General features: G+C 61.3%; 47 protein-coding genes, 1 tRNA gene and 1 pseudogene (1 of these 49 running past the window's edge). 26 read left to right on the forward strand and 23 right to left on the reverse strand.

Going from position 1 to position 57,671, the window contains the following annotated elements; all coding sequences use genetic code 11:
- Both Q1V57_RS10595 and Q1V57_RS10600 read left to right on the forward strand, forming a co-directional pair.
- Positions 1 to 279: pseudogene (locus Q1V57_RS10595) on the forward strand (F0F1 ATP synthase subunit beta); the annotation flags it as partial.
- Positions 280 to 310: 31 nt separating this feature from the next.
- Entirely contained in the window at positions 311 to 712 is a 402-nt protein-coding gene (locus Q1V57_RS10600) for a F0F1 ATP synthase subunit epsilon (protein ID WP_300530374.1), read from the forward strand.
- Between the two features lie 55 nt (positions 713 to 767).
- Here the strand turns inward: Q1V57_RS10600 and Q1V57_RS10605 are convergent, their stop codons facing one another.
- The 13 genes from Q1V57_RS10605 to obgE form a co-directional block, all read right to left on the reverse strand.
- Positions 768 to 1,640, reverse strand: coding sequence for an alpha/beta hydrolase (locus Q1V57_RS10605; protein WP_300530377.1), 873 nt, complete (start codon positions 1,638 to 1,640; stop codon positions 768 to 770).
- A gap of 51 nt (positions 1,641 to 1,691) precedes the next feature.
- On the reverse strand, positions 1,692 to 3,239 hold the full coding sequence (locus Q1V57_RS10610; RefSeq protein WP_300530380.1) for a serine hydrolase domain-containing protein: 1,548 nt from the start codon (positions 3,237 to 3,239) through the stop codon (positions 1,692 to 1,694).
- Positions 3,240 to 3,331: 92 nt separating this feature from the next.
- Entirely contained in the window at positions 3,332 to 3,835 is a 504-nt protein-coding gene (locus tag Q1V57_RS10615; RefSeq protein WP_300530383.1) for an RNA pyrophosphohydrolase, read from the reverse strand.
- 2 nt (positions 3,836 to 3,837) lie between these two features.
- Complete coding sequence (locus Q1V57_RS10620; RefSeq protein WP_300530386.1) at positions 3,838 to 5,133, reverse strand: divergent polysaccharide deacetylase family protein; 1,296 nt, start codon at positions 5,131 to 5,133, stop codon at positions 3,838 to 3,840.
- A 109-nt stretch (positions 5,134 to 5,242) separates the two neighbouring features.
- Complete coding sequence (locus Q1V57_RS10625) at positions 5,243 to 6,556, reverse strand: S41 family peptidase (RefSeq protein WP_300530389.1); 1,314 nt, start codon at positions 6,554 to 6,556, stop codon at positions 5,243 to 5,245.
- A 117-nt stretch (positions 6,557 to 6,673) separates the two neighbouring features.
- Entirely contained in the window at positions 6,674 to 7,894 is a 1,221-nt protein-coding gene (locus Q1V57_RS10630; RefSeq protein WP_300530392.1) for a peptidoglycan DD-metalloendopeptidase family protein, read from the reverse strand.
- Positions 7,895 to 7,925: 31 nt separating this feature from the next.
- Entirely contained in the window at positions 7,926 to 8,396 is a 471-nt protein-coding gene (rlmH, locus tag Q1V57_RS10635; protein ID WP_300530395.1) for a 23S rRNA (pseudouridine(1915)-N(3))-methyltransferase RlmH, read from the reverse strand.
- Positions 8,397 to 8,801, reverse strand: a complete 405-nt coding sequence (gene rsfS / locus Q1V57_RS10640) for a ribosome silencing factor (protein WP_300530397.1) — start codon at positions 8,799 to 8,801, stop codon at positions 8,397 to 8,399.
- A gap of 50 nt (positions 8,802 to 8,851) precedes the next feature.
- A complete protein-coding gene (egtD, locus tag Q1V57_RS10645; protein ID WP_300530400.1) occupies positions 8,852 to 9,856 on the reverse strand; it encodes an L-histidine N(alpha)-methyltransferase in 1,005 nt (334 codons plus the stop codon).
- A 44-nt stretch (positions 9,857 to 9,900) separates the two neighbouring features.
- Entirely contained in the window at positions 9,901 to 10,509 is a 609-nt protein-coding gene (locus Q1V57_RS10650) for a nicotinate-nucleotide adenylyltransferase (protein ID WP_300530402.1), read from the reverse strand.
- Positions 10,502 to 11,767, reverse strand: a complete 1,266-nt coding sequence (locus Q1V57_RS10655) for a glutamate-5-semialdehyde dehydrogenase (protein ID WP_300530405.1) — start codon at positions 11,765 to 11,767, stop codon at positions 10,502 to 10,504. Before Q1V57_RS10655 ends, Q1V57_RS10650 begins: the two co-directional genes overlap by 8 nt.
- Positions 11,764 to 12,897 (reverse strand): glutamate 5-kinase, encoded by a 1,134-nt coding sequence (gene proB / locus Q1V57_RS10660; protein ID WP_300530408.1) that lies wholly within the window; start codon positions 12,895 to 12,897, stop codon positions 11,764 to 11,766. The genes Q1V57_RS10655 and proB overlap by 4 nt, the downstream gene beginning before the upstream one ends.
- The gene (obgE, locus tag Q1V57_RS10665; RefSeq protein WP_300530411.1) at positions 12,894 to 13,940 is read right to left on the reverse strand and encodes a GTPase ObgE; all 1,047 of its coding nucleotides are present in this window, start codon (positions 13,938 to 13,940) and stop codon (positions 12,894 to 12,896) included. The genes proB and obgE overlap by 4 nt, the downstream gene beginning before the upstream one ends.
- Positions 13,941 to 14,184: 244 nt before the next feature.
- Between obgE and Q1V57_RS10670 the strand changes: the two genes are divergently transcribed.
- Complete coding sequence (locus tag Q1V57_RS10670) at positions 14,185 to 15,132, forward strand: hypothetical protein (RefSeq protein ID WP_300530413.1); 948 nt, start codon at positions 14,185 to 14,187, stop codon at positions 15,130 to 15,132.
- An 18-nt stretch (positions 15,133 to 15,150) separates the two neighbouring features.
- Here Q1V57_RS10670 and Q1V57_RS10675 read toward each other — a convergent pair whose 3' ends face one another.
- The 4 genes from Q1V57_RS10675 to Q1V57_RS10690 form a co-directional block, all read right to left on the reverse strand.
- The gene (locus tag Q1V57_RS10675) at positions 15,151 to 15,681 is read right to left on the reverse strand and encodes a GNAT family N-acetyltransferase (protein WP_300530415.1); all 531 of its coding nucleotides are present in this window, start codon (positions 15,679 to 15,681) and stop codon (positions 15,151 to 15,153) included.
- A gap of 130 nt (positions 15,682 to 15,811) precedes the next feature.
- Complete coding sequence (gene rpmA, locus Q1V57_RS10680; protein WP_300530418.1) at positions 15,812 to 16,081, reverse strand: 50S ribosomal protein L27; 270 nt, start codon at positions 16,079 to 16,081, stop codon at positions 15,812 to 15,814.
- Positions 16,082 to 16,094: 13 nt separating this feature from the next.
- Positions 16,095 to 16,778: a 50S ribosomal protein L21 gene (locus tag Q1V57_RS10685; RefSeq protein ID WP_300530421.1), complete on the reverse strand. Its 684-nt coding sequence runs from the start codon at positions 16,776 to 16,778 to the stop codon at positions 16,095 to 16,097.
- Between the two features lie 200 nt (positions 16,779 to 16,978).
- The gene (locus tag Q1V57_RS10690; RefSeq protein WP_300530424.1) at positions 16,979 to 17,137 is read right to left on the reverse strand and encodes a hypothetical protein; all 159 of its coding nucleotides are present in this window, start codon (positions 17,135 to 17,137) and stop codon (positions 16,979 to 16,981) included.
- A 310-nt stretch (positions 17,138 to 17,447) separates the two neighbouring features.
- Between Q1V57_RS10690 and Q1V57_RS10695 the strand changes: the two genes are divergently transcribed.
- The 3 genes from Q1V57_RS10695 to Q1V57_RS10705 all read left to right on the forward strand — a co-directional run bounded on the left by Q1V57_RS10695 (position 17,448) and on the right by Q1V57_RS10705 (position 22,982).
- Positions 17,448 to 17,537, forward strand: a tRNA-Ser gene (locus Q1V57_RS10695).
- A gap of 447 nt (positions 17,538 to 17,984) precedes the next feature.
- Positions 17,985 to 21,230, forward strand: coding sequence for a YadA-like family protein (locus tag Q1V57_RS10700; RefSeq protein ID WP_300530427.1), 3,246 nt, complete (start codon positions 17,985 to 17,987; stop codon positions 21,228 to 21,230).
- A gap of 168 nt (positions 21,231 to 21,398) precedes the next feature.
- Complete coding sequence (locus Q1V57_RS10705) at positions 21,399 to 22,982, forward strand: hypothetical protein (RefSeq protein WP_300530430.1); 1,584 nt, start codon at positions 21,399 to 21,401, stop codon at positions 22,980 to 22,982.
- A 125-nt stretch (positions 22,983 to 23,107) separates the two neighbouring features.
- Here Q1V57_RS10705 and Q1V57_RS10710 read toward each other — a convergent pair whose 3' ends face one another.
- Entirely contained in the window at positions 23,108 to 24,499 is a 1,392-nt protein-coding gene (locus Q1V57_RS10710) for a M24 family metallopeptidase (protein WP_300530432.1), read from the reverse strand.
- Positions 24,500 to 24,759: 260 nt separating this feature from the next.
- On the opposite strand from Q1V57_RS10710, the gene Q1V57_RS10715 reads away from it, so the two are divergent.
- The 11 genes from Q1V57_RS10715 (at position 24,760) to Q1V57_RS10765 (ending at position 44,716) form a co-directional block, all read left to right on the forward strand.
- Positions 24,760 to 27,144: a hypothetical protein gene (locus Q1V57_RS10715; protein ID WP_300530435.1), complete on the forward strand. Its 2,385-nt coding sequence runs from the start codon at positions 24,760 to 24,762 to the stop codon at positions 27,142 to 27,144.
- A 173-nt stretch (positions 27,145 to 27,317) separates the two neighbouring features.
- Positions 27,318 to 28,502, forward strand: a complete 1,185-nt coding sequence (locus Q1V57_RS10720) for a hypothetical protein (RefSeq protein ID WP_300530438.1) — start codon at positions 27,318 to 27,320, stop codon at positions 28,500 to 28,502.
- A complete protein-coding gene (locus Q1V57_RS10725; RefSeq protein ID WP_300530439.1) occupies positions 28,499 to 29,593 on the forward strand; it encodes a hypothetical protein in 1,095 nt (364 codons plus the stop codon). The genes Q1V57_RS10720 and Q1V57_RS10725 overlap by 4 nt, the downstream gene beginning before the upstream one ends.
- Complete coding sequence (locus Q1V57_RS10730) at positions 29,586 to 30,473, forward strand: hypothetical protein (protein WP_300530442.1); 888 nt, start codon at positions 29,586 to 29,588, stop codon at positions 30,471 to 30,473. Before Q1V57_RS10725 ends, Q1V57_RS10730 begins: the two co-directional genes overlap by 8 nt.
- A complete protein-coding gene (locus Q1V57_RS10735; protein ID WP_300530444.1) occupies positions 30,470 to 31,093 on the forward strand; it encodes a hypothetical protein in 624 nt (207 codons plus the stop codon). Before Q1V57_RS10730 ends, Q1V57_RS10735 begins: the two co-directional genes overlap by 4 nt.
- 30 nt (positions 31,094 to 31,123) lie before the next feature.
- Complete coding sequence (locus Q1V57_RS10740) at positions 31,124 to 32,044, forward strand: hypothetical protein (RefSeq protein ID WP_300530447.1); 921 nt, start codon at positions 31,124 to 31,126, stop codon at positions 32,042 to 32,044.
- A gap of 11 nt (positions 32,045 to 32,055) precedes the next feature.
- Complete coding sequence (locus Q1V57_RS10745; protein WP_300530450.1) at positions 32,056 to 36,567, forward strand: hypothetical protein; 4,512 nt, start codon at positions 32,056 to 32,058, stop codon at positions 36,565 to 36,567.
- Between the two features lie 349 nt (positions 36,568 to 36,916).
- Entirely contained in the window at positions 36,917 to 39,907 is a 2,991-nt protein-coding gene (locus tag Q1V57_RS10750; protein WP_300530453.1) for a S8 family peptidase, read from the forward strand.
- Positions 39,908 to 40,093: 186 nt separating this feature from the next.
- Entirely contained in the window at positions 40,094 to 42,721 is a 2,628-nt protein-coding gene (locus Q1V57_RS10755) for an EAL domain-containing protein (protein WP_300530456.1), read from the forward strand.
- A gap of 156 nt (positions 42,722 to 42,877) precedes the next feature.
- On the forward strand, positions 42,878 to 43,765 hold the full coding sequence (locus Q1V57_RS10760; protein ID WP_300530459.1) for a glycosyl hydrolase family 17 protein: 888 nt from the start codon (positions 42,878 to 42,880) through the stop codon (positions 43,763 to 43,765).
- Between the two features lie 33 nt (positions 43,766 to 43,798).
- Positions 43,799 to 44,716 carry a glycosyl hydrolase family 17 protein gene (locus tag Q1V57_RS10765; protein WP_300530462.1) on the forward strand — a complete coding sequence of 306 codons (918 nt, stop codon included), beginning with the start codon at positions 43,799 to 43,801 and terminating at the stop codon, positions 44,714 to 44,716.
- On the opposite strand, the gene Q1V57_RS10770 is transcribed toward Q1V57_RS10765, so the two are convergent.
- Positions 44,713 to 45,639: an AraC family transcriptional regulator gene (locus Q1V57_RS10770; RefSeq protein ID WP_300530465.1), complete on the reverse strand. Its 927-nt coding sequence runs from the start codon at positions 45,637 to 45,639 to the stop codon at positions 44,713 to 44,715. The two genes, Q1V57_RS10765 and Q1V57_RS10770, sit on opposite strands and share 4 nt — an antisense overlap.
- Before the next feature lie 368 nt (positions 45,640 to 46,007).
- Between Q1V57_RS10770 and Q1V57_RS10775 the strand changes: the two genes are divergently transcribed.
- The 7 genes from Q1V57_RS10775 (at position 46,008) to katG (ending at position 53,406) form a co-directional block, all read left to right on the forward strand.
- Positions 46,008 to 46,649: a hydrolase gene (locus tag Q1V57_RS10775; protein WP_300530468.1), complete on the forward strand. Its 642-nt coding sequence runs from the start codon at positions 46,008 to 46,010 to the stop codon at positions 46,647 to 46,649.
- 78 nt (positions 46,650 to 46,727) lie between these two features.
- A complete protein-coding gene (locus Q1V57_RS10780) occupies positions 46,728 to 48,593 on the forward strand; it encodes an amidohydrolase (RefSeq protein ID WP_300530471.1) in 1,866 nt (621 codons plus the stop codon).
- A gap of 12 nt (positions 48,594 to 48,605) precedes the next feature.
- Positions 48,606 to 49,016 carry a hypothetical protein gene (locus Q1V57_RS10785; RefSeq protein ID WP_300530474.1) on the forward strand — a complete coding sequence of 137 codons (411 nt, stop codon included), beginning with the start codon at positions 48,606 to 48,608 and terminating at the stop codon, positions 49,014 to 49,016.
- Positions 49,013 to 50,641: an MFS transporter gene (locus tag Q1V57_RS10790; protein ID WP_300530475.1), complete on the forward strand. Its 1,629-nt coding sequence runs from the start codon at positions 49,013 to 49,015 to the stop codon at positions 50,639 to 50,641. Before Q1V57_RS10785 ends, Q1V57_RS10790 begins: the two co-directional genes overlap by 4 nt.
- Positions 50,642 to 50,663: 22 nt before the next feature.
- On the forward strand, positions 50,664 to 50,849 hold the full coding sequence (locus Q1V57_RS10795; RefSeq protein WP_300530478.1) for a DUF1427 family protein: 186 nt from the start codon (positions 50,664 to 50,666) through the stop codon (positions 50,847 to 50,849).
- The gene (locus tag Q1V57_RS10800) at positions 50,846 to 51,010 is read left to right on the forward strand and encodes a DUF1427 family protein (protein ID WP_300530480.1); all 165 of its coding nucleotides are present in this window, start codon (positions 50,846 to 50,848) and stop codon (positions 51,008 to 51,010) included. Before Q1V57_RS10795 ends, Q1V57_RS10800 begins: the two co-directional genes overlap by 4 nt.
- 224 nt (positions 51,011 to 51,234) lie before the next feature.
- Positions 51,235 to 53,406: a catalase/peroxidase HPI gene (katG, locus tag Q1V57_RS10805; RefSeq protein ID WP_300530483.1), complete on the forward strand. Its 2,172-nt coding sequence runs from the start codon at positions 51,235 to 51,237 to the stop codon at positions 53,404 to 53,406.
- Between the two features lie 77 nt (positions 53,407 to 53,483).
- Here the strand turns inward: katG and Q1V57_RS10810 are convergent, their stop codons facing one another.
- The 4 genes from Q1V57_RS10810 to Q1V57_RS10825 are packed head-to-tail and all read right to left on the reverse strand — an operon-like array spanning position 53,484 to position 56,629.
- A complete protein-coding gene (locus Q1V57_RS10810) occupies positions 53,484 to 54,035 on the reverse strand; it encodes a DUF3299 domain-containing protein (RefSeq protein WP_300530486.1) in 552 nt (183 codons plus the stop codon).
- Between the two features lie 10 nt (positions 54,036 to 54,045).
- Positions 54,046 to 55,299: an ABC transporter permease gene (locus Q1V57_RS10815; RefSeq protein WP_300530488.1), complete on the reverse strand. Its 1,254-nt coding sequence runs from the start codon at positions 55,297 to 55,299 to the stop codon at positions 54,046 to 54,048.
- The gene (locus Q1V57_RS10820; protein WP_300530489.1) at positions 55,296 to 55,997 is read right to left on the reverse strand and encodes an ABC transporter ATP-binding protein; all 702 of its coding nucleotides are present in this window, start codon (positions 55,995 to 55,997) and stop codon (positions 55,296 to 55,298) included. Before Q1V57_RS10820 ends, Q1V57_RS10815 begins: the two co-directional genes overlap by 4 nt.
- Positions 55,994 to 56,629: a DUF2796 domain-containing protein gene (locus Q1V57_RS10825; RefSeq protein WP_300530491.1), complete on the reverse strand. Its 636-nt coding sequence runs from the start codon at positions 56,627 to 56,629 to the stop codon at positions 55,994 to 55,996. Before Q1V57_RS10825 ends, Q1V57_RS10820 begins: the two co-directional genes overlap by 4 nt.
- Positions 56,630 to 56,746: 117 nt before the next feature.
- Here Q1V57_RS10825 and Q1V57_RS10830 point away from each other — a divergent pair, with 117 nt between their 5' ends.
- Positions 56,747 to 57,115 carry a MerC domain-containing protein gene (locus tag Q1V57_RS10830; RefSeq protein ID WP_300530492.1) on the forward strand — a complete coding sequence of 123 codons (369 nt, stop codon included), beginning with the start codon at positions 56,747 to 56,749 and terminating at the stop codon, positions 57,113 to 57,115.
- A 102-nt stretch (positions 57,116 to 57,217) separates the two neighbouring features.
- On the forward strand, positions 57,218 to 57,671 hold part of the coding region annotated (locus tag Q1V57_RS10835; RefSeq protein ID WP_300530493.1) for an AbgT family transporter (this coding region is incomplete at its 3' end). 503 nt of the annotated region lie beyond the right edge of the window; 454 of 957 annotated nt are visible.

A 57,671-nucleotide genomic window follows, 5' to 3' on the forward strand; every position in this document is an offset into this window, starting at 1 on the left:
ATCATCGCCATCCTCGGCATGGACGAGCTGTCGGAAGAAGACAAGCTGACCGTGGCGCGCGCCCGTAAGGTTGAGCGCTTCCTGTCGCAGCCGTTCGACGTCGCCGAGATCTTCACCGGCTTCCCGGGCATCCAGGTGCCGGTTGCTGATACCGTGAAGGGCTTCAAGGCGATCTGCGAAGGTGAATACGACCACCTGCCGGAAGCGGCATTCTACATGGTCGGCACCATCGAAGATGCTGTGAAGAAGGCCGAGAAACTGGCTGCGGAAGCCGCGTAAGCGGTTGGATTTCTAATCGGAGGTGAGCCTGATGGCTGACAAACTCCATTTCGACCTCGTCTCTCCGGAGCGTCGCCTGTTCGCCGGCAAGGTGGACCAGGTTGTCGTACCGGGCGAGGAAGGCGATTTCGGCGTCCTGCCGGAGCACGCGCCTTTCATGTCTGTGATCCGCCCCGGCGCGATCACCGTCCTCGATGACGGCAAGGCCGAGAAGACCTTCATACACGGCGGTTTCGCTGAGGTCACCCCGGCGGGTCTGACCATTCTGGCCGAGGAAGCCATTCCGATGGCCGAACTCGACCCGGCCAAGCTGGCCCAGGACCTGACCGATGCACGCGAAGACGTGACCATCGCCAAGTCCGAGGAAGCCAAGGCAGAAGCCGAGGCCCAGGTGGCCAAGCTGGAAGCCATGCAGGCTGCCCTCGACGCGTAAGCGATCGCGGAATCTGAACATGTTCAAAGGCCGCCCCTTAAGGGGCGGCCTTTTGCTATTTGAGGAAAGCCAGCACGGCACTGGCCACGGCTTCGGGATCTTCCCATTGCGGGTAGTGCCCGACATGGTCGAGCCGGATGACCTGTGCGGCGGGCAATTGCGCTTCATAATAATCGGCCAGATGGCCGCCGGAGACCGGGTCGAGTGTGCCGTTGATGAGGATCTGGCGGGCGCCGTTCTCACTGAGTGCGCCCACCCACCGGCTCTTATGGCGCTTGCGGTCCTCGATATAGCGGATCAGCTTGTGACCGATGCGGTGGCCGCCCTTGTGCTCCAGCAAAGACCAGAAATCGTCCAGCTCTTGCGCATCGGGCCGGCTATTGGGACCGAAAACGCTGGCAAATGAAGAGCCGAAGCGATCCCGGCTCAACAGGCCGGAAATGACGCTGCCGAGCGGGCTGTTGAGGACTCTCTGGATCAGCCTGGCGCGGTGCTGTTCGGGAAACAGTCCGCCATTGAGAAACACAATCGAGCCGATCCTGAATGGCAGACGGCCACGCTTTTGCCGCGCCAGTAATTCCTGGGCGACCGAAACCCCATAGTCATGCGCGATGATATCGCAGGCCTCGATGTCCAGCTCGCCAAGCAATTGCACCTGTAGGTCCGCTTGCTGCATCAAATCATAGCGGTGATAGGCGGGTTTGTCCGACAGCCCGAAGCCGAGCATGTCCAGCGCAATTGGGTTGAAACCGGCCTGGCACAGGTCCGGCCAGATCCTGAACCAGTCAAAGCTGCAGGTGGGGAAGCCATGGATGAGCAGGAGCGGGCGGCCGCTCCCGCGCATCCACCAGGCGATGTCGCCATGCGGCCCGGTCATCTTCCGGGCGCTGTTCCGATAAGCGTCGAGTGACGCGATGCGCGAGGTCATCCGGCATCCTGATCCAGTTATGCCGGAGCCTCTTCTGTTTTGCGGTCTACATCAAGGCATATCGATGTTGTTGGTATAGGCGGTGCGGATCACATCGCGCAGGCTTTGACAGGTCGCGCCAATGGGAGAGTTGACGAAGACCACCACTTCCATGTCCTCGGGCAGGAAGAAGAGGATGGACTGGACCTGGCGGCGGATATTGCAGCCACCGCCCGTCCGCCAGCTGCCATTCTTGTGATAGATGCGGCCCACCGGAGTGTTCCATGAGCCGTCTACCCCATAGCCTTCCTGCAGCGCCTCGCTGGCCCGGGCCCGTGAAATCGGCGCTCCGGAGCGGCGGAACCAGCTGGCGATATCGAGCACATCGTCGGCGGTCATATGCCAGGCGGCCCCACCCGCCCAGTCGGCGAGATTGCCCCAGTCCTGGCCATTCAGCCCGGTGCGGGTATAGCCATGTGCCGTCGCATTATTACTGCCCAGCGATGCCCCGCTTACTCCGGCCGGCCCGAAGACCCGCTCCTCAAGATAGTCCACATAGGCCATCTTGGTCACCAGATCCCACATGATGTTATTGAAAAGAGGACCGAAATTGGCGTCTTCATCGATATATCCGCCGATCGTGGCGATGAGGATGCGCATCAGCCCGAAATTCATGTTCTCATAGTCGTAATCGCCCGACTGGCTGGCCGGGAAACCCTGCGCAACCTGCTGACGCATAAAGGAGAAGCTGGACTCTGAGCCACCGGTGGAAAAGCCGGAGGTATGGTTCATCAACTCCTGGAAGGTGATGTCGTCCACATTGGGACCGAGGCTCCAGTAATCGGGCAGGTATTGGGCGATCTCGGTATCGAAATCGATATTGCGCCGGTCGAGGAGGTCGAGCAGCGCCACGGCGGTGACGAATTTCGAGATGGAGGCGATGTGCATCGAGCGGCCGGGCGTCCAGCCGCGCTGCCCGTCTCCAGGGTTCTGCGCCCAATTCCATTGCAGGGTATAGATGGTCTGGCCGCCCCGGCGCATGCGCATGGTGTAGCCATTGGTGGAATTGCGCAGGGCCGCATGGACCGCTTCGCCAAAGCCGTTGACGTTCAGTGTCGGCACGGGCGGCGCGTTGAGATCAAGGCCCGGATTGGCGGGGCGGGTTGCCGTCGTTGCCCGGCGGATCGCGCCCGAGGTAGCCACACGCTGATTATTCCCGGAGGTCGCCGCAATGGCGGCCCGGACAGGCTGCGGTGCCAGGTTTTCAGGAGCCGCTTGGATACGGCGACTCCGGTCCGGCGCTGCAAGTGCATTCATCTGGCGGGTATTGAGCTGTCTTGAAGGGGCGGCGATGTCCGCTTCGACATCGGCGATATCGAGATTGCGTTGCGGCGGTGAATAGCGCGTCGCGGCTTGTTGCAGCTGGCGGGTATCGATACCGCGAACCTGGTCGCGCAATGTGGTTTGAACCTGGTTGTCAGCAAGCGCTGCGCGGATTTCGGTCTGCGCAACGGCACGCTGAGCCAGAGCCCGGGCCGGCTGCCGGTCTTGAGCCGCGGCGGCGGTTGCACACAGCAGGCTGGAACTGGCCAACAGGCCGGCAAGAATGAGTGGTTTCATCGTAAACCCTCCCCGATCTAACGATCCCTCACGGGGGAGAGTATAGCATTCAGTTCGCTTAAAAGACGAATCCAATCGGCCCGAAGTGGGCCTCAGCCGGTTTTGACTGGGACCGCAAGCGGTGCGAAACGGGCGATCACGGTCTCGTATACGGGACGTTTCCAGGGAATGATGCCGGCGGCCGTGTCCTCTAGCTTGACCCAGCGAAAGGCGTCGAACTCGACCTCCCCATGCGCTTCCAGGTCGAAATCACTGTCCTGACCGAGGAATCGATAAGCGAACCAGCGCTGCTTCTGGCCGAGATGCCGCTTGCGGGCAAAGCGCGGATCGTCCCGCACCTCCGGCGGATAGTCATAGGCAAGCCAGTCCTCGATCCGGCCGATCTCCGACACCTGGTCTGCTGTGATACCGGTTTCCTCGTAAAGCTCGCGCAGGGCGGCCGCTTCAGGTGTTTCGCCCTTATCAATACCGCCTTGTGGGAATTGCCAGCGCCACGGCTCTTCGGCTCCGTTGCGGCGCCCGACCCAGACCAGCCCTTCAGCATTGAACAGGACCAGTCCGACATTGGGTCGATGGTCCGGATAGGCGTCAGACATTGCTAGTGGCCGTAATCATCACCGCCGCCATACTCGTCGCCAGCCTCTTCACCGGCATTATCGGCCCAACGGTGATTGGTATTGTCTGCGGCATGGTCGTCCCCTGCCGCTTCCGCTGCCAGGCGTGCTTCCAGGCGGCGGCGGGCCATTACGGCGGATGGCGGTGCGAGTTGATAGCCGCGCAGCTCGATACCTTCAGCCCAGGCTTCGATCTGCTCGACCGTGGCGGGATAGGCAAAACCGGTCCCCATGGCCGCGCCATTCTGGATCGCGAGGGCTTCCAGGGCCAACAAGCGGTCATCGATCGAGGAGGGGCTGGGGTCTTCGTCGACAATACGGTCGGCGATGGCATAGAGCGCGCCGGTCGAGCGCCCGACGCTGTCGATCAGGCTGCGGCGGCCATTGCCGTCATGCAGGAAGGCGACGCCGCGACGCTCCAATGACTCGAGCACCTGGGTCAGGGCCGGAGCAGAGGTCGAGAACCGCGCGCCGAGATAATTGGTGACCCCGAAATATCCGGTGGTCCGGCTCAAAATCCAGGCCAGGCGGCGTTCATTCTCGGGCGCCGGTCCGTCGGCCAAAAGGGTATGCGGACCCGGGTCGTCATTGGGATAATCAAAGGGCTCCATCGGCGCTTCGATCAGCACTTCATGTCCGGCGGCGCGCGCCCGGTCGATCCAGCTTTGCAGATCAGACGCATAGGGCGCGAAACTCAGAGCGACTTCCGGTGGCAGGTTGTCGATTGCGGCTTCGGTGACGCGGGCATTCAGCCCCATGCCGCCGACCACGATGGCAATCATCGGCGTGTTGGGGTCGCCATGGAAGGGGCGGGCATAGGCGCGTGAAACGCGCTCACCATTGGGTCCGATCACCGGCAGGAGGCCGCCCGGCCCGCGTTCGCTGAGGCCGGCCATCGGCGCGCGCGGAAGCGCTTCGGGATTGGCCGGGGCTGCCGTGTTGGCGCGGGTGGGGGCAGACGCCGGCACGTCTTCAGCGGCGGGTTCGTTATAAGTCTCAAAGCCTTCGGGGACGCCATCAAGGCTCGCCTCGGCGCCATCACCCGGTTCGACGAAGGAAATTGCGTCGCCATATTCCGCTTCCGGCTCGACAGAAGTGAGGACCGAGGCGGGCAGAGGCTCAACATCGCCGCGCGCGGCCGGCGTGTCGATCTCGCCATTGCCGAAGACAGCGATGGTCAGGATCAGGATCGCAAACAGACCCGCCGCGCCCAGCCCGGCAAAAAGCGGGGCACGCAGGGTCATCAATGGAGCGGCATGGCGCAGTACGGCGGCAGACATTGATCTTCTCTGACAGGGTGCGTGCGCCCGGGCGCACGCTCTCGCTCACAGAGTGATCCGCTGCGGAAAAGAAACGGTTAACGCTGACCGGCCAGATGGCCTGCCTGGCCTATTGCAGGGCGGCCTGCTGGCTCTCCATGCTGGTGCGCAGGATCTCTTTGGCGCGGGCGAGCTGATAATCCTCGTCCTCGGCCCAGTCGGCCGGCGGCTGCTCGACGTCAGCCGTGGCGGTTTCCTCACGCTCGGTACCGTTCTCGTTTTCCAGAGCACCCGGGAGATCGGCTTCCGACGGGATCACGCCCGGCACGGTCTCTTCATCCGCTTCGATCACATAGCTGGCGATCTGGGTATCAGGAATAATACCCGTCGCCTGGATCGAACGGCCGGCCGGCGTGTAATAACGGCCGGTGGTCAGGCGAAGGGCGCCATCGCGGCCGCCGCGCAGCGGGATAATGGTCTGGACCGAGCCTTTGCCGAAACTGGTCATGCCGACCAGTTCTGCGCGCTCGCGGTCCTGAAGGGCACCGGCAACGATCTCTGCCGCACTGGCCGAACCTTCATTCTGCAACACCACGATGGGTGCGCCATTCAAGCGGTCGCCCGGGCGGGCATTATAGCGCTGGGTCTCGCGCGGATCGCGGGTGCGGGTGGAGACCACCTCGCCGCCATCCAGGAAGATATCGGTGACACCGATCGCCTGGTCGAGCAGTCCGCCGGGATTGAAACGGACGTCCAGGATCAGGCCTGGCAGTGGTGCGCCATACTCGTCTTCGAGCTCGTTAATGCCTTCCAGCACCATTTCCGTCGTGCGCTCGTTGAAGCCGGCAATGCGCATATAGGGAATGCCATCGTCTTCAATGCGCCAGGCCACCGTGCGCAGCGGAATCGTGTCGCGCACCAGGGTGACGTCGAACGGGTCAACGGTTTCGCGGGCGATGGTGATGGTCACCGGCTCGCCGACGGCACCGCGCATCATTTCCACGGCATCATCGACGGTGATGCCGATAATGCTCTCGCCATCAACGGCGATGATGCGGTCATTGGTGCGCAGGCCGGCGCGTTCAGCCGGGGTGTCGGAAATCGGCGAGACGATGGTGATGAACTCATCGCGGCGGGTCACTTCCATGCCCAGGCCGCCATATTCGCCGCGCGTCGAGACGCGCAAATCTTCGTAACTGTCGGGATTGTGATAGGCGGAGTGCGGGTCGAGCGAGGTCAGCATGCCCTCGATGGCCGCTTCAATCAGCGCCGCTTTCTCGGTTTCGGTGACATAGTCCGCCTCGATCCGGCTGAGAACGTCGCCGAAGAGCTCAAGCTGACGGAAGGTTTCGGTGCGGTCCTCCTGACTGCCTTCGGCGGAGACAGCGAGCGCAAAGGCGCCCAGGGCGAAAGCCGTGATCGAAGCCAGGATATTGATCCGCATTACACCGCGCGTCCTTCATCGCGTTCGCGTACATCATACGCGTGAACCGGGTTAAGGAAGTCCATCCTCTTCGCTTACCCGCCTATTTGCCAGCCCGCTGACTGCTTTCGCAGCCTGCTAGCCTGACTGTGCATCGCGCCGGAGCCAGGGCCCCGGATCGACAGCGTTACCACCCCGTCTCAGCTCCAGATACAATTCTGGTGCCGTTTCGCCAGTATCCGGCATGGCCCCGACCGGTTCACCGGCCAGAACATTCTGACCTGCGCTTGCGTAGGTCACGGCCATGCCTGCCAGCACGATATAGTAGCCATCCCCGACATTCAGTATCAAGAGACCGCCATATGTATTGAACGGTCCGGCGAACTCGACCTGGCCGTCGAAAAGCGAGACTACCTGCGCGCGGGATCGAGTTCGAATGAAAATTCCTTCAGAAGGTGTCCCATCTTCGTCCACCTGCCCGTAGCGCCGGGTCAAAGTGCCGATCGCCGGTGGCCGCAGACGGCCGCGGGCATCGGCAAAACGCAGGCGCTCAAGCGGCGCTTCCGGTGCGGCAGCGGCGACCAGCGTGCCGGCCGGGCGCATGCGCGGGGTCGGGATTTCGCCCTCCGGCGGCGCACGCTGTGGGCTCAGCCGCGGCACGACTTCAGCCATCGCTGCAAGCTCACCGAGAAGATTGCGGATCGAGCGGGCCTCGTTTCCGGCCGTGGTCGCGGCCGTGAGCAGGTCTTCCGCTTCATTGCGGCGGCGGGCCTCCAGGGCGCGGCGTTCGGCGATCAGAACTTCCAGTTCGATACGCTGTTCCGACAGCGTCACTTCGGTCAGGGCGAGGGTGTCGCGCTCGGTTTCGATCCGGGCGCGGACATCGCGCAGGCTGTCCAGTTCGAGCGCCAGCGCCTCGGCGCGTTCGCGCAGGCCGGGGGTGACATCGGCCATCAGAGCCGCCGCGCGCGCCGCATTGGCGGCGTTCTCCGGCGAAGCCAGGACGGCCGGCGGCGTTTGCGATTCCACCCGCTGGATCGCCGCCAGTATGTCGATCAGCGTGTCCCTGTTTTTTTCGAGCCGGTTGAGGATCTCCGCTTCCTGCTCCGCCAGGCGCTGCAACTCGGTCTCCGAGACCAGAGCGGCCGTCTCGCTGGCATCGACCCTGCTACCCAGATCGACCAGCTGGCGCTGCAGGAGCGCGATTTCCTGCGCCACGGCATCCGCCTGTGTGGCGGCTTCGCGGGCTTGTTCGGCGGCGCGTTCTTGCTGCTGTTCCAGACGCTCCGCCTCGGCCGCATCGGGAATATCCGGCGGCTGGGTAAAGGCAAAAAGGGCGACAAGCAGAAGCGGGTGCATGGCCTCAGGCTAATAGCGGTACGGTCGGGGCTCAATCACGATGATAAGGTGTACCGGCCAGAATGGCGCTGGCCCGGTAGAGCTGTTCCGCCAGCATGACCCGGATCAGCTTGTGTGGCCAGACCGCCGGGCCGAAGGCCAGAACCAGATCAGGTTGCGGCAGGGCCGAGCGATCATGACCATCGGCGCCGCCGATACAGAACACTGCTTCGCGGCGGCCATCATCGCGCCAGCGCCCGACCTGTTCGGCCAGGGCGCGCGAGCTCAACGCCTTGCCGCGCTCATCGAGCAATACCAGGACAGAGCCGGACGGCAGGGCTTGCGCCAGTGCCCGACTTTCATCGGTCTTGGTCTTCAAGGCTCGATTGTCGATCTCAAGCTCGGTCGCGGGGCCCAGGCCGATACTGCGGCCGGTCGCCGTGGCGCGTGCGAGATAATCATCCACCAGTTCGCGCTCGGGGCCGGACCGGATCCGGCCGTGCGCCGCCAGGGTGAGTTTCAACTAGCTGGCCGCCGTTTCCGAATCCACCGACCACATCTTCTCCAGATTGTAGAAGCTGCGGACTTCCGGGCGGAAGAGGTGCACGACGATATCGCCGGTGTCGATCAGCACCCAGTCGCAGGCCTGCAGGCCTTCGACGCGCGCCGATCCGGCACCGTTTTCCTTCAATTCGCGCAACAGGTGGTCCGCCAGCGCATTGACATGCCTGGCCGACCGCCCGGAGGCGATCACCATGAAATCGGTAACAGATGATTTTCCACGAAGATCGATGGCGACGATGTCTTCAGCCTTATCGTCGTCCAGCGTGTCGAGGATGATGGTTTCCAAGGCCTCGACGGGGGCTTCATCACCGGTAACGCGAACGGCAGCCGCCGTTTCACCCTCAACGCGGTGCGAGTTTTCCATAGACAGGGCGGATGTCCTTTCTGACAACCCAAACAACAAAGGGTACTATATCACGCATCCCAGCGCGGTTCGAGCCAGTAAAGCGTGAAGAATTCACCCGCGTCCGACCAGCTGCGCGTAATCTCGAAGCCGGCTGATTCTGCCAGCTTTCCGAAGGCTTGCGGGGTGAACTTGTGCGAGTTCTCGGTATGCAGGCGTTCCCCCTTCTCCATTTCGAAATGCTCGCCCCGGATCGAGAAGCTCAGCTTGCGGCTGGCTTCAAGGTGCATCTCGATTCGACTCTTCTCGGCATTCCAGAGGGAGAGATGGCCAAAGGCTTCGACCGGTATGGTGCCGTCGAGCTCACGATTGATGCGGGTCAGGAGGTTGAGATTGAACTGTGCCGTGATGCCAGCCGCATCATCATAGGCGGCGACCAGCACATCCGCATCCTTGACCCGGTCTGCGCCGATTAGCACAGCATCACCGCGGCGCATGCCCGAGCGGAAACCGCTGAGAACCCCGCGTGCCGCTTCGGGCTCGAAATTGCCGATCGTCGAGCCCGGGAAAAACACCACACGGCGGCCTTCCGGAAGCGGCAGATGGTCAAGGTCGAGACCGCCGGTGAAGTCGGCACATACCGCGCCCACGCTCAAATCGGGATAATCCAGCTTCAGTTCTGTACAGGCGTCGAGCAGGTGATCGCGGGAAATATCCAGGCCGACATAGCCGGCCGGATCCCCCAGGGCATCAAGCAGTTTGCGGATTTTCACGCTCGATCCGGATCCCGGCTCGACCACCACGGCGCCATGTCCGGCGCGTTCCGCGAGCTCCGGAGCGATGGCGTCCAGCAGCGCCAGCTCGGTCCGGGTGACGTAGTATTCCGGCGCTTGAGTGATCTGATCGAATAGGGCCGAACCCTTGCGGTCATAGAAATAGACCGGCGGGATGGATTTCGGCGCCCGGCGCATTCCGGCCAGAACATCGCGCAGGAAATCCCCGGCCGGCGGGTGCTGGTCGTCGAAGAAGTCCAGATTGGCGTGCATCGTCGGGCGGCCGAGCGCGGCGTCGGTCATAAGGTGTCCTATCGGCTGAATGATCTGGAAATTGAGCTATGCAATTAGCGTGCGCGAAGCGCGGTGGATGAGACAGATTGTAACGGCTCTGTCAGATAGGTCCATGCCGGTAGTTTTGTTAGGGGTAATTTTTTCGCCTCGCCTTCACGTCTGCGCGAGCGGGCATAGCACCGGGCCATGATAGAGAGCTGGGCCTTGATCGGGTCTTGCGGTCGCGACACCACTGCGACCGGGAGGGCCGCCAGGATATCCTGCCAGCGATGCCAGCGGTGGAAGTGGCGAAGATTGTCGCCGCCCATGACCCAGACAAAATGCGTTCGCGGAAAGCGCTGGCGCAGCCGGTCGACAAGGTCAGCGGTATAGCGGGTTCCCAGCCGCGCCTCGATATCGCTGACAACCATGCCTTTCCCGCCGGCCCGCTGCTTTACGGTTCGCAGCCGGTCGGCGAAGTCTCCGGCCCGTCGCGCTTTCAGCGGGTTCTGCGGCGAGACCAGCCACCAGACCTGATCCAGACCGAGGCGCCGCCGGGCGGTTTCCGCGACATGGAGATGGCCTTTGTGGACGGGGTCGAAACTGCCGCCGAAGAGGCCGATTTTCATGCCCGGGGCGATGCCCTCGCCCTTCAACGCATCGGAGATACGCCGTCTAGCCACGGATCTGACCTGTGCCACTGACGAGGTATTTGAAGGTGGTGAGCTGCCGGGCGCCGACCGGGCCGCGGGCATGGAGCCGCGAGGTCGCGATACCGATCTCCCCGCCAAATCCGAATTCAGCCCCGTCGGAAAATCCGGTTGAGGCGTTGGCGAGCACAACGGCACTATCGACACGGCCCTGGAAGGAGCGGATCGCCGCTTCATCGCTGGCGATGATAAGATCGGTATGGCCGGACCCGTATCGATTGATGTGATCCAGTGCGCTATCGAGACCGTCCACGGTCCTGACCGCCAATATGGCGTCGAGATATTCACGGCCCCAATCGTCATTGCTCGCCGCATGCGCTTGCGGCCAGGCCTCGCGGGCGGCTTCATCGGCGCGCAGCTCACATCCATCGGCGCTGAGGTCGCGAGCGATCTGCGGCCAGACCGTGTCGAGACAGTCCCGGTCGACAAGCAGGCACTCCAGCGCATTGCATACGCCGGTCCGGCGCATCTTGCTGTTGCGGATGATGGTTCTGGCCATTTCGGCATCCGCGCTGGCATGGACATAGCCATGACAGACACCATCAAGATGGCCCAGCACGGCCACGCGGGCCTCGGCCTGGACGCGTGCAACCAGGTCCCGCCCGCCGCGCGGAACGACCAGATCGATACGGTCATTCAGTCCGCTTAACAGGGCGCCTACAACATCGCGATCGGTTGTCTCGGGGTGTTGGACAAGATCGACCGGCATGTCGGCTGCTGCCAGCCCATCGCGGATGGCGCTCACAATGGCCAGGCTGGAGGCTTGGGAGTCCGAGCCGCCCCGCAGGATAACCGCATTGCCCGAGCGAATTGCGAGCGCGGCGGCATCGGCGGCGACATTGGGCCGGCTTTCAAAAATCACCGCCAGCACACCGATCGGAATGCGGGTCTGGCGGATATCCACCCCGCTGGGGGCAGACCATTGCTCGATCGCCTCACCCAAGGGGTCCGGCTGCAACGCGATCGCCCTTATGCCTGCGATGACGCCATCGAGGCGCGCCTGGTTCAGTTCTAGGCGATCGATGAAAGCGGCGGGCCGGCCACGTTCGCGGGCGCGCGCCAAATCCTCGGCATTGGCGGCGAGAATAGTACCGCTCTGATCATGCATCGCCTCGGCAGCGGTCTCGATCGCGCGCGTCCGGTCCTCGGCGGGCCGGATCTCGGCGGCGCGCCGGGCCTCGCACGCCCGGTCTGCCATGGTTTGCATGACCTTATGGATTTCGGGCTTCACGTCGAACTCGCTTTGGCAAATTGCTGTTCCAGGACCAGGTCGTCAGCATGGACCAGGGCGGCGGTGCGGCGATAGCCCAGTATGGCCTCAATCTCCTCGGTTCGCCGGCCGGCGATGCGGGTGGCATCTGCTGCATCATAGGCACTGACTCCGCGGGCAAGGGTATGGCCGTCGGCATCGGTAATCCGCACCGTGTCTCCGCGCATGAACTGGCCCTTGATCGCGACGACCCCGACGGCCAGAAGCGATTTGCCCGCGCGCAGGGCTTGCAGAGCGCCGGCATCGATCATGATCTCGCCATGGGGGCTTGCGGCCCCGGAAATCCAGCGCTCCCGCGCCGAGGCCGCCGAGACCGCCGGGCTGAACAGGCTACCGCATTCGGAGCCGGCGAGCCGGGCCACCGGGCTGGTCTTGCGGCCATCGCCAATAATCACGCTGCAGCCCGAGGCCGTGGCGATCTCGGCCGCCATGATCTTGCTGCGCATCCCGCCGGTGCCTGCGCCTGCGGCCGTGTTGGCGCCGCCGGCCATGGCCCGCACCGTATCGTCGATGCGGGTGATCTCGGCGATCCGTTCAGCGTCCGGATGAGTGCGCGGGTCCGCATTGTAGAGGCCGTCGATATCCGACAGCAGAACCAGGCATTCGGCCCCGATGAGCTGGGCGACACGGGCGGCAAGCCGGTCATTATCGCCATAGCGGATTTCGTCCGTCGCCACGGTGTCGTTTTCATTGACGATGGGGATGGCACCCAGCTCGAGGAGCGTGTCCAGCGTCGCCCGGGCATTGAGCCAGCGGCGGCGATTGTCGGTCACATCGAGAGTCAAAAGCGCCTGCGCGGTCGAGCGGCCATGCGCGGCAAAGGCCTGTTCCCAGGTGTTCACCAGAACCGGTTGTCCGGCCGCAGCGGCCGCCTGCTTCTGTTCCAGGCTGAGCGTCTGGCTGGCAAGGCCCAGACGGGGGCGTCCGAGCGCGACCGCACCCGATGAGACGATCACGCATTGAGAGCCTGTCTCGCACAGGGTGGCGACATCGCGCGCAATGGCATTGATAATAGGCGCGCCGGCCTGCAACAGGGTCGAGCCAATCTTGACGACGATCCGTCCGGCCGTCTGCAGGTCAGGCCGGCTCACTCCGGGGCCCACCCCGAGTCTTCACCTGCGGCTTCGGCCTTCTCGTCGGCACGTTGCGCCTGAACCATGCTCCAGGCTTCCGAACACAAGGGTTTGACCCCCGCGCCGGAGACCCCGGACATCAGGCGAACTTCGCGGTCGAGCGCCTGGCTGAGATCATCGGCCTGCGCCTGCGCCAGTTCATCACCGAGCGCGTCGGTCTTGTTGAGGACGATGATCTCACGCTTGTTCATCAGCCCGCCGCCATAGGCTTCGAGCTCTTTACGCACGACATGATAGGCTGCGACCGGGTCGTCCTGGGTGCCGTCAATGAGGTGGATCAGCGAGGCGCAGCGCTCGATATGACCGAGGAAACGGTCGCCGATGCCGGCGCCTTCATGCGCGCCCTCGATGAGACCGGGAATGTCCGCCACGATAAAGCGCGAGCCCGGGCCCAGATCGACCACACCCAAATTCGGATAAAGGGTGGTGAAGGGGTAGGCGGCAATCTTCGGATTGGCGCGGCTGACCGCGGATAGGAAGGTCGACTTGCCGGCATTGGGCAGGCCGACCAGGCCGACATCGGCGATCAGTTTCAGGCGCAGCCAGAGCCAGCGTTCCTCGCCGGGAAAGCCGGGCGTCGACTTGCGCGGGGCCTGGTTGGTGGACGATTTGAAACGGGCATTGCCCTTGCCGCCATCGCCGCCCTTGGCCAGCATGACGCGTTGGCCCACCGCAGTCAGGTCGGCCAGAACTTCATCGCGATCCTCGTCGAGGATCTGGGTACCGATCGGGACTTCCAGCACGACATCATCGCCCCCGGCCCCGGTGCGGTCGCGGCCCATGCCGTGGACACCGGTCTGGGCCTTGAAGTGCTGCTGGTAGCGATAGTCGATCAGGGTATTGAGGCCGTCCACGGCCTCGGCCCAGACATCGCCGCCCTTACCGCCATCGCCGCCATCAGGCCCGCCATATTCGACATAGGCCTCCCGCCGGAAGGAGACACACCCGCCTCCTCCGTTGCCGGATTTCACAAAGACTTTGGCCTGGTCGAGGAATTTCATTGTTGGTGTTCTTATCTTCGCGTCTGCACAATCTGCCGTCTATATAGTGTCTGTGGCGAAAATTCAGTCTCTTTGTGCAAACAGGAGGTCCGAACTGCTGAAAAACGGCGTGTATGGACACGGATTTTCTTGACGCTGCCGGGCTTGGACTGCCGTGTTTCCCGGTCCGGACGGGAAACCTTCCGGGTATGAACACGAAACTTCTGGTTCCGGCGGGCAAGGCCGGAAAAGCATTGGCCCCGTGATGTCGAACGCAGATCGCAAGAAACAACGCCCGTCCAAGAAGACCGAGATGCTGGAGGTCCGGGTCGCCCCGGAGGAGAAGGCGGCTTTCCTGGAGGCGTGCCGCAAGGTCGGGCGGTCTGCGAGCGAGGTCATTCGTGATGCCATGCGGGCCTATTCGGATTTTGGTCCGATGAACCGCCTACCCAGGAGTGGACTCTTGCTTGTTTCAGCTTTTCTCGGCGCCAGTGCCGGGGCCTATGCGCTGGTCGCCTTTCTCGACGCCGATCATGCCGAAGATGCCAATTCGGCGATCGCCTATCGCCAATTCCGCGAAATCGATACCGATCTTAGCGATACGGTCACCCGCGCCGAATACCGGCGAATGACCGGAAGTCTTGCCGCTATCATCGCCGGATCCAGCCCGGCCGAGCCGGCACACTCGATCCGGCGGGCGTCTGCCATTGGGCAAGTCTTTGTCGGGTATGACATCAACTACCGGGAAATACTGCGCGACCCGAGCCAGCTCGGCGAGGCTTGCGTGGCGGCAGCTTCGGTCTCTTTCGATGTCCATCATTCCGGCGTCTTCGAGCGCATCGATCGTGACGGCAGCGGTGAGATCAGTGCCGAGGAATTCATTGTCGATCGCTATGACCGGGTCATGGAGACGTTCGAATACGCGGATATGGATGGCGACGGATATCTGACCCCGGCCGATGCCCGGCTCAGGGCTGAGGCGCAACCCGCTCCGGCCGCACCCGGCGTGGCGCGCAGCTTCCGTCAGCCCGAACCGGCCCATATCGCCGTTTGCCGTGCAGATGTTGGCGGGTTCGATCCGCAGGGTGTCAGCAGCTCAGCGCGCGGCGAGCTGTCTGCTGCCGATCATTGGCGCACCCATAGCCGCTTTGACACAAACGGGGATGGGCGCGTGGATTTCAGCGAATATGCCACCCGGATTGCCGGTATCTGACGGTGCGGCGCGAGGCGGTCAGGCCGCCTCGCACTCCAGCGTCATATTCTTGCATACCGCGCGTCCGAGGCGTGCCATGGAGAACAGGGCCGGCTCTTCACCTGTGTATTTGAAACCCAGTTTCTGCAGGATTTTCCCGGAGGCCGGGTTGTCGGCATAGTGGCCGGCCACAATGCGCTCTGCGCCCATCTGGCGGCGGCTGAAGTCGATCAGGGCCTGGCCCAGCTCAGTGCCCAGACCCTGGCCCCACCAGGGCCGGCCAATCCAGTAGCCGATTTCCCAATCGCTGGACGGTGTGCGCCGGAACACGCCACCACCGCCTGCCGCCTCGCCATCAATCTCCACGGTCAGCGATTGATTGCCAGCCGGACGCCAGGCCGCGCGGGTCTGCAGTATCCACATCTCGACCGCCAGCACCGGATAGGGGTGCGGGATGCGGCTGGTCATCTTGGCCACATCGAGCTCGCCGCAATAGCGTGAGATATTGGCCGCATCGCCCAGTTCGGGCAGACGCAGGGTCAGGCGTTCTGTTTCTATCCTCGGGCCCATGGTCCGGCTCCGTCATGTCCTGCCGGGGAGCAAATGAAAAGGGGAGGCGGTGGCCCGTCTCCCCTTTACGCGTTCGCGTCGTTCGGACCCCGCTGTTACAAGCGAACGGTCCGATATGTCATGAACCGTTCTATTCGGCTGCGTCAGCAAGCGGCTCTACGGATACGTAGGACTTGCCACCGGCTTTCTTGGCGAATTTTACTCGGCCTTCGGTGAGGGCGAACAGGGTGTGATCCTTGCCCATACCGACATTGGCGCCCGGATTCACCTTGGTGCCGCGCTGACGGATAATAATATTGCCCGGGATCACGTGCTGACCGCCGGATTTCTTGACGCCTAAGCGCCGGCCTTCACTATCGCGACCGTTACGGGACGAACCGCCTGCCTTTTTGTGAGCCATAAGTCAGTCCTCCTTACTTGCCAGCCAGATCTTTGGCGGCTGCAATCCAGTCGCCTTTTTCGGCTTTAGCCTTGAGACCGGAAATCGTTTCGGTGAGCGTGTCGAGGTCGGCTTCGGTCCAGGCCGCGACTTGCGCGTAGGACGTGATGCCGGCTTCGTTGAGTTTCTTGGCGAGGGCCGGACCGACACCCGTCAGGGCGGTCAGGTCGTCATTGCCTGCAGCAGCTTCCGCTTTCGGAGCCGCTTTGGCTTTCGGCGCTTCGGTTTTGGCTTCCGCCTTGGGAGCAGCCGCTTTCTTCGGCGCCGCCTTGGCTTTCGGAGCCGCCTTCGGTGCGTCCTCGACCGGAGCGGTCGTGGTCTTCAGCGCGGTCTTGGCCTTCTGGCCCGGTGCGACGATCTCGGCGATGCGCACAACGGAACCCCACTGGCGGTGGCCCTTGGTGCGACGATAGTTCTGACGGCGGCGCTTCTTGAAGACGATGATCTTCTTGGCGCGATTGGTGTCGAGCAGTTCGCCGATCACCTGAGCGCCTTCGACCACCGGTGCGCCAACGGTCACGCCGTCTTCGCCCGAGAGCATGAGGACGTCACCGAGCGACAGGGTGTCGCCGGGCTGGCCTTCGAGTTTTTCGATCCGGATCTCGTCTCCGGTGGCGACACGGTATTGTTTGCCGCCCGTCTTGATCACTGCGTGCATGATCATGGGTCCTTTTATTCGATCCCGTCGGTCCGCTGCCGACCACCTTGGTCATCCAGCTCCGCAGGTCCTTTTTCTTCGCTCCGTTTTCACATGAGCGTTGTACCAACAAAAACCGGCTCGCACGGACGGACCGTGCGAGCAGGAGCGGGCGTTATACGCAGGTCTGCTGCAGAGTCAATTGCCGCAGCACGTATTGGCTAGCGGCTACGGCACAGGCGGCTACCCGTGCAATCGCGTGTGGCGCGTTCGGCGGGCGCCTGACGCTGTTGTTCGACACGATCGCCATCGGCCGTGTCTGTGGTTGCGCAGCCCGCCAGGGCAACGGTTACGATCATCAAACTCAACAAGGTACGCACTGACCCCTCCCAAAAAACAAGGGAGCTAGCCATAGCGCCGGCAGTTTCAAGGACAACTTACGATGATTTAACAGTCTTCTTACCCGTACAAAAGTGCCGGGTCATACGCTATGATTAACGGGCATAAACTATGCGCAGCCGGCGCCGTTAATTCACCCATTCGGGAAATGTTCAAACGGCTCAGCCCTGGCGCTGGGGAGGCGGTTCTCAAGCCGGTACTGGAGCACGCAGCGTTCGGCTCTTGATTTTATCGCCTCTCTCGGTCATTACCCCTGCTCCCGAGCGCCCCGGAGGCGCGAGACCTGCGTGCGGAGAGGTGCCGGAGTGGTCGAACGGGGCGGTCTCGAAAACCGTTGAGCGCGCAAGCGTTCCGAGGGTTCGAATCCCTCTCTCTCCGCCATTTTTCACCAGATCGCCCCTCGGCCTGCTGGCGCTCATTTTAGCCGGTGCGCTTGCAAATCTGAATTGGCTCAGCCCTGGCCTAATGTGCTGAAAGTGTTGTGCTGACATTTGCTGACATCTTCAGCTTGTTGGTTGCAGCCAGGTCTGTCTGAGCTCTCTCTCGCCGGAGGGGTTCCGTAAAGCAACGTAAAAACAGGCGGTTCCGAGCGGATAGGGAGCTGACCTGCCGCAGGTATTAGGATATTATTAACCCCTGTGGCTCCGGTCCCGGTCTTGCAAACGGGTGCGGATACACGTCCGGCGTGCGGGGTGCGCGCCAGGGGGACATAAAATGCAAGTGTAGAAACTGTTGGTAAGTGCCGGGACCGGTCTGGTTCTGGCCTTGTCGGGGGCGAGCTACGCCTTGGCTCCCGCAAAACCCGAGGCTCATAACGCGAAACAGGCGTTGAGCGACCGGGGCAGCGAAGCGGATCGACACCGGCGAAGCGACGGGCGCCAAGGCGCCCAGGGCGAGGCCGCAGTCCTTAACGCGGTGATGGAAGAGCTCGGAGCGCTGCGCGCCGAGCTGTCTGCGACCCGTGCCGAGATCGCGCAATTGCGCCTGCGCGACGGTCAGCGGTCCGATGATGTGTATGAACGCCGTATCGAGCCGGCGGCCCTTGTCACCCTGGCAGGCGCTGTAATCGCCTTGGCGGTGGAAGAGGATGAAGTACGAGATCCGGAAGCGCAGGCCGCTATTGCCTCGCTGCGGACTCTGATCGATGCCCTGCAGGCCGATATCAATGCGCTTCAAACCGGTGGCGGGAAGGACCTGACACTTGCGGCAGCCAATGTTGGTAATGCATGTGGCAATGGTGACGGCAACGATACGCTGCAATGCGGCGATAGTGCCGATGCCAGCGCCAACCAGGCGACAGCGCTGGGCGATGAGGCCGTTGCGTCAAATTTCGAGGCGACGGCTGTCGGGCATCTGGCGCTCGCGAGCGGCGATAGCGCTGTTGCGCTGGGCTATGACGCCGAAGCCGTCGGGGACAATTCGATTGCTATAGGCGATTCTGCGCGCGGTACGGGGCAGGACACTGTGGCCATCGGCCATTCCGCGACCGCCACAGGGACAGATGCGGTCGCCGTGGGCATGGCGACCCAGGCCACGGGTCTAGACTCGACCGCGATCGGTGATCGTGCTGAGGCCAGCGGTTCCAATTCGACAGCGGTTGGCTCGCTCGCGGATGCGACGGCCACCGACACGACAGCTTTGGGAGAAACCGCTGCTGCCAGTGATATTGGCGCTGTTGCCGCGGGTATGGGCGCCCGTGCTGCCGGCCTTCAGACCATCGCGATAGGCAACCATGCCGATGTGTCGTCCTCAGGCGCTTACAGTATCGCTATTGGCGGCGATCTCGACGGCGATAGTTTTGGCGCTGAGGTTGATGGCACACGCAATATTGCCATCGGGGCCGATTCTGAAATCCGCGGGACAAATCAAAGCTCCATCGCGATCGGTACCGAGGCCTTGGCCTCGACCAATAACGCTAGTCGGTCCATCGTCATCGGTGACAGCGCCGATGTGGGAGCGGATAACTCGATCTCCATAGGCTACAACGCGAGCGCTGCAGCGACGACCGGCGATAATGTCATCGCAATCGGCGCGAACGCGAACGCGGACGCATCTCATGCAGATTCCGTGGCGCTCGGTGCGGGTGCTGCGACGACACGGGCCAACCAGGTCATCCTCGGCACGACCAGCGAAACCTATACGCTGGCCGGCCTGACCAGCGCGGCTTCGAGCAGTGCCCAGGGCGCCGTGGCAGGAGTTGTCACCACGGATGCCAGCGGCAATTTGGCGTCTGATGGCGGCGCGCTGCAGTCCAGTGTGACAACGAACACGTCGAACATCGCAACCAACGTCTCCGATATCGCCCAGAATGCTACTGACATTCTGGCCAATAGCGGTGACATCTCGCAGAACATCACCGATATCGCGACCAATGCGGCTGACATCACCCAGAACGTCAGTGATATCAACGCCAATGGCCTCGACATCGCGCAGAACGCCGCGGATATCAGTGCCAATAACTCCGACATCGCTCAGATCACCTCTGACATTGCTGTTCTGGATTATCTGACCGTCAATTCCACCGCTGCCGCCGCGTCTGCGACCGGCGCAGAAGCTGTGGCGCTTGGTGGTGGAGCCTCGGCCGCCTTCGACAATTCGACCGCATTGGGCGCCGGAGCGGTAACGACGCGAGCCAACCAGCTCGTTCTCGGCACGGCGGGCGAAACGATCACTATCGTCGGCATTGCCACCGCGGCGGCGACCGCCGCGCAAGGTGTGGTGGACGGCTTCGTGACCGTGGATGCGAGTGGCAATCTGGCCTCTGATGGAGGCGCGGCGCTTACTGATATTGCTTCGAATACGGCGGCGATCAATGCGCTGCAGTCGGCGTCGGGCAATCTGCCCTTCTTTACCACCAATACGACCGGCGGTGCGGCGTCTGCGACCGGTCTCGGTGCTATTGCCATTGGTGGTAGCGCGCAGGCGACGACAACCGGCGCCGTCGCCATTGGTGAAGGAGCGGTCGCTTCAGGGTCCACGGCGGTGGGTGCCGGTGCGCAGGCCATCGGTGCTGATACCGCGGCCTATGGTCAAAACGCCCTGGCCACAGCTGTCTCAGCGACAGCACTGGGCGAAAATGCAGAAGCGACAGCACAATACGCGACGGCCGTGGGCGAGGATGCCGAGGCGGCCGCGCAATATGCATCCGCACAGGGGCAGGGCGCACGGGCGAGCGGTCAGAATTCGACCGCGGTCGGTGCCGGTGCCAGCGCCTTGTTCGATAATTCCATGGCGCTGGGCTCTGGCGCGACGGTGACCCGGATCAATCAAATCGTGGTGGGCACGGCGGCCAACACGGTCACCCTGCCTGGCGTGACCAGCGCCGCGTCGACCTCGGCGCAAGGCAGTGTCAGTGGATTTGTCACCACCGATGCCAGCGGCAATCTGGCCTCTGACGGCGGCGCTGCACTGGCCGATATTGCCCAGAATGCCAGCGATATCGCGTCGCTGCAGACGGCGAGCAGCGGTACCAGTGATCGCCTGGATGATCTTGAAGTCCAGGTCGATAATCATGAAAACCGCCTGACCACGGCTGAGGGCAATATTGCCTCCAACACCGCCGCGATCGGCAATCTGCAGTCGGGCAATGCGGTCAATACGGCTGCGATTGCTGACAACCGGACAGACATTGATGCCAATAGTGCGGCGATCGCAGGCAATACACTCAATATCGGTACGCTGCGCACCGACGTGGACAGCAACACCTCGGCTATCGGTGTGCTGCGTTCCGATGTGAGCAACAATGCCAGCGCCATCGCGGCTCTGGAATTTGATGTCTCCTCCCTGCAGGTCAATTTCGAATCCCTGACGGCGCAGATGAACCGGACCGATGCCCAGGTGCAGATGAATGGCGATGGTATCGCCATTGCCAATGCCTTGTCCGGCTCGACCTGGCTGCAGCAGAACGAGCAATACGCGCTGAGTGCCAATTGGGGCTATTTCAATGGCTCCAATGCGCTCGCCATTTCCGGCGCGGCCCGCATCAGCGGCCGCATGTCCGCCAATTTCGGCGTCGGCTATGGCGATCAATCCGGTGAGGTCGGCGGCCGTGCCGGTGTGCGCTGGGGCTGGTAAGTGATCGCGCAAAAAGTGCGCCGTGTCCCAGGCAAGTGGTCACAAAACCGGCTAATTGTGCCGCGAAACCTTGCTGTGCCGGCCATCCTGTAGAAATCTGCGGGCTGGGGATTGGGTCTGTTTCAGGGGATTGTTTTGCGGAATTTATTTCAAAGCGCCGGGCTAGCCTTGTTCGCAGCCCTTAGTCTGACCGTTGCCGCCGCGGCGATGATTCCACCGCCGCTGGAAGAGAATGAACTCGTCCCCGCCCTGCGCCGCGGCGATGCCGAGACAGCATTGAGCCACGCGCACCAGGCGTGGCGCGTGATGGAAGACCCAGACGGCCTGCCGCCCCTCTACTACGCCCTGACGCCTGAAGTGCAGAACCGGTTCACGCCGGAGGAACAGGACCGTATCGTCAACACGCTCATCGCCGCGCATGGGCGGCGCTTTGAGAACCGCTCCATCTTGCTCACCCATCTTGCGGCCTATGGCAGTGCGGACCGGTTCATCGAGGAAGCGCTCGCCATAGCGGAAATTCTAGAGAGCCAGGGGCGCTATCTCAATCAGGAATCCTTTTTCCTGACGACCACGCAGCGCGAGCAGGACCATTGGTCCGGCTATGGCCCGACGGCGGATTCATGCCCGCTGATCATGCATGTCTATTACAGCTATATGGGCGCGCCCGAAGGCTCGGTTCAGATGCAACAGGCTGAGCGCAAGTTCGCCTTCCTGATGAACCCCTATCTCGGTTCCCTGATTTTCGATCCGGAGGCTGAAGCCTTCATTCGCGAGCAGGGCGTGCCGGCGTCGGGCAGTTTCGCATCGCGCCTTGCAAGGGCCAATGAACGGCACGAGATGGATGTCGTGCAGTCCTATATCGACGCCATGTCGCCCCGTATCGAGCAGATGCGTCGCATGACCACGGACACTGAACGCTGGGCCCAAGAGGCCGATTATGAAGAACGCAATCTGGCATATAATGTCGATCTGCGCCGTCAGACCCGTCCGGGCGCTCGTTTCGAGCCGTCACGGTGGGATTATTACCGGCACTTCCGGGTGGATGTGAATGTCGAGTGCAGCGTGCGGACGCCGACCGTCCCCTATATGACCGGCTATGATCTGGACATAAGGCATGACCTCGCCCCGCTGGAACATCCTGCACTTTATGAAGAACTCGCCCGCGCGAACCTGGACGAGCGCTATGCCCCTCGGGTCCAGCGCCTGATCCGCACCATGCGTGCCGTGGAGTCCTTCGATCAGAGCGGGTTCGATTATTTCACCGAGGGCTGGCGCAGCACCTATCGCGAGCGCGCCCGGACCGCGGCTTATTTGGCGCGCCTGGAGGATATTGAACGCCGGGAGCGGGAGTTCTACGCCCGACAGGCCCGCGAAGCGAATGAACCCGGCCTGCTGGAAGAATTTTTCGGCGGTATGGCCGACGGGCTGGGCGCGCTGGCCGAAGGCCTGGCCCAGGCGCAGGCCTATGATCAGAACTATGGCCAGTCCTCATATGGCCAGAGCGGCGGCAACTACAGCTATCCCGGGAATTATCAAACCGGATTGTCAAACGCGACCCGCCCCTCCTATTCCGGCTCCCCGGGCGCGGGTTGCGACTTCCAATGCACGCCGGGAAATGACGCTGATTGCGAGCGCCAGGTGGCGGCCTATGAGCAATGTCTGTCGAGGGCGAATTCACAGTCCAATGCGATCTTCACCAACACTTATGGCCGCGCCAGCGGCGACCGGACCAACACGGCGGCGCCGAATTGATCCGACTGTGAAGCCGGGATCTGCTCCGGAAAAACGGAAGTAGTCCCAGCCCTCACAGAGACATCGGTTTACGGTCCCGCTTCAATGCGGATGGCGCGCGAGAGTATTGGGCGCCTGCCGGTTATTTAGTCTGACGGGATCAGGGTGATGTCAGTCTGTCGGCCATCGAGGAAGCGCACGCTGACGCCGTCGAAATAGGCGTCTTCCTCGGTGCGGAAGTCGACCCGCTGGCCACCCCATTCGGGAACCGCGCTGTAGGATGTCAGCTCGATCGACCAGGCCGTATTGGCATTAACCTGACCGGCACCGCGCGGATCCGGATCCTGATTGTCCCAGAAGCCGATCGCAGGTCCGGCGCCATGCCCGTGCAGGCCGATCGGGTGGGTGTAAATAGACGGGTCTAGCCCCTCGGCGATCGCTTCGGCCCGGGCCCGGGCGAGAACTTCATTGCCGCTGCGGCCGGTCCGGAAATGGGTCAGCAGTATATCCTGGACCCGGTTGCTGGCCTCTAAGCCCCGCACAAGGCCGGTCGGTGCCTCGGTTTCCCCCGGTCTGAGCACATAGGCGAGATGCTGGGTGTCGGTATTGAGGCGAAGATAGGTGATGCCGAAATCTGTCCACAGCAGATCGCCCGGCTCGATGACCGTGTCGCCGCTGAGCATGCCGTTATGGCCTTGCCGCTGAATGCCCAGCGAGGGGTGAAACCAGGGGCGCAGCCCGAGCCGCGAGAGCTCTTCGCGGTACCACCAGCGCACATCATCGGCCGTGGTCACGCCGGGCGTAATGACCTCGCGTGACAGGGCCTTGCCGATCACGGCATGCGCAGTGCGGACAATCGCGGGATAGATGTCTATTTCCCGCGGCGTACGTGTTTCCAGCCAGCGTATGGCGAGGGTCTCGCCGGAGACGATGCGATCCTCATAGGTATCCGGCAGGGCGTCGGTCATCAGCCGGTACTGGCTCAGCGTCATACCGTCGCCGAAAGCGGACAGGTCGGAGAAATTGATCGCGATACTGTCCGGATCTCGCTCGGCAACGATATCTGCGACGGCTTTCCACTGGTCCGGCTCCACCGCCGGGTCCCAGGCCGGTTCGAAAAGTCCGGCCAGTCCGTAGCGGCTGACAGTGAGGCGCTCGACCGGGCCGCCATCGCCGGGATCGAAGAAGATCAGGATGGTACGCCGGCGTGCGGCCATGCTGCGTGCATCCAGCATGGTGGCGATGACCGGCTCTTCGAAATATTCCCGCGCCATCAGCAGCCACATCGAGACACCTTGTTCGCGCATGATTTGCGGGATCACGGTATCGAGCCGCTCGGCCAGAATGTCATCGATTAGGGCGGCGCGATCGCGCAGTGGCAGGACTGGGGGCAGCTCCGGCGCCGCTTGCTCGGTTTCGCTGATCGCGATTTCCGGCGGCGCCGTCTGCGCCAATCCGGGCGCCTGCAACACGGCGCATGCGGTCAGGGCCACTGCGCCAAGCCAGGCTGGGCGGTGAGTGCGGTGGTTGTGCGTCATGATCGTTGCTCCCCCGAGTGCATCGTTTTTCACGCTCGCATCTGTGCGCGCTCAGTGCCAGTCGGAGCTTCACCAGTAAAGTATCTAAGCGTGCGTAGGGCAAATAATCGCGCTTTTGGTTAAAAAGTCTCGACAAGGTTGTATCGGAAGCTTAGGATTCCTAAAGGTCGTATGGGCGCGTGTCGTAAGCGCCGATCTTTTCAGTGATTTTGAAATCCACAGCCAGCTTGAAGAAGCGGCGAGATTGGGCGGAGGACAGCATGCTTAGTATTTTGCGCCGGGGAACGGTTCTGATTGGCGGTACATCCTTTGAGTTTCATGGAGACAATGACAACTCCAGGATATTTTACGTAACACCTCAGCCGCAATTCGTCATGAATGGCGATTTGCCGGCGATCGAGCTGGTCACCTACCAAACCAGTGATGCTACCAACGGCTCCGGTTACGCCCTGCTGCAGGTCGAGCTGGGTGTTCCCGAAGCCGCGCTCGGTCCGATCGCCGCTGAGATCAATACGCTGTTTGGTGTTTCCGACCCGATCTTCCAGACGCTGGCCGTGCAGTCAGGAACAATCGTGCAAGTCACTTATCCTGACGGAGAGGGCGGTACGACCGGGGTTCAGGTCACTGCTTCGGACTTCGCATCCAATCGCGCCATCGCGCAATTGGAGCTCAGCGCCAAACAGATGACCGAGGTGAAGAAGGTCATGGAAGGAGGCGGCAGCAGCCCGTTCCAGATCCAGTATTCGGTTGTGGTGCCGTCCTTCATGCCGGCTGTCACCGTCGAGCTTTCCTTCGATAGCTCGATCGCGTTCGAATATGAGGTGACCTCGCACGCGCACAAGAAATGGGCCCACAAGACCCAGTACACCTACGACATCTCAAAACAACTGACAGCGTCGAACGCTTCCAAGATCACCATCAACAAGATTGACCCGACAATCTCTGAAGATGTCATCGATCATTTGCGCTCCTGGGCACAAAGCGTGATCGAGGCGCGCGTGGCTGAAGAGGTGAACAAGCAGATCGCGCTCCTCTCTACCAGCGGCGGGCTGCAATCCTTCTCGGTTCGCGATCTGTCGTCCTTCAGCGAGACCTATGCGGAAAACCAGACCGTGATGTGGCGCGTTCGGCCAACTGCGACCCTGCCCTCATTCGGCCAGCTTGGCTTGAGCCGTACCGAATGGGAGACGCTGGAGCAGGATGTGGATGTCCGCCAATTCGTCATGAAGCTGATCCCGAACGTCAAATTCAAAAGCGATGCGCTGGCTCCGTCCCTTGCCGCGGGCGGCAATATCCATCCCGGCAAAAACCCCTTCATGGACCTCATCCAGCCGTTGAAATCGCTCGATGTCACCATCGACTACCCGACGCTGGATGGCAGTGAGCATCGGACCGTCAACCTGACGTCAGACAAGCCGCACGTCTGGAGTGCCAAATGGGATGATAAGGCGGGCGGCCAGTATACGCTCAACTACATCGCAACCTATGCAGACGGAACAACGATCAAGGGCTCGCTCAATAATCTAACCGAGAGCATCTACACGCTGACCCTGGCCGATGTAGGTACGTTGAACGTGACGTTCAACGCCGACAAGTTCTTCGGCCTGGCGGGCGGCGGCGGCGGTGGCGCTGGCGCTGGCGTCTCTGGTGGCATAGCCGATGTCGAAAGCCTGATCATTTCAGCTGTGTTCGAAGTGCCGGGTGAGGCACCGATCCCGCAGACCTTTACGCTGGACAAGCAGAGCCCTGTCCACACCGTGTCCAGCCTCCGAAAGGCGCCCTTGGCTACCAGCTATGCCTACACCATCACCTATTATTTCAAGCCGGACACCAAGGCGAACCCCTACACTTCCAATGTCCGGACGGATAATCAGCAATTTGTCGACATCTCTGGTCCTGACATGACCAAGTCAATTCCAATCCTGGTTGATATGGGCTCGGGCACTGCTGCCGACCCGAAAGTCGTTAGCCTGACGGCGGACTTCTATTATGACGGGACGCCGGTGTTTCCGGACATTAAGGCGAGCAAGGCTTTGCCCAAGCCGACCCAGTCGAGCCCGGTCCAGTTCAACTTCTCACCGGAAGGCAAAAAGACCTTCCAGTCAGTCAATCTTGACGTTTTTGCCGCCAGCAATCTGTCACCGCTGACGCTTTCGGCATCGGGGTTTACCGCGGACGGCGATACCTTGACCTGGGGGCCGGTCCAATTCGACCCCTTAGCTATCCCGTCCATGATGTTCATGGCCAAGAAGCCCTTCACCATAGTAGAAATGGACCCGGCGATTGTGGACTGGAAAACCGGTCCGACCGGCGCTGCCGATACGTTGAAATACATTTCCGTCCGCATTGCCTCGGCGTCCTTCAAAACCTCCAGCCCCGAGAGCCAGGTGACGATCCATCCGAGCTCACCGGATCAAAAGATTGGCTTTGATCAGCAACAGGGATGTGCGCCGTCCGCTTTTGTCCGCCTTGCTCAGCTTGAGCCCGGATTCTTCGATCTCAGCTTCGACTGGGTAGCGGAGTATGTCTATGAAAAGGCGGGTGTTGTGGAGGTTAAGGGCACGGCTGACGGCACCTCGATGACGCTGCCGAAGTCGGCAGCACCCGCCAAGGCCGCGCCTGCCCTCGCGCCGGCCGGCGCCTGACGTATCGATCAGGCCGGTTGCTGGCAGTGATCCAATTCGCTTGCCGCCAACCGGTCTGACAGCACCCGCACGGAGGGTAATACCGCAGCTATCGACTGACGCCCTTTTCGGAGCGCTTGAGAGTCGAGGCCGCCGGCCTCCTGCAAAACTGTGCACCTGTCTCGAGGTTCGTCTTGGCCGATACTCCGCCCTTGCTCAATGTCAGCGTCGATGGAAGCCACTTGTCCTGGATCGACAAGTATCTCGCCGTCTTCACCCAGTTCTTTTACTGGCGGCAAGCCGACGGCTTTTTTTTCGATGATGTAGCGCTCTATCCCAGCCGGGACGTGTCGACGATTCAATCCGACAGCGTGCGCCGGCCGATCGCATCGCCTTACCTCTATTTTTATATCTATCTTTTCCTGAAGCCCGGCGTGTCACCCATTCTGGCGACAGCCAGGGCTTTGGGCGATATCAAGAAAATCTCGCTGACGGGCTCCGGAGGTGAGCAATCTGTCACCGCCCGGCTGGAAAAGGCGCTGGCCGATAGCCCGGTCGATTATTTCATTGGGCCGTTTGAGGCCTCCAACTCCCCGGGCTTGGTCATTCCACCGGCCCTGGCTGGCTCAAAGCTGCAAATCGACTTTGTCGAACAGGCAGAGATTAACGGCCAGATGGCGCGTATCCGCTCCGCGAGCGTGACGTTGCGGTTCCTCAACAGCGAGAATCAGATCGTCGAAATCATCGAAGCCTTGGTCAAGATCAAGGATTTCGGTCTGCCGCAGACGCTCAAGCTGGATAAGGAGCGCCCTTGTCGTCACGTCGATATCTACCGCGATGACCGAAATTTCCTGCTTGAGGTGGAGATCACCTATGAACTGGAAAAGCAGGATGGGGTCCCCGAGCGTATTCATCAGCCCAAGCGTCATGTGTCGCCCCTGCTGCCTGCGCTTTATCTGTCTCCCGCTCTGGAAGTGTACACGCTGATCTATGACGGGTCGAAGATCGATTGGACCGGCGCTGGCTTGCTCGCCATGGTCCGCGTCACGGTCGACTTGCACGCCTGCGCCAGCGTCCCGGGTGAGGGAGGCATCGACCGACAATCCAGTTCATTGCCTTCCGTCACCTTGACACCGGACGGGGCGGCTAAACCCCTGCGCTCACGCCTGATGCCGGCAGGCCGGTCGGTTCGGTATGACTGGGTTGCTGTCTATTATTACTTCGATGGCCGCGCCGTCGTGATCGGGAATTGTCCCGACAAGCCGGCGGAGGGCAGCGACCTCGTGCTACCGGCCCGGCCTGATGCGAGGCCAGGCAAGGATTGTATCGAATTCGCGATCAACCCGGCCGGAGCCGAGCACCGGGAGGACTGGGTATGAACGTCGCCCTGACCGCGCCCCATGGACCCTTTCCGGCGGCTATAAACCGCGCGATCAGCCTGGCTGCTGGCGGATGCCGGTCGCAAGCCGAGGCGGCGATGGCGGCTACCGGGCAAGCGATGAGGAACTTGCTCGATGGGCTCGGTGATCTGGCGACTTGGCGCCTGAGTACACTGACAGGCGACGGCTTTCCTTGCGAGCTCACCTTCACCACCGCCAATGACGCGCTGCGTTTGACCTGCGAGACCGGCGCGCCGCGCGCGGCTGGGTCGAAACGTCTCGGCGAGGTCGCCCGGTTGGCAGCTATGCTATCGTCGCCCGGTGTGGGCGCTGGGTCTGACCCGGGAGTGGATGCAGATTTGGCCCTGCTTGAGCGCCTGCAGTCCTGGCAGGCGCTGGGCCCGCTTGAGTTCGGTGCGTGGCTCGGGCTGAGGGTAACCACGGCGGGCCGGGTGGGTACCAAGGTTTATGCCGAAATGCCTGCTGCCGCCCAACCGGCGGCGCTACGTGATCTGGCCAGCTGTTTCGGTGTCGAGCCGGGGCTTCCTGGGCGCGAAAAGTCGCTCAGAATGATCGGCTTCACGCCCGGTCACAGCCGTCTGGAATATTATTTCGCCGTTCATGGGCTGCAGTCCTGGGAAATCGGGGCGCTGATGCACCCGCTCGGTCTGCACGGCCGCCGCGCAGAAGTTCTGCCGGTGTTCGAATCCGTCCTGGGACGGGCCTTGCATCACGCCTTGCCTTCACCCGTTTTCGGCTTTTCCTACGCGGTTGGCGGCGATGAACTCCCCGTTTTTTCCTTCTACGCCTTTGCCGATCACCTGTTCCGCAGCGACGCCTCCGCTCGGGCGCGGCTGCTGGAGTTCCTGCAGCGCCACGATCTGCAACTCAACGGTTATGAAGCGGTCAGCGAACCGGTGCGCCAAGATGCGACAACCGCGCATGGCCATGGGCTGTTCGGCGTAGCACTGGCGGGTGATCTGCCGCCGGTGATCCATGTCGGACTGCGTCCGCCACTCACCCGAGCACCTGATGCCGGGCAGGGTCAGAGTGACAAGATGCAACAGCCCGGAGGCGCGGGCTATGCATGACCTGATCGAGCAGCTACCCCCATACCAGTCACCCGGCGGCATGTTCCTGTCCGAGGTTTATCTGCCCACGACTGCCGGCGAAGACGCCAATCTGTTCATCACGGCCCTGGTGGTCCGGGAGTTGACTGCGGCGCTCGCGGCCGGAGAGTTTGCGGGTGCGCATGAGCTTTACGAATTGCGACGCAAAGCGCTCGGCGCCTTATTGCGCGGCGAATACCCGGTCTATCAGCACGCTTACGCCTTCTACCCCCACGCGGCCCACCCGTTCTGGATCGGCGGCGTCTTGCCCGCCGATGCGGATGATACCTGTGTGATCAATCTGGAGCTTGTGCGGGCCGGTAAGGCGCCGTCGCATCGGCTCGACGAGGTGATCGAGCGCTATCTCTTGGTTTACCGGGCCCACGAGGCCTTCGAGCAGCATCTTACGGCACCTTGGCACGTGCCCGGGGCGTTTCTGACCTGGTTCTCGAGCCGGGATGAAGAGAACCCGCTGGACTGTTGCGTCAACGCCAATGCGCTGGCCCTGATGGCCGTCGCCGGACGCACGGACAGCCCTGGCTATCGCCCAGCGGTGGCTCTGATTGAAGCAGGTCTGGACTGGGCCGGGGACCACCCCGGCCGCCTGCGCTCGCTGACCCCGTTCTATCCCGATGCGGCGGAGTTGCTCGCCGCCATCTCTCATGCCGTTGCCAGCGGAGCCGAGGCTTTGCGCGATGCCGAGGCCTGTCTGGCGAGGCGCTTGTCCGGCTGTTCAGACACCGACCCGGCCGGACGGGCGCTGTTTTCGAGTTCAACAGGCGATGTGATCTGGAAGGCGCCAGTGCTTGCACTGGCACGCCGGGTCCGCGCCCTCAGCCTGCAATGCGGGGAATACACATGACCGGAATCATCGATGCGGCAACGCAAGCGGAATACAAGGACGAAGCTGGAGAAATCTGGACCTATTTTCAGGATAGCGCCAACAGTGCGCTTTACTATGTCGTCCAGGCTCCGGGACTGGCGGTGTCGTCGGGCGCGCCGCGCTTCCATCTCAGCGAAGCAGTGGACACCGACAAGAACTTCATCACGGCATCCTGCGATATCACCACCGAGCTCAAACCGCCGCCGCCTACGGTCCGGGCGGGCATCGAAGCGGCTCTGAAAGCCAAGGGCGTGGCGAGCCCGATCTACCAAGGCATGCCCTATCTTTCGACCGGGACCGGTCCGGAAAAGAATTGGGCTCAATTCAGCTTTGCCGATGCCGGCGGCACGGTCAGTCAAAGCCATCGCGCCATGCCGTCCCTGACCGGGCAGCAGCAGGCCAATTTCAACCTGTCCGGCCTGACTGCCACTGAGGCGCAATTCTTCAAAGACTATTTCAGCGGTGTGGAGAATGCCGGCACGGTTTCGATCTCCTACTGCCTCACCGTGCCCGCCCACCTGAAGGGCGTAACCGCTCGCGTTCAGTTCAATTCCGCCAAGGCCTACGCCTATCAGCGCACCTTCAAATGGGTGTCCTGACCTGAAGCTCCAGCGATCGGGAGGGATCCGATGCCGTTACTTTTTCACCAGAACATGTGGCGTTACACCGGCGGCGCAGCTGCCCCGAGGCACAATGATTTTCATGCCCGGTTCGCGGCCTTCGACGCGGCCCATGGCGGCGGTCAGGTTATGGTCTGCGGCTTCACCGAAGTGATGAATAATAACGCCAACACCCGCAATCAGATGAGCGGGGCTGGCGGTGGCGTTAATCTGTGCGGCGCCCTGGGGTGCAACTTCCTGACCAATATCGGGGTCGGGCAAACCGCTTTCACGCCAATGGAATACATAACCATTGGCGTAAACCCGGCAGCCAATCCGGTCCTGGTCGGGCGGTTGACCTTTCAGCCCACGTCCGGAGGTGGGCTGCGGCTTCGTCAGGAAACCGTTGCGCCCGGCGCTGTGACCCAGGCCTGGGAGAATAACTTCCCGGAACTCGCGGACTACCGCGGGATCGCATTCGTCATCCTTGATCTGCCAACTCACCCCGTCCGGAGGATCGCGGTTGGCTATCTGCACAACATGTATTCCCAGAGGGATAACCGGGCCGCGACGATGAATATGCTGCCCTATGCGGCACAACTCATGCTCAGCCAGTTCGGGTCAACCGGTCCGGCACCGGCGACGGAGGTCTATATCGGCGGCGATTTCAATTGCCCGGCCTATGACCCCCGCGGCACGCGCCGGATCGGCTATATCTACACATCGTCGATCGGAATGACGGCGGCGCAGCAGCCCGCGCCCTATGCCCTGGCAGCAAACACTCCCGCTTTTCAGGCCGGGGGCACGCTCTGGTCGGGCAATCTCTATGACTATTGGTACTCCAACCGGAATGCCGGTCTGACGCCGCATCTCGACAATACCACCATCAATCATGCCGCCAATGCCTCAGCGTCCATGTCGGACCATTGCGGCGTCGCGGTCGGCATCTAGGGGAGGGAGTCATGGATTTCGCAACGCTTGAAATGGATTTTTCAACCCTGCAGGATGTTGTCACCGGCCAGTATGATGCCGCTTCGAAAACCTTCAATTTCGACGCCGCTGCCTATTCCTCAGCTGCGATCAGTGATCTCAAATCGACCAAGCTCGGGCAAGTGAAATGGGCGCTGACCGGAGCGCCGGCTCCCGAGGTCGACAAGACCGCCAAGACGGTGACCGTGACAGGTCAGGCCAAAAGCCTGATAGGGTTAGCAAATGTCAGCGTGTCGATGGTCTTCTTCATCAGCGGTGAGGAGGCGCAGCTACTGGTCGCAGTGACCCTGCCGAAGAGCTGGAGCTTCACCAAGACTTACCCGGAGCTCAAGGGCACGGTTTTCGACAAGGTCGATTATGCCGGGACGGCAGCCGCGCCGATCCTGGGTTTCGCCTCGGCCAGCTATACCGATGCGTCCCGGGCCGGCTTTGAATTTGCCAAGGGCGCCAATTTCTATGGCGATGTCATAATGGGCGGCGATCCGCTCTCGACGCTGAAGATGATCTTCGGTGCCTTTACCAAGACTCACCTCTCCGGCGCGATTGAGGATACGGCCCACGGGCCGAATATGAGCCTCACGGTCGAACTTGGGGTGACGGCCAGTTTGGCTGACAAGTTCCCAATCCTGACAAAGCATCTCTCGCTGGCCCTGGTGAGTAATTTTGACGCTAAGGGCGCCGTCCTGTCCGGGTTGGAAATCAGCACATCGTTCGACTTTGGCGGTCATAAAGGGCTTAAAGTCGGGACCTATATCAACCCCTGGGGCACACCGGTCCTGCCAATCTCGGGCAGTTTTACCGGTATCAGCCTGCCGTCGATTTCCAGCCTCGGCCCCGAACTGACCAGCCTCATCGGCGCCGACGATCTCGCCAGCGCACTGCCGGAAGGGTATGGCGACCGCAGCCACCTGGAACTGCTCAATGTCGGTTTCACCCTCGATCTGAAGAGCTTCAAACCGGTCTCGGTCAATTTGATGATCGGAACACCTGAGGGGGACCCCGGCTGGTCCCTCGATAGCGTGGCGAAGCTGGAGCAGTTACGCTTCGCTGTGAATGTCGATAATCCGTTCGGCGGCGATGGTAAGCGGTCTCTGAAGCTAAGCGTACACGGCGAGGCGGACGTCAATATCGGCAAACAGACCGTCGACATGGTCGCTGACGCCAGCGCTACCTTCGTCTCCGGCGGCGATAACGCCTATTCTGTCAGCGCGGCACTCGCGCCGGGAACGGACCTGACGGTGTCCATGTCAGACCTGCTCGGGGCCTATGTTCCGGCCGCCAAGAATGTGCCGGATATCAATTTCGACAGCCTCGGGTTTAATTTCGACTTCAAGAAGCCGAAGAACCATTATGCCTTCTACGCATCGCTCGACAGCCAGCGGCCGGCCGAGTTCAAGTTCGGCGGCACGACCGCGCTCGTGATCAAGAGTGGCACGTTCAACGTCGCCAATGACAGCAACAAGGGTAATCCGGGCGGAAGCGTCACCGGGGCGATCGAGATTTTCACGATCGAAACCGATTTCAACTACACGATACCCGGTGAGTTCGCGGTCACAGCGCATTTCCCCGAATTCCACATCAACCTGGCCAAGGTCGTCGCCGATCTCGCCGATGCGTCTTGGGGCGCGCCCGACTGGTTCCCTGAGATCACTTTCCCCAAGACCGACCTCTATCTCGCTCACTCCACGGCCAGTAACACTGACACAGTCGCGCTACGGGCGGCTCCGGATATCGGGGTCATCGTGCTGCAGGTTCTCAAGGCAGGCGGAAAATGGGGCTTCGCCGCCGCCGTCGATCTTGATGTCGAGAAGATCGCCGCCTTCGCCGGGCTCGATGTCCTCAGCGAGATGGATGATTATTTCAAGGTCGATGATCTGCTCTTTGCCTTTGCCTCAGCTGATATGCCGGGCGGGTTTCAATTCCCGCCACCGACGGCGTTCCCGGCCGCTAAGAGCAAGGCCGTGGCCCTGCCGAGCTGGTCCGGTCCCTTGAAACAGGGCTTCTACTTCTTCGGTGGCATGACGTTTAATACCGCGAAGCAGAAGAACCTGACCCTTGTCGAAGACATGTTCTCCCTGCCCTCAAGCATGCATTTCGATCTATTCGTGATGATCGGTCTGAACCCGTCCAAGGAGGCCAAGGCGCAGGCCTCGGTGCGGGCAGCAAACGTCAAAATCGGCGATATCGAGTTTGCCGAACTTGAAGGTACGCTGGGCCTGCAGATGCAGGCCGGCGTCCCCTCCTTCTTCGTTGAGGGCGCGCTCACCACCACCATACATGACAATAATGGTGCCCAGACGATCAGCTCCCAGCCGACCAAAAGCCGTGATCGTGATTTGACCGCCGCGCTCTCCTTCGAGCTCAGCGATAATGCCGCCTATCTTGCGGCGTCTATGATCGGACAGGTCAGCTTTGATGCGATCACGCTGGCCGACCTTGTGATGGTGATCGGCATCGATTTTGAAGGTATTCCCAGCCTCGGGATGGCTTGTCAGATTGATCTGTCTTCCTACGACACGACCTATGACAGCTCGATCGCTTTCTTCTTCGATTCCGGTAATCCGCAGAACTCGCTGTTTGCCGGTGCGGTTTCCGATATTCATCTCGGACAAGTGCTGCAGACCATTGTTGGCGAGATCACCTCCGGGGCGGACGAGCCGCCGGACTGGATGGTGTCGCTGTTCAACGAGGTCGCGCTGGAGGGCACGCAGCATTTCACCTTGCCTGGAAGCGCTCAAGATGCGCTCGACAAGCGCGACTACACCGCCCTCTCCAGCGCTTTCAATTCGGCCATGAGCGAGCAAGGTATTGATGAGACCGTGAGCTTTGCCGAGGCGACGACAATGATTGTTGTCGGTGGTCAGGAGGGCGTGCCGAACGGGCAATGGTTCATCACCAACTATCCCGCATCCGGCGTCATCCAGCACTATGAGCTCGAGGCGGGCGGCGGGCAGGTGAAGGTCGCGCGTGAAGCACAGCTTTACTACTGCATGCCACCGACCGGTGGATCCATTACACTGGGGCCGCCATCCTATGGCATAACCTTCAACTCCGGAATCTATGTTGATGGTGTTCTGAAGGTTTTCTGGCTTGAGCTGGAGACGATGATTGATGTCCGGCCCAATCAGGGACTGGCCGCTGATGTCGAACTGAAAAAGCCGATCAATGTCATTTCCATTCCCGGAACAGACATGGTCGTGCTCGGCATACGCAATCCGGACAACCCCAAGATCGGGCCGCAGCTCAACCTCTCAACCTTCCCCCAGGGAGAGGTCGGCCCGCATCTTTTCATGGAGGGGGAGCTCAGCTTCCTCGGCATCACCCAGCACACCGATATCAAGATTTCAGACAAGGGCTTCCATGTCGATTTTGGTACCGACGTCGGAACCAAGGGGTTGGGGGCGTCCTATGATGTCAAAGCCGACCTGGATAGCCTGACGGACTTCGAGTTCAGTATTGATGCCGAGTTTCACATCAATCATCCCGACTTCAAATTTTTCAATGTCGATCTCGGGACTATTGATCTCGACATCAAGTTCGCGGCGGGCCTCAAGTTCGGCTATAAGAATGACGTTCTCTTCTTTGAGGCTGACGGCTTTCATTTCGACCTGTTCGGTCACCGGTTCGGTTTGCCCAAAATCAAACTCGCAGCAGACACCGATAATCTGAAGGACATTCCCGGCATCATTTTCGATGCGGTCAGACAGGCGATCTGGGACTTCGTCTCGGACCCGGCACGCTGGCTTGAATGGGTCGGAAAGGGCATAATCCAGGGCGTCAAGGACGTAGAGAAAGTGCTCGAAGATGTCTTCCACGCGCTGTCTTCAGTGTGGAGCAGCGACAAGCGCATTCTCGTTGCTGTCCATCACAGCTATGCCGCATCGGAAGCCTTCACCGTCACGATTACGCCGTCGACGCCGACTGCCGGCGTGACGCAGGCGATGATCGACAGTGCCACAGCTTGGGGCAATGAGATGCTGCAGGATCTTGTGGCTCAGGAAGCGCGCCTGAAAATCCGTGGAATACCGCCGGCAGATGTCGCGAGTTTCAATGTGTCCACGCTCAACGATGTCGATGCGAGCTATGAGCTGAATGAAAACCAGATCTGGTTCGTCCGGCCGCAGGCTGCGGTGCCGAGTCTGGTCGAACTCGGTTTTGAGCACCCGCTCCAGGACAAGCGCTTCTTCTCGCAGACCACGGCAGCGGCCAAATTCAGCGTCGCCGTCGCCATTGCGGGCGATTTCAATACGGATCTGTCCCGCGTAACCGTCAGTGTGCGCTATAACGGCAAGACTATCGGCATGCCTTACATCTTCACCTCAAACATAGCGCATAATTTCCACGCTCCCTGGGATGTGGCGGAAGGTGAGAAGTACGAGCTCCAGTATGAAGCTGAATACCTCGACGCCTCAAAGCCAAAGGTGACATCGCCATGGATGCGGCAGCGCGGTGCCGCATTGGATCTGATCGTGCAGTCCGCCTGATCGACGCGTGGTGAGATCAATGCAGGGCGAGAGGATGAAGCGCCTTTCGCCCGCGCCTCCCTGTTCTTCTCGATGACTTAAGACGTCGCACGTGTGAGGGACTCGCCGGCTCGGTGTTGCGGGTTGGGAGGTGATCGAAGGTGCGGCGGCTGGTGCATCGTGGCAGAGGTTTCCCCCCAGCTGGCAGCCGGAATTCACCTGCCCGTCCTGGTTAGAATTGCATCGCGCAGGTTTTCTTTCTGTTAGCTTTCAATGCAATTATCCCTTTGTTTACCATAAATCTTTTCGAGAATTTAGTATTACCCGGATTTAGTAAGGGCGTAATCAAATCCGCATGGGAGAAGCGGTGATGAAGAATGTATTGCGCCAAACGACTGCGTGCCTGGCCCTGGTCATGGGGGTGACCGGTGGAGCCGCTTTTGCCCAGTCTACAAGTGGCGAAATCTCGCCGATCCTGCCGTTACATGGCGATATCGATCCGTTCTACGGCGATATTGATCCGTTCCATGGGGATATCGATCCCTTCTACGGTGATATCGATGCGTTTCATGGGGACATCTCGCCCTTCCATGGCGATATCAATCCATTCCATGGTGACATCAATCCCTTCTACGGTGACATCAGCCCGTTCTGGGGCGATATCAGCCCGTTCTGGGGTGACATCAGCCCGTTCCATGGCGATATTTCGCCCTTCCATGGCGATATCAGCCCGTTCCATGGCGACATCTACCCCTTCCACGGGGACATTCATCCCTTCTGGGGCGATATCAATCCGTTCCATGGCGACATTAACCCCTTCCATGGCGATATCGCGCCGTTTTGGGGGGATATCGGCCCGTTCTGGGGCGACATCAATTCCAGCTGGAACGCGCTCGACCCGGTCAATAGTACTCGCCGCGATTACCGACGGGTGCTCAAGGACATCAAGCGCATGTTCCGGGATGCCCGTCAGACCTGGGCGCCGATCATTGGCGATGGCAAGCGCGGCCGGGGCCGCCGGGCATTCAACGCGGACTTTATGGAGCCGCTGCTTGAGCGCTATGGCATTGATCTGACCGACCCGGATTCCCTGCGAGATATGGATGGGCGCGACCGCTCCGCCTTTTTCCTCGACTTCTATGATGGCCTGATGGGCTATGCCCAGTCTGACCGCGTCGATCACTGGATGGCGACGGTCAACTGGTCGCCGCGGATCTCTGCCAATGTTGGTGGCGGCAAGGATGTCATGGTCGGCCTGATCGATCTCAGCCTGCCCGGCAGCTACGACCTCAATATCAGCCTGCACGGGGAAAGCCCGACCCAGGCCTATCTGGGTTCCAATCACGGGATCGCGGTCGCCAGCCTGATCGGGGCCCGTCATGACGGTCAGGGCCTGATGGGGGTGGCGCCAGAGGTGCAATTCGCCCTCTACAACCCGTTCGACGAGACGCTGACGACGAATTGGACCGACGTTCAAACCGGTCTCAATGTCCTGCTTGACGAGAAACATGCCGATGTCATCAATCTCTCGCTCGGTGTCGCTGGCTGGACGCTGCCGCAGGATTGGGCATCGACCTTCGCCGCGCTGGATACCGAGTATCCGCTGAGCGAAACCCTGTTCGTGGTTGCCGCGGGCAATGACGGTATGGCCCAGGTCACCAATCTGGACTGGACGGCGTCTCCGGTGCTGGACAACCTTCTGGTGGTCGGCTCGGTCAATCCGGTTGGCCAGGTGTCGCGTTTCTCAAACCGCCCGGGTACGGCCTGTTTGCTGATCAATAACCAGTGCGGCGAAGGGCAGCGCCTGATGGACCGTTTCCTGGTCGCACCGGGTGAGCTGATCCTGGCCCAGGGCGGCGAAGTCGATGCCGGTCTGACCCGCGTCTCCGGCACCTCGTTCGCCGCGCCGCTGGTCACCGGCGCAGCCGCGCTCGTGAAAGGGCGCTGGCAGTGGCTGCAGGCCAATGAAGTCGCCGATATTCTGCTGATGTCGGCTCAGGACCTGGGTGCGCCAGGTGTGGACGAGGTCTATGGATGGGGATTGCTCGATATAGCGGGCGCTCTGGCTCCGCTCGACACCGACCATCTCTATCATCTCGGTGCTGATAATTACGAACAGACGATCGGCAATATGGGGCTGCGTCTGGGAACGCTGGACTTCAACCCGCGTGATGATCAGCATATCGTCGTTATCGAGCCAATCGGATCGACCTATCGCGATTTCGAAGTGCCACTGTCGACGCTCACCGCGACCGGTGAGACCGGGCAGTGGGGCGAACAGGCCCAGATCACGGAGTATGCTTATACCGGGACGCAGGGCACGGCCTTCAGCAATATCGTCGAGTTCGAGCGCACCCTGTCGCGCCGCGGCGATGTTGAGATCGTTGCTCTGGCCGCCCAGCGTGATCCGCGTGCAGAAACCTCGGAGAGCCAGCTGCCCTTCCAGCTTGGCGTCAGCCTCCACAATACCGTCAATGGCGGTGAGCTGCGCGCCGGTATCGGTGAGGGCGCTCTGGCTCTGACCCAACAGTCCGGCTTCGGCCTGTTTTCCGATCATCGTCCGGAGACCGGAGGGGTCAACCCGATCCTCGGTCTGGCGTCCGGCGGCGTCTATGGTCTCGCCGGCTTCAAGATGAGCGAGAACACGCGTCTGTCCGTTGGTGTCAGCACGGTGCGCGACGAACACCTTTTCACCAGCCCGTTCACCGGCGAAGAAACGCCGCTTTATCCGGGCATGGACGCGTATGAGGCGCAGGCCTTTGTCATCGATATGGCGCATCAGGCGGGTGAGGCCGTGAGTCTGCACGCGAGTTATACGGTGCTCAATGAGACGTCCGGCCTGCTCGGCGCCCAAGGCTCCGATATCCTCAGCTTCGAGGGCGGTTCTGTGACCGATGCGCTGACCTTTGGTAGCGAGATGATCTTTGATTACGGGCTCGATCTCAGCCTGTCGGCCACCATGGCCCGGACCCGATCGACGGCCTTCGGCGGTGGCGTTCTGGACCTTGCCAACGATGTCTACTCATCGGCCTATCAGGCCTCTCTTCGCCGGTCTTCCCTGTTCTGGGATTATGATGCCGTCCGTTTGAGCCTGATCCAGCCGCTTCATGTGGAAGATGGAGCGATCCGCTATACCGGTACCCGCATTATCGATCGTGATACCGGCGAGCTGGGTCTGGTGTCGCAGGACTGGGAGCTGGGCGGCATGCGGCCGACAGTCCTGGAAGTGATGTATGCCAGCCCCCTGCCGGGTGCCCAAGCTGACATCACCCTGTTCAACCGGTTCGAGGTGTCCGGTGAACAAATCAGCGAGCAGCGCGTTGGCCTGTTGTCCGGGGTGCGGTTTGAACTGAAGTTCTAGCCGAAGTGTAAGCTAGTTCATGAGGCCGTTGTCCTTTGCGGGCAGCGGCCTTTTGTCTTTAAATGAAACAGTATTCGCTTTTGAAATCAGTCTTGTGGACTGAAAATACTCGTTTAGCGCACACCGGAAATTAATGATCGTCCGTCAGAATAGAACTATGCGCGGATAAACCGCCGGATGGGTGTGATGTTGACGAGATCGATGGTGAAAATTGCGGGTTCTGTCCTGCTGGCTTCGGTGCTGAGCTTTGTGCAGCCGGACGCGATGGCTGCCAATGTCAGCTCAGGCGCAGTTAACGGCGTATCCTGGCACGCTCAGGACTTCGATGCCGTGGTCGATGAGGCGCGCGCGGCGATGATGCGCGACCCGGTCGCAGCGCTTGAGCTCGTGTCTGAGGCCGAGCAGGCCTTGGCGGCCCAGGGGCAATACACCTCTGTTCAGCAGGCGACGATCAGCTGGTTGCGCGCCGAGGCGTTGACCCGGCTCGGACGGCCTGCGGAAGCGCTACCGGCCGCCCAGGGTGCGCTCAACCTGCTGTCCGATACCGATACGCGCGACAAGCTCTACGGCGACGTTCTGGTGGCGCTTGGCCGCGGCTACAAACAGACCAGCGAGTACGGTCTGGCGCTGGAAAACTACCAATCTGCCTACGAGATTTTCCGCGATATCGGCGATACACGCAGTGAAGCCATCGTGCTGCAATCGATTGCTTCGATCTATAAGGATGCCGGCCAGTATGATCGCTCGGTCGAGTATTATCTGACGGCTATGGAGCGCCATCCTGGTGATGTTCAGCTCGAGCTTGCAGCCACCAATAACCTCGGCAATGTCTACCGTGAGCTGGGCGAGTTCGATGGTGCCCGTAGCCAGTTCGAGCGCGCCCGCGAGATTGCGGCCGAGATGCAAAGCCCGATCCTGGAAGCGCGCATTCTCAACAACATTGCGTCGCTCTATGTGGGGTTCGGCAATTTCACCGAAGCCAGCGCGGCGATCGAGCAGGCCTTTGCGGTCCTGCCGGACGAATCGCGCATTGAGTGGACCCGTTTCCTGTTCGGGGTTCAGGCGCAAATCGCTTATGGCCGTGGCGATTATGCCGAGGCCGCGCGTCTGACCAGCGCCACCTTTGACGGTCTGTCTTTGCGTGAAACCAGCCAGCACTTCGCAGAGTTTCATGAATCTGCGGCACAGGCCTATGAAGCGGTTGGGGAATGGCGCCTGGCAACAGAGCATTTGCGGGCCTATTACCGGCTCGATACCCAGGCCCGTGAGGTCATGTCCTCCGCCAATCTTACCCTGTTGGGGGCTGAATTTCATTTTGCCGAACAGGAGCTGGAGATCGCCCGGCTGCGCAGCGCGGGGCTCGAGAGCGAGCTGGAGCTGGCTGATGCTCGTTTCCGCCAGCGTCTGATCCTGGCTTCGGCCCTGTTGACGGTCATGTTCGGTCTGTCGATCGCCCTGATGTGGCGCCAGCGTGCGGCTCGCGAACGTCAGGTTCTGCTGGAGCGTATGCTGTTCGAGGATGGCGAAACCGGTCTCCCGTCGCGCTCGGCCCTGCAGCGCCAGATCGATACGCTCGGTCCGCTTGAGCCGGGAATGACGGTGGCGGTTGCTCTGGGTATCGATCGCTATGACCAGCTGGAGGCCGTTCTCGGCTTCTCGCGCGCCGCGGAGCTTCAGCGCCTGGTCGTCGACCGGATCGCCAATCATGAGGGTATTGACGGTGTTGCACTGCTCTCGCCGGGCGTGGTCGGCTTCATGCTGGATGGCGCAACGCTGGAAGAGGCACGCTACACCGCCAGCCGGATTTCGGCACTCTTCCGCCGCCCGGTCGAGCTGGCCGATGTTGAAATCGATATCGACCTGACCGCTGGCCTCGATGCGGGTGACGACCCGGCGAGCCTGATCAAGCGTGCGGTTATCGCGATCCAGCAGGCTCGCGACATCCATCAGACGGTGGCGGTTTTCGATGTAGAAGCCTTCGGAGACGCGTCGCTAGACCTGTCCCTGATCGGCCGCATGACCGATGCCATGCGCACCGGCAAGATGACGCTCCACTACCAGCCGAAGCTCAATCTGCGCACCGGTGAATTCGATACCGTCGAAGCGCTCAGCCGCTGGAATGACGACGAGCATGGCTTTGTCCCGCCGGACACTTTTATCCGCCTGGCGGAAGAAACCGGCCGGATCCGCGATCTGACCGAGTGGGGGCTGCGCCAAGCCATCGCTGACCAGGCTCGCATGAGCGCGGCCGGTTTTGATGTGACCATCTCGTTCAATATTTCCGGTGCTTTGGTGTCCGACCCGGTGTTTGCGGAATTTGCCCTGCAGCAGGTCAAGTCAGCGCGCGGCAAGTTCTGCTTCGAGATTACGGAAACGGCTGCCATGCAGGATCCGCAGCGGGCCATGGCCACGCTGCGCCGCTGGATGGATTCCGGTGTCCGGATTGCCATTGATGATTATGGCTCTGGCCTGTCCTCGCTGTCCTATCTGAAAATGCTGCCCTGCCACGAGCTCAAGCTCGACCGGGCCTTTGTCCAGCACATCGCGACCAATGAGCGGGATCGCATGCTAGTGAAGTCGACGGCTGACCTGGCTCACAGTCTCGGGCTGGAGATGACGGCGGAAGGTGTCGAAGATGATGAAGGCCTGGCCCTGCTCAAACTGTTCGGTTGCGACAGCGCCCAGGGTTTCGGTCTGAGCCGGCCGCTGCCGCTCGCCGCACTCACTGAGTTCCTGCGCAATGCCGCCCAGGACATCAAGGTCGAGCCTGCCCCTTTGCGTTCAGTGCAGGATCGTTCGAAGCGCTCAAGCTAGGCGGCCGGGTATTGCGCCCGAGCTAGGTGTACCAGACTGATTGGCCGCTTTCGCAGTTGCAGCGTTCAAAGGACTGGACAAGAAAGACAACGTTGTCATAGATGTCGCCAGGCAGCGGGCTATCTTAGCCCGCAGACGGCATTATGAGGGCGACCCATGTCGAACTATTACAAGAGACGCATGTCCCTGGCGGGGCTCGATCTGACCCAGTATGCGGTCGATGATCTGGCACCGATTGTCCAGGAGACTCTGGACGCCAAGCTACACGGCATCTCCTTCAGCCCCTATATGGAGGGCCAGGTGATCGGCATGCAGCTTGAGGCGGAGCAGATCCGCAAGCGCATGGCACCGCTGGCTCAGCATGTTGAATGGATCCGCACCTTCTCCTGCACGGAGGGTAACGAACTTTCACCCGGTATCGCCGCCGAATATGGTCTGAAATCCATGGTCGGTGTCTGGATTGATGATGACCTCGATCACAATGAAGAAGAGCTGACTAATGGCATCGCCATCGCCCAGGCGGGTCATGCCGGCATTCTGGCGATTGGCAATGAGGTCATGCTTCGCGGCGAGATCGATGAGGACAAGCTCATCGAATACATCGAGCGGGCCAAGGCCGCTGTACCGGGCGTGCCGGTCGGTTATGTCGATGCCTATTTCAAGTTCGAGGACCATCCGCGGATCGTTGAGGCCTGCGATGTGATCCTGGTCAATTGCTATCCCTTCTGGGAGGGCTACCCGATCGAACATGCCCACATCTACATGAAAGAGATGTATCGCCGGGCCCAGGCTGTCTCCAACGGCAAGAAGGTCATCATCGCCGAGACCGGCTGGCCCAATCGCGGCACGCCTGAAGGTGACTCGGTGCCGTCTTATGAAAACGCGGTGAAGTATTTCATCGATGCGGTCCGCTGGGCAGCGCGGGAAGATGTGGACATGTTCTACTTCTCCTCTTTTGACGAGGAGTGGAAGGTCGCCAAGGAAGGCGATGTGGGGGCTTTTTGGGGGCTTTGGGACAAGAACGGAAAGCCCAAGTACTGGTAGATGTTTTCACTGTTCAAGCGTAAGCCCCGCGGCATGCCGTGGGTGCACGGCCCTGCGATCTGCTACTCCGGCTACCGCGAGGGGCAAAGCCCGGATACGGGCGATTATCCCAGCTATGAGGAGATCCGCGAGGACCTGCGCATCCTCGCGCGGCATTGGCGCTATCTGCGTATTTACGACAGCCAGCGCCATGCCGAACTGGTGCTGGAGGTGATCCGGCGCGAGAAGATGGACTTCAAGGTCATGCTTGGCATGGCCGTCGCCGCCGAAGTGTCCAACCCGAATTGTCCCTGGGGCGGGGAATACGCTGACGATGTGCTGGCAGCGAACAAGCGGGCCAATAATCGTGAGCTCAAGCGCATGGTGAAACTGGCCAAGCGCTATCGGCGCCATGTCTTTGCCCTGTCCATCGGCAATGAGGCCAGTGTCGACTGGAATGATCACATGGTGCCGGTCGAGCGCCTGATCGAGTTCACACGCGTGCTCAAGCGCAAGACCAGCCACCCGATCACCTTTTGCGAAAACTACGTGCCGTGGCGCGACAAGCTCAAACCGCTTGGTGCCGAGCTCGATTTCATCTCGATCCATACCTATCCGGTCTGGGAGCATCGTTCGATCGATGAGGCGCTGGACTTCACCAAGGAGAATTACTTCTCGGTGAAGCACCATTATCCGGACAAGCCGGTGATTATCACCGAGGCGGGATGGACGACGACGTCGAATGGGCGCGGCATTGATCCGCACAATGCTTCGCAGGCACTCCAGGACCGGTATTATCGCGAGCTGGTCGAGTGGACCGATTGCGAGCAGATCCTGACTTTCGTCTTCGAGGCCTTCGACGAGCCCTGGAAGGGCTCACCCGATCCCCACGAACCGGAAAAGCACTGGGGCGTCTTCACGGTCGACCGCAAGCCGAAACAGGTGATGCGGGAGCTGTTTCCCGACCTCTAGGCGCGCCGCAGCTGCGCCGGAGTGACGCCGACGGCCTCTTTCACCAGCCTGCCCATATGTGACTGGCTCGAGAAACCGGTGTTAAAGGCGATCGAAGAAATCGGCTCTTGGGTGTTGCGCAAGAGGCTGACGGCCCGGTCGACACGCCGGTTCTGGACATATTGGGCGGGTGTCAGACCGAGGGCGGATTTGAACACGCGCGAGAAGTGGCAAGGGCTGAGCCTGGCCGTTTCCGCGAGCTCGCTGAGGCGGATTTGTTCGCCCAGCCGCGCCTCGATTTCCGAGAGGACAGGTTTGAGGTCCTCGCGCTCGACCTGGTCCAGCTCCCGCAGTGAGGGCTCTTCCAGATTGGCGCCGAGCCGCAATAGGCCGAGCGCGATAATGTAAGCGCGACCGTCCATTTCCAGCGAGCTGGGCGGATTGTCGGGGTCCAGCGCCCGCAGGACATAGGCTTCGATATCCTTGGACAGCATGGGATCGGTCTGGGCAAAGAAGTCTTCCGGCTCGACGTGTTTGTCATCGCCGATTTCGTCGGCCGCTTCACACAGCAATCCCTGACGGAAATACAGGTGGGCATACTCCACCTCGCCCTGCGAGCTGACGATCGCCGGGGAACCGGGGCGTTGCAGTGAAATGGCTCCGGTACGGGCCATCGGTGCGTGGAACTCACTGCGGCGGGCGCCGCCGCCGCCCAGGTGCAGGGTCAGGACATAATGGTCGACACCATCAAAGCTCTGCTCCTTGCCGAGATTATGCCGGTGACGCGATGCCGGGACATTCCAGCCTTCCTCAAACCCGAAAAGCTTGGGGACATTATCGCCGAAGAGTGTGCGGTAGATTTCACAATGTTCCGGTTCGGAAACAAAGGCATGCAAGCCCATAATCGCCTCGTTCTGGCAGCCCAATGCAACTGTCTGCGGCATAGTAATATCAAAATTCGTATGAACAAATCATACCAAAGTGAGCGCAAGACGGTGCAAGACGAGGCTGGTTCACATCCCTAACTGAGCGCGTGACGGTTAATACCGCCGCGATCGCGCGGCCTATCAGGACGGATACCAGAATGAATTCCTCGACCTTCTGACGCTGCAGAATAGGTAGCTTGCTCTAGCCGATGACCGGGCCGTGCGGTCCACCTGTCGACTGAGCCATTCTATCGCCTTCGGGCAGAGCAATTTCTCGCACGGCGGAAACAATGATTTTCCGGTTCGTGCCGCGAAGACCATTCCGCTGTCCACTAAATCTACGCCACCGCTTAGCGCAACTTCTTACCCATTATGGAGACGCTCAAATGACGACTGACAACACCATGATTAACCCGGACGATACCGCTCTCGTTCTGATCGACTTCCAACCCGCAATGTACCAAGGCGTCGAGAGCCACGATAGGCTATCGGTCATGCACAATGTCCAGACCCTGGCGAAGACCGCAAAGCTGTTCGGGTTGCCGACGATCATCTCGACGGTCGCCAAGGACAGCTTCGCTGGTCCCTTCATGCCGGAGGTGACGGATCTTTTCCCGGACACCGAGATCATCGACCGGACCTCGATCAACTCTTGGGTCGATGAGAACTTCCGCAAGGCCGTGGCCGCCACTGGCCGCAAGAAAATCGTTCTGGCCGGTCTGTGGACCGAAGCCTGCGTTATGTTCCCGACCCTCGACCTCCTCGCTGAAGGTTATCAGGTCTATGTGCCGACTGACGCTTGCGGCGACGTGACGCCCGAGGCGCATGAACGTGCCGTCCAGCGCCTGGTTCAGGCCGGTGCCGTACCGATGAACGCGCTCCAGGTCGTGTTCGAACTGCAGCAGGACTGGGCCCGCGGCGAGACCTATGACGGTGTTATGGAAATCCTCAAGGCCCACAGCCCGTACGGCATCCAGGTTCGCTTCTCGAAGTGGGCGCTGGGCGAGCACGCCAGCGAAGCTGGCTAGGTCCCCCTTTTATTGCGAACCCGCCGGGCCTTTCCGGCGGGTTCATATTCCCTTTCGACATAGCCCATGAGGACCGACATGGCAGAGGCAAACGACCTTGTTATCCGCAATGCCAAAATCACCACCTTGGACCGGAGTAATCCGGAGGCCGAAGCCGTGCTCGTCCGTGATGGCAAGATCGCCCTGGTGGGCGACGATGCCCGGGTGATGCAGGCCGCTGACGCTGAAGCCAAGGTGATTGATGCCGGCGGCAAACGGATCATTCCGGGGCTTAATGACAGCCATACCCACCTGATCCGCGGGGGGCTGAGTTTCAACATGGAGCTGCGCTGGGAAAACGTGGCCTCCGTGGCCGACGCTTTGCGCATGCTCAAGGAACAGGCGGACCGTACACCGGTGCCGCAATGGGTGCGCGTGGTGGGTGGCTGGAGCGAGTTCCAGTTCGCCGAGCGCCGCATGCCGACATTGGACGAGATCAATGCAGCGGCGCCGGACACGCCGGTCTTTATCCTCCACCTTTATGCCCGCGCTTTACTCAACCGCGCGGCGCTGAAGGCGCTGGGTATAACCAAGGACACGCCCAATCCCCCCGGTGGTCTGATCGAAAAAGATGCCAAGGGCGAACCGACCGGCATGCTGATTGCCAAGCCTTCGGCCCTGATCCTGTACTCCACCCTGGCCCAGGGACCGATGCTGGCGCCGGAAGATCAGATCAACTCCACTCGCCACTACATGCGCGAGATGAACCGGTTGGGCATTACCAGCGTCATCGACGCTGGCGGTGGCGGTCAGAACTATCCGGAAGACTACGACATCATCCAAAAACTCCATGCCGACGGGAACCTGACCGTCCGCGTGGCCTATAACTTGTTCGCGCAGAAAGCCGGTTCGGAGCTCAATGACTATGAGCGCTGGGTCAAGATGACCGAGCCGGGTGCCGGCGACGACATGTTGCGCATGAATGGGGCCGGCGAAAACCTCGCCTGGTCGGCCGCTGATTTCGAGAATTTCCTGGAGCCCCGACCCGATCTGGCGCCGGTGATGGAGAAGGAGCTGGAGCCGATTGTCGAGCTGCTGGCCGAGAATGAATGGCCCTTCCGTATTCATGCCACCTATGACGAGACGATTGACCGCTTCCTCGGTGTGTTTGAGCGGGTGAATGGCAAGCAGCCGTTCAAGACCCGCTTCATCATCGACCATGCCGAGACCATATCCGAGCGCAATATCGAGCGGGTCGCGGCGCTTGGCGGCGGGATCGCGACGCAGCACCGCATGGCTTTCCAGGGCGAGTACTTCGTTGATCGCTATGGTGAGCGCGCTGCGGAAGCGACGCCGCCGATCGCGAAAATGCTGGAAATCGGAGCGCCGGTGGGCGGCGGGACAGATGCCACCCGTGTGGCCTCCTATGACCCGTGGGTCGGATTGTGGTGGCTGGTGTCGGGCAAGACGCTCGGCGGTACGGTCCTGACCCCTGAGCGCAACCGGTTGAGCCGCGAGGATGCGTTGCGCATCTGGACGGAGGGTTCGGCCTGGTTCTCCGGTGAAGCCGAGGTCAAAGGTACGCTCAAAGCCGGTCAATACGCCGACTTCGCGATCCTTTCGGATGATTTCTTCGCCGTGCCGACCGAGCAGATCCGGTCCATCGTTTCGGAAATGACCGTGGTGGGTGGACGGATTGTCTATGCTGCGGGCGATTTTGCCAGCCATGACAGCGCCCCGCCGCCGGCCAGCCCGTCCTGGAGCGCGCTCAATTTCATGCCGACCCCGGCCCAGATCCGTGGCGAGCAGCAGCCTGAGGGCGTCGCCCGCGCCTGCCATGATGCCTGTGGGAATAGCTGCGGAGTACATGGTCATGATCACGGTATCGCCTGGAATAATCCGCTGCCGGTGTCTGACAAGCGAGCCTTCTGGGGAGCGCTGGGCTGCAGCTGTTTCGCGGTCTAGGGCGGAGGGGGAATGACGCCTCTTCTCGACCTTCTGGCCTGGCCTGCAATGGGCAAGTTGTTTGCGGTTTTGCTCGCTGTGCCCTTCCTGGTCAGCGCCGTCACTAAGGCACTCGACTTCCAGGCGGCCATTACAGAGGTCGGCGGTCTGGTGCGCGGTGTGCCGGCCGGGCCGCTTGCGGTTGCGGTGATCGCAAGCCAGGCCGCCGGTGGTGTCGCTCTGATCATTGGCGGTTTTCCGGCGGTGTTCGGTGCCTTGGCACTGGCCGGTTTCACGGGACTGGCAACCCTGCTGGCGCACGCCTGGTGGGCTAAACCCGGCGGTGTGGCAGGTTCGAGTTTTATCATCTTCTGGGAGCATCTGGCCTTGATCGGCGGGCTGATGCTGCTGGCCCATCTGGAAGCCGGTCGGGTAACGACATGACAGAGAAAACCGAACAACCCGGCCCCTGGAGCGCCTTCAAGAGCCGCGCCTTCCTGGTGATCTGGACGGCAACCCTGATTGCCAACACCGGCACGTGGATGCGCGATGTCGCTTCGGGCTGGCTGATGACGGATCTGGCACCCTCTCCGGCCATGGTTGCCCTGGTTCAGGCCGCGACGACGTTGCCGATTTTCGTGCTCGCCCTTCCGGCCGGCGCTTTGGCGGACATTATCGACCGGCGCAAAATGCTCATCGTGATGCAGAGCTTCCTGCTGCTTGTCGCAGCGGTCCTCGCAGTGTTTGTCGCAACCGGCACGATGACGGTGTGGATCCTGCTCGGTTTGACCTTTGCAGGCGGTATCGGTGCGGCGATGACCCAGCCGGCCTTCCAGGCTGTGGTGCCGGAGCTGGTCGAGCGGCCGCAGCTGAGGTCCGCCGTGGCGCTTAACTCCATGGGAATTAACGTATCTCGCGCCATCGGCCCGGCTCTGGGCGGTACGCTGATCGCCGTGGCCGGTGTGGTTTCGGCCTATATTCTCGACGCGATTTTCACCCTGGCGATCATCCTCGCCTTCTTGTGGTGGAAGCGTCCGCAGCCGAAACAGACCTTGCCGGCCGAGGCCTTTTTCCCGGCCATGGCGACGGGGCTGGGCTATGTCGCGCGCTCCGGTGACATGCACCGCGTGCTGGTCCGCGCTTTTGCTTTCTTCTTCTTCGGGTCGGCTTATTGGGCGTTGTTGCCGTTGATTGCGCGCACGGTTTTGGAGGGCGATGCGACCTTTTACGGTCTGCTTATGGCGTCCATTGGGACCGGGGCTGTCCTCGGTGCGGTGCTGTTGCCGCGCTTTGCCAAGGGGCAGCCGGCTGGCCGTCTGGTACTGATCGGATCGCTGGCGACCATGATCGTAATTGCAGCGCTCGCCCTGATCGAATGGAAAGAGGCGGCGATCGGCCTGCTGTTTGTCGCCGGTGGGGCCTGGATCATTGTTCTGACCAATCTCAATGTGGCCGCCCAGTCTTCCCTGCCCAACTGGGTGCGGGCACGGGGGTTGGCGATCTATCTTACCGTATTCTTTGGCGCCATGACGGTCGGGTCGATTCTCTGGGGCCAGCTGGCGGCGCGGGTCGGGATCGAGATGGCGCTCTTCATCGCCGCCGGTTCCGGTACGGTTGCGGCGATCCTTGCGGCTTTCTTCCCGCTGCCCAAGGGTGACCAGGATCTCACCCCGTCCGGGCACTGGCCTGAACCCTCGGTCGGTTCACAGCCCGACAATGATCGCGGTCCGGTCATGATCAGTATTGAGTATCAGATCCCGGCCGGGGCCCGAGCTGCCTTCCTTGAGGATATTTATGCCCTGTCCAGGCGGCGAAAGCGCGATGGTGCCTATGGCTGGCGGGTGTTCGAGGATGCCGAGCACGCCGATCGTTTTACCGAGGTCTTCTTCGCGCCGTCCTGGCTTGCACATCTGCGCCAGCATGAACGGGTCACCAAGGATGATGCCGAGCTGCAGGACAGGGTGAGAGCTCACCATGCCGGCGAAGCTCCACCGCAGGTCCGCCATCAGCTTGCCGCGCATGCGTCCGACAAGCCCGCCGAAGCCCTGCCGCATGACCATTCGCACTGACTTAGCAGCCTGAGGAGGCGTCATGAAAATCGCTATCGGACTTGTTCTGGCTTTTCTCATCGGAGTGATCTGCAGGGTTGCCGATATTCCGGTGCCCGCTCCTCCGGCGCTGATTGGCGCGCTTCTGGTCGTCTCCATGACCTCGGGCTTTTTGCTTATGGATCGGCATTTGGCGCGCCGCCCGGTGCGGGTGGAGGATAAGCAATGACTGGCGCTGTGATGGGGATTGTTCTGGGCCTGGGTATAGGGGCGGCTTGTCGCCGCCTGGATCTGCCCTTGCCGGCTCCGCCCAAGCTGATCGGCGCCGGCCTGGTCGTCCTCATGACCCTGGGTTTTCTCACCGCCGATTATTTTCTGACACGCAGCTGAGAGGTGCTAGAGTGGCGGAATTGGGCTTTTCTCGCCGGTTAAGGATAAAATCCACCCACGAAAACGACCGGTAAAATACTGTTTTATAAGTATCTATCGCTTCGTTTTATGGGCCATCCGAATAAAATCGATTGGATCGATGATTTTTGATCCATCATTGTGTCGGCATAGCGTGCACGCGTTCCCAGTACAACATTAGCTTAACAAGCAGGATTGGAGACATCATGGACGGCGCTAGCAAATGCCCCTTCGCGGGCGCATCGCAGCGGCACACGGCGGCCGGCGCGTTTTCGAACGCGACCTGGTGGCCGGAACAGCTCAATTTACAGATGCTGCATCAGCATTCCGACCTGTCCAGCCCGATGGACAAGGACTTTGATTATGCCGAAGCGTTCAATGCACTCGACTATGAGGCTGTTAAACGCGATCTGACCGCGCTGATGACGGATAGCCAGGACTGGTGGCCGGCGGACTATGGTCATTATGGCGGTCTCTTTATCCGCATGGCCTGGCATGCCGCAGGCACCTATCGCGTTACCGATGGCCGCGGTGGCGCCAGTGCCGGTACCCAGCGTTTTGCGCCGCTCAACTCCTGGCCGGATAACGGCAATCTGGACAAGGCGCGCCGCCTGCTCTGGCCGATCAAGCAGAAATACGGGGCCAACCTGTCCTGGGCCGATCTGATGATCCTGGCCGGCAATGTCGCCATTGAAAGCATGGGCGGCCCGGTCTTCGGCTTTGGCGGCGGTCGTGCCGACGTCTATGAGCCGGAAGGTGATATCTATTGGGGGCCGGAGACCGAATGGCTTGCCGATGAACGCTATTCCGGTGACCGCGAACTCGCTGATCCGCTCGGTGCAGTGCAAATGGGTCTGATCTACGTCAATCCGGAAGGGCCTAACGGCAAGCCTGACCCGGTCGCATCGGGCCGCGATATCCGCGAAACCTTTGCCCGCATGGCGATGAATGACGAGGAAACCGTGGCGCTGGTTGCCGGCGGACACACTTTCGGCAAGGCCCATGGTGCCGGTGATGCCGGCCTCGTCGGTCCGGAACCGGAAGGTGCGCCGATCGAACAGCAAGGCCTCGGCTGGATCAGTGCGCATGCCTCAGGCAAGGGCGGAGACACCATCACCAGCGGTATCGAAGGTGCCTGGACTGCCAATCCGACCCAGTGGGACAACGGCTATTTCGACCTCCTCTTCGGTTATGAGTGGGAGTTGGTGAAGAGCCCGGCGGGGGCCTATCAGTGGCACGCCAAGAACCCGGCCGATAAAGACCTCGCGCCGGCGGCGGATGATGCCTCCAAGAAAGTCCCGACCATGATGACCACCGCCGATATGGCGATGCGCATGGACCCGGCCTACGAGAAAATCTCCCGGCGTTTCCATGAAAACCCGGAAGAGTTCGCCGACGCCTTTGCCCGCGCCTGGTTCAAGCTGACCCACCGCGATATGGGGCCGAAAGCGCGCTATCTCGGACCGGATGTGCCGGCGGAAGAACTGCTCTGGCAGGACCCGGTCCCGGCCGTTGATCACGCGCTGATCAATGATGCAGATGTTGCGGCACTCAAGGCGAAAATCCTGGAGACTGGATTGTCGGTATCCCAGCTGGTCTCGACCGCCTGGGCGTCGGCCTCGACTTTCCGTAACTCCGACAAGCGCGGTGGCGCCAATGGTGCGCGTATCCGTCTGGCCCCGGCCAAGGATTGGGCGGTCAATGCCGGAACGGGTGAGGTCATCGCCAAGCTTGAAGAGGTCAAAGCGGGTTTTGCCAAGCCTGTCTCTATCGCCGATCTCATCGTCCTCGGCGGTGCTGCGGCGATCGAAAGCGCGGCCAAGGCTGCCGGATTTGATGTGACGGTGCCGTTCACACCGGGCCGCACTGATGCCAGCCAGGAACAGACCGATGTCGACAGCTATGCGCTCCTAGAGCCCAGGGCTGACGGCTTCCGCAATTATAACAGCGGGTCCTCTGACCGTCCGGCAGAAGAATGGCTGGTCGATAAAGCGCAATTGCTGACCCTGACGGCACCGGAAATGACGGTGCTGGTCGCGGGCATGCGCGCCTTGGACACCAATACCGGTGGCACCCAGCATGGTGTGCTGACGGATCGTCCGGGGCAGTTGTCCAATGATGTCCTGGTCAATTTGCTCGACATTTCGACCGCCTGGACGGCGTCTCAGGATGATGAGGATGTTTTCGAGGGCCGGGACCGCTCTACCGGCCGGGTCAAGTACACGGCGACCCGTGTCGATCTCGTCTTCGGTTCGAACTCGCAACTGCGTGCCATTGCCGAGGTTTACGCCTCCGCAGATGCGGGGCAGGCCTTTGTCGAAGACTTCGTCGATGCCTGGAACAAGGTGATGATGCTCGACCGGTTCGAGATCAAATAACCCAGCGCACCTTTACGCGAAGGTGAGCGGAGAGCGGGCCCTGCCAGGCCCGCTCTTTTTTGTTTGTACCGATGAACTCAGTATTCGTAGGGTTCGTGGCCGACCAGATGCAGCGTGTAGGCCGCATCGCCAAGCTCGTTCATATTACGCTCGGAGGTCAGCTCGCCCCAGACCCAGACCGGTGACCAGACCTGTTCGACCGTGATCGGGCTCTCGGTGACAACATGGACGATCTGGTTCGGCGGCGGCGGGGTATGCACGCAGGCGCCAAAATAGGGAACCAGGAGGAACTCGCCGATCTCGCCACCCGGCTGGGCGTCAAGCGGCAGGATGAAGCCCGGCATGCGGATGGTCTGGCCGATCAGTTCCTGTTCCACATTGAACGTACCGATCTGCGCCATCTGGCCGCCGAAATGGTCGCCGCCCCCCATCATATAGCTGGCCGCATAGAGCTCTTCGAGCCGCTCCAGCTCACCCTCGGGCAGGAGATCGTCCCAGTTGATGATCAGCGGTTCGACCTCTTCCACTTCGCTGCCTTGGTGGGCGAGGGCCGGCGCAGACACGGCCAGCGGAGCGCATGCCGCCAGCGCGGCGACGAGGAAGGTTTTGGGCAGATCTAAAACAGACATCACAGGCCTTCTACAGCTTTGGGGTCAGACCATCTGACAGGGCGTTACGTTGGGCTTGCCAGGCCGGCAGCATACCGGCCGCGGCTCCGGCGAAAGTCACCGCGAACAGAACATAGAGTTCCATCAGCCCGGGCATACCCCCCAATTCCATACCGTATCGCGTGCGTACGATCGATGCGACAATACCGACGGCCACCTGTGTCACCACAATGCCGATGACGGCGCCGATGGCGGCCAGGCTAGTCGCTTCCAGGACCAGAAGAGAAAAGATATCGCCCGGCTTGGCCCCGGTAGCGCGCAGCACCGCCATCTCGCGGCGTCGCTCATTCAGACCCGAGGTCAGTGCGGTCAGAATGGAAATCAACCCGACGAGCAGGACCAGGAGCGAGATCACCCGGAAGGCGCGTTCGCCGGCACCGACAATCTGCCAGAGCTGGGTCAGGGCCACGCCGGGCATGACTGCTGACAGGGCTTCATCCGGGAAGGTGTTGATCTGGCGTTGCAGGCTCAGCGTCCGGATCGGACTCTGAACCCCGATAAAAGCGGCCGTGATGGTTTCCGGTTCGAGCTCGGCGCTGTCATCGCGCGGCTGGCGTGCGCCGGGCGCGACACCGGTATCCCAGCCGACATGGATCAGCTCAATGCTTTCCAGCGAAACATGGACCGAACGATCCACCGGCGTGCCGCTGGGGGCGAGAATGCCGGTCACGGTAAAGTCGTGGCCGGTATGCTCGGCAAAGCTGATCTCCCCAATTCCGTGCGAGAGCAGGATTTCATCACCCAGCTCATAGCCGAGCTGGCGCGCGACTTCCGAACCGAGGACCGCCTGATAGCTGCCGTCAAAGCGTTCACCCTGGGCGAAGTCCAGCGGCAGATCCCGGCCATAGCGGTAGTGATCGAAATATTCCGGTGTTGTACCAACCACCCGGTAGCCGCGATGACTGTCGCCGAGCGAGATCGGAACCGCCCAGGCGACGCCGGGTGCCCCCGCGATGCGCTGATAGCTCTCCCAGCCGATATTCGCGGTCGGATCGCCGAGGCGGAAGACCGAGTAGAGCAGAAGATTGATCGCACCGCCGCGGGCACCAACGATGATGTCCGTACCGGAAATCGTCGAATTGAAACTCGTGCGCACGCCGGACTGGATGCGCTCCACGCTGAGGAAGAGGGTCACCGACAAGGTCACGGCGAGGATGGTCAGGGCGGCTGAGGTGCCGCGATTGAGCAGGCTCTTCCAGGCCAGGCGAAGGAGGGCGGGGTTCATGCCATCGCTCCTGCGTGATTGATTTCGGCAAGGTCGACGAAACGGTCAAAGCGGGTCGCCAGCGACCGGTCGTGGCTGACAAACAGCAGCGAGGCGCCGTTCTCGCGGGCGATGCCGGAGAGCAGGTTGAGAAAGTCGTCCCGGCTATCATCATCGAGCGCCGAGGTGGGTTCGTCGGCGACGATTAGGCCCGGGGCACCAATCAGGGCGCGGGCGGCGGCCACACGTTGTTGCTGACCGACCGACAGGTTGGAGGAGGCCCGCTCCCAGGTCTCTTCCGGCAGTCCGAGTGCGCCAAGCAGGCGTTTGGCCTCGGCGTGTTTCGCTGCGGCAGTGTTTCCTGCGGCCTGGTCCCGGCGGTCCGAGAAGGTCAGCGGCAGGAGAACATTGTCGACCGCGGTCAGGTAGGGAACCAGGTTGAAGAGCTGGAAGATCATGCCGATCTGGTCGGCCCGGAGACGGTCGCGGGCCTGTGGTTTGACCGGGTCCATCAACTGGCCGAGCACTTCGATCGAACCTGATTGCACCGGAGTGATGCCGGCGATGAGGCCCAGAAGCGTGCTCTTGCCGCTACCGCTGGGGCCGGCCAAAAACACGCTCTCGCCATGCTCCAACGCGAAGCTGTCGATCGCGATCACTTCATTTCCGCCCGGCCAGGTATGGCGCAGGTTTTGGACTTTAACGGTGGTTTGCGTCATCGGGGCAGGCGGGCGCGCTCTTGGGCGGGATTGAGTTCAAAGGCCAGCTGGCGCTGTTCGGAGAGGAAGACCCCATCGACCCGCTCAAGCTGCGGGAAGGCGGCGAACAATGTGGTCGCGACGCCGCTGATGCGCGCCGGTGCAGCGCAGCGACCGCTATAGGTCACGCGCACGTCGCCGTGGCTGTCTTCGTCATGGCCTTCATGCGCGGCGTGATGCTCATGGTGTTCTTCGTGATCATGACCGTCTTCATGGTCATGGTCGGCATGATGCTCATGATGGTCTTCGTGCTCATGCCCGTCCTCATGATCATGGCCATCATGATGGTGTTCGTGGTGCTCATCATCCTGATCGCGGCTGATCTCGGCCGCATCGAAGGTGCAGTTCCCGTCGACCAGATTGAACAGGGTTGCGCCTTGGCGAAGGGTCGTATCAGCCGCTTCGATCGCAGCGCGTTGTTCGGCATTACGCGGCGCATGCTCGAAGCCATAAAAGTCATAGGCGGGGCTGGTCAGTTCGATCTGCAAACGTCCATCGGCCTCAACGGCGATCGCCATCTCGGCATGGCCGTGAACATGGGCCGACTGGGTTGCGGTCACAAGCGCGAGGGCGGTCAGGGCGGTAAAGGTCACAACGAACATCCTTATGGGCAGTGAGCGTATTGCATGGGGTCTGTAATGTTATTATATAACGTCAAACGGGGCGCAAGCCGCACTCCATACCTATAACCTAGCCCAGAAGGTCAAGCCATGCGGACTCAAGATGCAGCCGGAATTGGTCTGTCCGGACTTTGCCTCGTGCATTGTCTCGGTCTGCCGCTCCTTATCTCACTGAGCCCTGCGCTTATGTGGATGGAAAATGAATTCATCCATATCGGCCTCGCCAGCCTGGCACTTCTGGTCTGGTTGACGGTATTGCCGAAATGGCCGTCCGGCCCTGCGGGTCTGGCGATGAAAGCCGTCGCCATCACTGGGCTGGCTCTCTTATTCCTGGGCGCATTGTGGGAAGTCAGCGAGACGTTTGAAAAGGTTGTCACCTCAATCGGTGCGATCGCTCTGGCCAGTGCTCACCTGATGGCCTGGAAGGGCTCTCACAAGGGTTCCGTCTCCCACTCCTAGGCCGATGAGCTGTGGTGCCCCGCAGAAGTGTGGGGTTGAAAAGCGTGAGGATTTCCCGTCCTCTCCCGCGCTAGTCGCTTTTCTCGCCCAGGAGACTTGTTCATGGCGGATGCTCCCGCTCGGCCCGAGCGCCGGAATGCCTTTACCCGCTTCCTCGATACCGTCGAGTGGCTGGGCAATCTCTTGCCGCACCCGGTGACCCTGTTCGCCATTCTGGCGCTTGGTATCATCCTTCTGTCCGGCCTGTTCGGCTGGATGGGACTGGCGGTGGAAGACCCGCGCCCGGCCGGCGCCCGCGGCGTCGCCGATGACGGCATGATCCGCGCGGTCAGCCTGCTCAGTGCCGATGGTTTCCGCCGTATCTGGGTGTCGCTGACGACGAACTTCACCTCATTCGCGCCGCTTGGTGTGGTGCTGGTGGCCATGCTCGGCGTTGGCGTGGCGGAGAAATCGGGCCTCTTGTCGGCTGCCGTGCGCGCCATGGTGCTCTCCGCGCCGCGCCATGTTGTGACCGTCGCCATCGTCTTCGCCGGTATCGTCTCCAACACCGCATCCG

The sequence above is a fragment of the Maricaulis sp. genome, assembly GCF_030149425.1.
GTDB lineage: Bacteria > Pseudomonadota > Alphaproteobacteria > Caulobacterales > Maricaulaceae > Maricaulis.

Bases quoted from the DNA above. Each gene is read 5' to 3' on its own strand.
- Q1V57_RS10600 (WP_300530374.1), top strand. From the start codon at position 311: ATGGCTGACAAACTCCATTTCGACCTCGTCTCTCCGGAGCGTCGCCTG.
- Q1V57_RS10605 (WP_300530377.1), bottom strand. From the start codon at position 1,640: ATGACCTCGCGCATCGCGTCACTCGACGCTTATCGGAACAGCGCCCGG.
- Q1V57_RS10610 (WP_300530380.1), bottom strand. From the start codon at position 3,239: ATGAAACCACTCATTCTTGCCGGCCTGTTGGCCAGTTCCAGCCTGCTG.
- Q1V57_RS10615 (WP_300530383.1), bottom strand. From the start codon at position 3,835: ATGTCTGACGCCTATCCGGACCATCGACCCAATGTCGGACTGGTCCTG.
- Q1V57_RS10620 (WP_300530386.1), bottom strand. From the start codon at position 5,133: ATGTCTGCCGCCGTACTGCGCCATGCCGCTCCATTGATGACCCTGCGT.
- Q1V57_RS10625 (WP_300530389.1), bottom strand. From the start codon at position 6,556: ATGCGGATCAATATCCTGGCTTCGATCACGGCTTTCGCCCTGGGCGCC.
- Q1V57_RS10630 (WP_300530392.1), bottom strand. From the start codon at position 7,894: ATGCACCCGCTTCTGCTTGTCGCCCTTTTTGCCTTTACCCAGCCGCCG.
- rsfS (WP_300530397.1), bottom strand. From the start codon at position 8,801: ATGGAAAACTCGCACCGCGTTGAGGGTGAAACGGCGGCTGCCGTTCGC.
- egtD (WP_300530400.1), bottom strand. From the start codon at position 9,856: ATGACCGACGCCGCGCTCGGCCGCCCGACGATGCACGCCAATCTGGAC.
- obgE (WP_300530411.1), bottom strand. From the start codon at position 13,940: ATGAAATTCCTCGACCAGGCCAAAGTCTTTGTGAAATCCGGCAACGGA.
- Q1V57_RS10670 (WP_300530413.1), top strand. From the start codon at position 14,185: ATGTCGAACGCAGATCGCAAGAAACAACGCCCGTCCAAGAAGACCGAG.
- Q1V57_RS10675 (WP_300530415.1), bottom strand. From the start codon at position 15,681: ATGGGCCCGAGGATAGAAACAGAACGCCTGACCCTGCGTCTGCCCGAA.
- rpmA (WP_300530418.1), bottom strand. From the start codon at position 16,081: ATGGCTCACAAAAAGGCAGGCGGTTCGTCCCGTAACGGTCGCGATAGT.
- Q1V57_RS10685 (WP_300530421.1), bottom strand. From the start codon at position 16,778: ATGCACGCAGTGATCAAGACGGGCGGCAAACAATACCGTGTCGCCACC.
- Q1V57_RS10710 (WP_300530432.1), bottom strand. From the start codon at position 24,499: ATGACGCACAACCACCGCACTCACCGCCCAGCCTGGCTTGGCGCAGTG.
- Q1V57_RS10715 (WP_300530435.1), top strand. From the start codon at position 24,760: ATGCTTAGTATTTTGCGCCGGGGAACGGTTCTGATTGGCGGTACATCC.
- Q1V57_RS10725 (WP_300530439.1), top strand. From the start codon at position 28,499: ATGAACGTCGCCCTGACCGCGCCCCATGGACCCTTTCCGGCGGCTATA.
- Q1V57_RS10730 (WP_300530442.1), top strand. From the start codon at position 29,586: ATGCATGACCTGATCGAGCAGCTACCCCCATACCAGTCACCCGGCGGC.
- Q1V57_RS10735 (WP_300530444.1), top strand. From the start codon at position 30,470: ATGACCGGAATCATCGATGCGGCAACGCAAGCGGAATACAAGGACGAA.
- Q1V57_RS10740 (WP_300530447.1), top strand. From the start codon at position 31,124: ATGCCGTTACTTTTTCACCAGAACATGTGGCGTTACACCGGCGGCGCA.
- Q1V57_RS10745 (WP_300530450.1), top strand. From the start codon at position 32,056: ATGGATTTCGCAACGCTTGAAATGGATTTTTCAACCCTGCAGGATGTT.
- Q1V57_RS10750 (WP_300530453.1), top strand. From the start codon at position 36,917: ATGAAGAATGTATTGCGCCAAACGACTGCGTGCCTGGCCCTGGTCATG.
- Q1V57_RS10755 (WP_300530456.1), top strand. From the start codon at position 40,094: ATGTTGACGAGATCGATGGTGAAAATTGCGGGTTCTGTCCTGCTGGCT.
- Q1V57_RS10760 (WP_300530459.1), top strand. From the start codon at position 42,878: ATGTCGAACTATTACAAGAGACGCATGTCCCTGGCGGGGCTCGATCTG.
- Q1V57_RS10765 (WP_300530462.1), top strand. From the start codon at position 43,799: ATGCCGTGGGTGCACGGCCCTGCGATCTGCTACTCCGGCTACCGCGAG.
- Q1V57_RS10770 (WP_300530465.1), bottom strand. From the start codon at position 45,639: ATGCCGCAGACAGTTGCATTGGGCTGCCAGAACGAGGCGATTATGGGC.
- Q1V57_RS10775 (WP_300530468.1), top strand. From the start codon at position 46,008: ATGACGACTGACAACACCATGATTAACCCGGACGATACCGCTCTCGTT.
- Q1V57_RS10780 (WP_300530471.1), top strand. From the start codon at position 46,728: ATGGCAGAGGCAAACGACCTTGTTATCCGCAATGCCAAAATCACCACC.
- Q1V57_RS10785 (WP_300530474.1), top strand. From the start codon at position 48,606: ATGACGCCTCTTCTCGACCTTCTGGCCTGGCCTGCAATGGGCAAGTTG.
- Q1V57_RS10790 (WP_300530475.1), top strand. From the start codon at position 49,013: ATGACAGAGAAAACCGAACAACCCGGCCCCTGGAGCGCCTTCAAGAGC.
- Q1V57_RS10795 (WP_300530478.1), top strand. From the start codon at position 50,664: ATGAAAATCGCTATCGGACTTGTTCTGGCTTTTCTCATCGGAGTGATC.
- Q1V57_RS10800 (WP_300530480.1), top strand. From the start codon at position 50,846: ATGACTGGCGCTGTGATGGGGATTGTTCTGGGCCTGGGTATAGGGGCG.
- katG (WP_300530483.1), top strand. From the start codon at position 51,235: ATGGACGGCGCTAGCAAATGCCCCTTCGCGGGCGCATCGCAGCGGCAC.
- Q1V57_RS10810 (WP_300530486.1), bottom strand. From the start codon at position 54,035: ATGTCTGTTTTAGATCTGCCCAAAACCTTCCTCGTCGCCGCGCTGGCG.
- Q1V57_RS10815 (WP_300530488.1), bottom strand. From the start codon at position 55,299: ATGAACCCCGCCCTCCTTCGCCTGGCCTGGAAGAGCCTGCTCAATCGC.
- Q1V57_RS10820 (WP_300530489.1), bottom strand. From the start codon at position 55,997: ATGACGCAAACCACCGTTAAAGTCCAAAACCTGCGCCATACCTGGCCG.
- Q1V57_RS10830 (WP_300530492.1), top strand. From the start codon at position 56,747: ATGCGGACTCAAGATGCAGCCGGAATTGGTCTGTCCGGACTTTGCCTC.